This is a genomic window from Nocardia sp. NPDC059154 (assembly GCF_042755705.1).
GTDB lineage: Bacteria > Actinomycetota > Actinomycetes > Mycobacteriales > Mycobacteriaceae > Nocardia.
Genome location: NZ_JBHZCS010000024.1, coordinates 1 through 41,510 on the forward strand (window position 1 = coordinate 1; position 41,510 = coordinate 41,510).

Sequence of the window (41,510 nt, forward strand, 5' to 3'; positions counted from 1 at the left end):
CGTCGCGAGGGTGGATTCAACCGGGGCGGCGACCGTGACGGTGGCTCCAATCGCGGCGAGCGCCGCGAAGGTGGCTTCGATCGCGGGGACCGTCGTGAAGGCGGGTTCAACCGTGGTGGGGGACGGGGATTCGACCGGGACCGCGGGGAGCGGGAGGAGCGGAAGGGCTTCGCGCGCAACGGGTTCGCGGATGAGCGTCCGGAGCACTCGGGAGCGGGACAGGATGTCGAGCGGGCCGGGAACGGCGCGAGCGAGAGGTCGTTCGAGGGCGAGCGTCGCCGCGGTGGCGAGGGCGCGCGGGTCAGCGGCGGCCGGCCGGGGGAGCGGCGTACGGGTCGTCCCGATGAGCCGAACCTGCCGGACGACGTGCAGGCCTCCGATCTCGAACCGGCGGTGCGGCGCGATCTGCTGAGCCTGGACAAGGGCAATGCCGAGTCGGTGGCCCGGCACCTGGTCATGGTGGCACAGCTGCTGGACGAGGATCCGGAGCTGGCACTGGAGCACGCGCGCGCTGCCCGGCAGCGGGCCGGCCGCATCGCGGTGGTGCGCGAGACCGCCGGTGTCGCGGCCTATCACGCGGGTGAATGGGCCGAGGCGCTGTCGGAGCTGCGGACCGCGCGCCGCATGTCCGGCGGGTCGGGTCTGCTGGCCGTCATGGCCGACTGCGAGCGTGGTCTGGGCCGTCCCGAGCGCGCCATCGAGCTGGGCCGCAGCGATGAGGCCCGGGCCCTGCAGGGCGACGAGGCCACCGAGCTGCGCATCGTGGTCGCCGGCGCCCGGATGGATCTGGGGCAGTTCGACCAGGCCGTCGTCACCCTGCAGACCGCCGAGCTGGATCCGGCGCGCACCGGTTCCGCGGCCGCGCGCCTGTTCTACGCCTACGCCGAGGCCCTGCTGGCTGCCGGTCGCGAAGACGAAGCGCTGACCTGGTTCATGAACGCCGCCTCCGCCGACCTGGACGGCGAGACCGACGCCGAGGACCGCGCCGCCGAACTCTCCGGCGACGGTGACGGCGGCGCGGACTGGACCGCAGCGTTCGACGAGGACGACGACGAGGACGACGCGGATTCCGCTGCGGCGGAGGAGGATTCCGCCACCGAGGACACCGCCGCCGATTCGGAGCCGTCCGGGAAAGCCGCGGATGGTTCCGGCAAGCCCGCGGACGACTCCGAGAACTGAGGACCGGCAAGTGATTTCGACCGTGCGGCCGCGCAACAGCGCAGCCGCACGGTCGTTTTTGTTTCTGTGAAGAGTGACGAGAGGGACGGCGTAATGCGACTGCGGGATCGGTTCGAGGCATTGCTGTTGGATCTGGACGGAACCCTGTTCCGCGGCCACGAGCCGATTCCAGGTGCGTCGGAAGCACTTTCGGCGGGCGATCCCGGACAGCGCCTGATGTACGTCACCAACAATGCGAGCCGCTCGGCCGACGCGGTGGCATTTCACCTGCGGGAGCTCGGTTTCGACGCGCACGAGGACGAGGTGGTGACCAGCGCGCAGGCGGCCGCGCGTGTGCTGGCGCAGCGGATCCCGCCGGGGTCGACGGTGCTGGTGGTCGGCACCGATGATCTGATGGCCGAGGTGGAGAACGTCGGCCTGCAGGCGGTCCGCCGCTTCGACGGCCTCGCGCCGAGCGCTGTGGTGCAAGGCCATTCGATGCAGACCGCGTGGGCGGATCTGGCCGAGGCCGCCTACGCGCTGCGTGCAGGGGCGCTGTGGGTGGCCGCCAATACCGACGCCACGCTCCCCACCGAGCGCGGCCTGGCTCCCGGCAACGGCTCGATGGTCGCGGCGCTGCGGCAGGCGTCGGGCCTGGTGCCGATCGTGGCGGGCAAGCCGTACGCGCCGCTGATGGAGGATGCGCTCGATCGGGCCGGTACCCGCGACGCCCTGGTGGTCGGCGACCGCCTCGACACCGATATCGACGGCGCGCACGCCACCGGCCTGGAGTCGCTGATGGTGCTGACCGGCGTGAGCACGCTCGAGGATCTGGGCACCCAGCCCTCGGATTGCATGCCGACCTACATCGCCGAATCCCTCGACGCGCTGAATCACCCTGTCGCCGACTTCGATCCGGTCGTGCCGGGCACCGGAGACATCGCGAAGGAGATCACGGCCCGCCTGGACGCGGCCCCGGGCCGCGCCATCCGGGTCTCCTCGACGCCTCGCGCATAGTCGGGGACTTGCCGCGGGCCTGTGGCTCAGGTCGCGTCGTCGGAGAAGTTGGCGGTGTGCGGCTCCGCGCCTTTCTCTTGTGCTGTCATCGATCGGACTGTAATCCGGCGTTCGAAGACCTCGACATCTCATTATTGTGAAGTCTCACACCGGTTTTCACGCGTCGAACGGTCGAGGGATGGCGGCTGTCACCAGGTCGAAGGCAATGTCGGCGAAGGGGAGTGGCGGTTCGTCCGGGTCGGCGACGACCACCGCGCGGCGCGGGTGCGGCAGCCGGAGCGGGCGGCCGGGATCAGGTGCGGACCATGGTCGGCGGGAAGGCCGGGTCTCGGCGATCAGCTTCTCGACGTCGCTGTCCATTTGCCTCATGCTGTCGGCCGCCCACGAGCGGTTTTCCGGGACACCCGAGAGAGTGGGCCGGGGCGACGCCGCGAGGGCCGGTCGGCGGGCGGATCGGTAGGCGGTGGGGTACGTGTGTTCGAATGCGAGTTCGGGTAGCGTTGTCGCCACGATGACTATGCCCACGCCTCGCCCGCAGTTTCCCGCGCCGGGGTCCCCTATCGGGACGCCGGGGCCCCGTCCGGGGGCGCCGTTGCCCGGGCAGCATCTGCCGGGTGCGAATCAGGAGTTCGCCGACCCGGAGCGGGTCCAGGCGGAGGTGGCCGCGCTGTTGGCCGAATTGTCGGCGGGCGCACCGAATCCGGGCTTCCCGGGCGCGCCGAGTGTGCACTCGGAGGGCACCGATATCGTGCGGCGGGCCAAGATTCTGGAGCAGGCGCACGAGGTGCTGGTGCAGGCCCTGGCCACGGTGGACAAGATCTGAGGTGGCCAGGCGCGCGCGGGTGGACGCGGAACTGGTTCGCCGCGGATTGGCGCGGTCGCGGGAACACGCGGTCGAGCTGATCAACGCGGGCCGCGTCCTGATCAATGGGTCGGTCGCCACCAAGGCGGCGACGGGAGTCGAGGCGGGCACGCCGCTGCTGGTGCGGGAGGAACCCGACGAGGTGCAGTGGGCCTCGCGCGGCGCGCACAAACTGCTGGGCGCGCTCGAGGGGTTCGAGCCGCAGGGCGTGTCGGTCGAGGGCAAGCGGTGCCTGGACGCGGGCGCGTCCACGGGTGGATTCACCGATGTGTTGCTGTCCCGCGGAGCCAAGGAGGTGGTGGCCGCCGATGTGGGGTACGGCCAGCTGATCTGGCGGCTGCAGAACGATGACCGCGTCCGCGTGCACGACCGCACCAATGTGCGGCAGCTGACGCCCGAACTCATCGGCGGCACCGTCGAATTGGTGGTCGCCGACCTGTCGTTCATCTCCCTGGGCCTGGTGCTGCCCGCGCTGGCCGCCTGCTGTGCGCCGGGCGCGGATCTGCTGCCCATGGTGAAGCCGCAGTTCGAGGTGGGTAAGGATCGCGTGGGATCCGGTGGCGTGGTGCGTGATCCGGCCCTGCGCGCCGAGGCGGTGCGCGAAGTCGCCGCCGCGGCAGCGAAACTCGGGCTGCGTACGCGTGGGGTGACGGCCAGTCCACTGCCCGGTCCGTCCGGGAATGTCGAGTATTTCCTCTGGTTGCGCAAGGAGACCGGCGCGCCGGAGCGTCCGCAGACCGAGCCCGCTGCGACCGGTGACGGCGCGGACGTCGGTGGGGGCGCATACGATGCAGACGAGGCGGCGCGTGTGGCGGCGCTGATCGAGCGTGCGGTGCAGGAGGGTCCACAGTGAACGCGGCTAGCCCGGCCAGGCAGGTTCTGCTGGTCGCGCATCCGGGACGGCCGGAGATCACCGATACCGCGCACCGGGTCGCGAAGATCCTGTGCGGGGCCGGGATGGGGCTGCGCGTGCTCGAGGACGAGGCGTACAGCACCCGGTTCGACATCGACGACGACGGCGCGGCCGACGGATACCCGGCGCGGGTGATGGCACACGATCTCGACGCGGCGGTCGGCACCGAGATGGTGCTGGCGCTCGGCGGTGACGGGACGTTCCTGCGGGCGGCCGAACTCGCCCGCAGTGCCTCGGTGCCAGTGCTCGGAATCAATCTGGGGCGCATCGGTTTTCTCACCGAGGCCGAGGCCGAGCACCTGGACGAGGCGCTGTCCCAGGTGGTGCGGCGCGACTACACCGTCGAGGAGCGGATGACCATCGACGTCACCGTGCGCGTCGACGATGTGGTGGTGGAGCGCGGCTGGGCGTTGAACGAGGCCAGCATCGAGAACGCGGCGCGCATGGGCGTGCTGGAGGTGGTGCTGGAGGTGGACGGCCGGCCGGTGTCGGCCTTCGGCTGCGACGGTGTGCTGATCGCCACGCCGACCGGGTCCACCGCCTACGCCTTCTCGGCGGGCGGGCCGGTGGTGTGGCCGGAACTCGAAGCGCTGCTGGTGATCCCGTCCAATGCGCATGCCCTGTTCGCGCGACCCCTGGTGACCAGCCCGAATTCGCTGATCGCGGTGGAAACCGTTGCGACGGGCCATGATGCGATCGTTTTCCTCGACGGCCGACGCACCCTCGCACTGCCGCGGGGCGGCCGGGTCGAGACGGTCCGCGGGACCGACCCGGTGCGGTGGGTTCGGCTCGACTCCGCGCCGTTCGCCGATCGGATGGTGCGCAAATTCCAGTTGCCCGTGACAGGCTGGCGTGGCCGACGGCGAACGGAGAGCACGAGTGCTGACAGAGATCAGGATTGACGGGCTGGGCGTAATTTCCACCGCCACCGCACAATTCCACGAGGGTTTGACTGTTTTGACCGGTGAGACCGGTGCGGGCAAGACCATGGTGGTGACGAGCCTGCACTTGCTCAGCGGCGCCCGCGCCGACGCGGGACGGGTGCGCCTCGGGGCGTCGCGGGCCGTGGTGGAGGGCCGTTTCACCGTGGACGAGGTGCACGACGGCGCCCTCGGCGAGGTCGAGCAGGTGCTGGAATCCACCGGCGCCGAACGCGATGACGACGGCAGCATCATCGCCGTCCGCACGGTCGGATCCGACGGCCGCTCCCGCGCCCACCTGGGTGGCCGCAGCGTGCCGGCCGCGGTGCTCGCGGACTTCACCACCCCGCTGCTCACCGTGCACGGGCAGAACGATCAGCTGCGGCTGCAGCGGCCCGACCAGCAGCTGCACGCGCTGGACCAGTTCGCCTCCGATGCGGTGGCGCCGCTGCTGGCCAAGTACCAGAAGGCTCGAAAGGCCTGGCTGGACAAGCGCAATCAGCTGCTCGAGCGGACCGCGCGCAGCCGGGAACTGGCCCTGGAAGCCGATCATCTGACGCAGTCGCTGGCCGAGATCGATGCTGTCGCACCGGAACCCGGCGAGGACGACCACCTGGTGGCCGAGGTGCGCCGGCTGTCGGATCTGGATTCGCTGCGCGAGGCCGCCTCCACCGCGCACGACGCGCTGGCCGGTCCGGCCGATTCGCCGGGTGAGGACGCGGGCGCCCTGGATCTGCTGGGTACCGCGCGCGCCCGCATCGAAGCCTCCCACGATCCGATCCTGATCGCGCTGGCTCCCCGTCTGGGCGAGGCGATTTCGGTGGTGGTGGATCTGACCACCGAGCTCAGCTCCTACCTGTCGGACCTGCCGTCCGATCCGGGCGCGCTGGAGTCCAAGCTGACCCGCCAGGCCGAGCTGAAGACGCTGACCCGCAAGTACGCGCCGGATATCGACGGGGTCATCAAGTGGGCCGAGGAGGCGCGCACGCGCCTGGCCTCGCTGGACGTGTCGGAGGAGGCGCTGGCGGCGCTGGCCGCGGATGTCGAGACCGCGGCCGAGAAGGTGCGCGAAACGGCCAAGAAGCTGACCGCGGCCCGTAGCAAGGCCGCGGGGAAGCTGGCGTCGGCGGTGAGCACCGAACTGGGCGGTCTGGCCATGGGTCGTGCCCGGCTCGAGGTCGGGGTCGGTCCCGTCCTTGCGGGCGTGCAGGATTCGGCCCCGCTGGTTATCGACGGCACCGAACTGCACGCCGGCTCGACCGGCGTGGACGAGGTGGAATTCCGCCTGGCCGCTCACTCCGGCGCGCACCCGCTGCCGCTGAGCAAGAGCGCCTCCGGCGGTGAGCTCTCCCGCATCATGCTCGCCCTGGAAGTGGTTCTCGCCAGCTCCGAACATGGCACCACCATGGTCTTCGACGAGGTCGATGCCGGTGTCGGCGGCCGCGCCGCCGTCGAGATCGGCCGCCGCCTGGCCCGTCTGGCCCGCACCCACCAGGTCATCGTTGTCACCCACCTGCCACAGGTGGCAGCTTTCGCCGACACCCACCTGGTGGTCGACAAGCTCGACGACGGCAAGGCCGTCAAATCCGGCGTCAAAGCCCTCACCCAGGACGAACGCGTCGTCGAACTCGCCCGCATGCTGGCGGGCATGGGCGACACCGAAACCGGCCGCGCCCACGCCTGGGAACTCCTCACCACCGCCGACGCCGAGAAGGTCGGCGCCGCCGTCTCGGGCGAGTAACGGGGCACAGAGACAGAAAACCGGCCGGGTCCGCGCAGGGTCCGGCCGGTTCTGTCCGTGCCGCCGCGCCGACTCCGAAAGCGCGGTGGCCGAGCGCTACTTGATCGCCTTGCGCACTCCGCCGATGAGGGCGTTGGTGAGGGCGCGGAGGCCGGGCTCGAGGATCTGGGCGGGGACGGGGAGGCTGGGCTCGGACTCCATGGTGTAGACGACCCTGGTGCCGCCCGGCGCGTCGGAGAAGCTGATGGTGCCGACGTGCCGCTTGACCGGGGCGCCCGCGATGACGCGGTAGACCATGCGCTCATTGGGGACGAGCTCGGTGGTCTCCTCGGTCGGGCCGATGCCGGCCAGGCCCAGGTGGTACTGCGCACCGACGCCGGACGGGCTCCCGATGCCCGGCTTCTTCAGTGAAATCTGAATGGGCAGAAAGGCATTGAGGCTGTCGCGCTCGGTGAAGAGCTTGTAGACGACCTCACGCGGGGCGGGTAGGACGGTATCAACGGTGGTGCTGGCCATGATCGGAGCATATCCTTACCGCCCGGTAAGAAGGAAGGTGCGAGGGGCGCGTACTCCCCCGCCTCCCCGCGACCTTTGCCGCCGGCCAAGAGCCGTCGTCGGCCGTGCATCCGTGCCTGCGGTTGGTGCCGAACCGATTTCGGGCGTACCCGACGAGTTACCCCAACCGGTAGGAAATCAGTGGTCGCCATACATACGCCCGACTCGGGTGCCCCGTCCGGCGCGCCTCCATCAAAGGTTGAGACTTTGCCGTAATCATCGATCGTTATGAAGATGCTGGCCCTGTTGTCGCGTAATACCGAAACGCTGCCGGGTCTGACCGGGATGGCCCGGGTGGACCGCAACACCAGGCGTTTGCTCCAGCGCGTGGGGCCCGGCGACGTGGTGGTGCTCGATGAGATGGACCTGGATCGGCTCACCGCCGACCGGCTCGTCGAAGCCCAGGTGGCGGTGGTGGTGAACGCCTCGCCGTCGATCTCCGGGCGATATCCGAACCTCGGTCCGGAAGTGCTGGTGGCCAGTGGCATCCAGTTGCTGGACGCGGTCAGCTCGGATGTCTTCAAGAAGATCAAGGACGGCGCCAAGGTTCGCGTCGAGGGTGGCGTCGTCTACGCGGACAAACTGGCGAAGAAGGAACCCGAGGTACTCGTCGAGGGCATCGAGCTCACCGAGTTCACCATCGCCGAGCGCATGATCGAGGCGCGCAACGGGCTGGCCGACCATCTGGAAGCCTTCTCCGGCAACACCATCGAGTTCATTCGCACCGAATCCTCCTTGCTCATCGATGGAATCGGCGTGCCGGATGTCGAAGTCGACATGAAGAAGCGGCATGTCGTGGTGGTGGCCGACGGTCCCGAGCACATCGACGACCTCAAGCGCATCAAGCCGTTCATCAAGGAGTACGCGCCGATCCTGATCGGCGTCGGCCGGGGCGCGGACACCCTGACCCGCCACGGCTACCGGCCCGACCTCATCGTCGGTGACCCGGAGGAGATCACCGCGAACACGCTGAAGTCCGGCGCGGAGGTGATCCTGCCCGCCGATACCGACGGCCACGCCAAGGGTTTGGAGCGCATCCAGGATCTGGGCATCGGCGCGACCACCTTCCCGTCCTCGGGCGCGCCCGCGGATCTGGCGCTGCTGCTGGCGGATCATCACGGCGCGTCGCTGATCGTCACCGTCGGCGCGGCGGCCTCGCTGGACGACTTCTTCGACCGCGGCCGGCGCGATTCGAATCCGGCCACCTTCCTTACCCGGCTCAAAATGGGCACCAAGCTCATGGACGCGAAAGCCGTTGCCTCGCTGTACCGCCACCGGGGCTCCGGCTGGGCGGTCGCGCTGGTGGTGCTCGCGGCGCTGGTGGCCCTGGTGGTCGCGCTGCTGGCCACCCACATGGGCGTTGAGGCGCTGACCTGGACCGCCGACACCTGGCATCGCGGATCGCACTGGGTACAGGGCCTATTCGACCGGCACAGGTAGGGGACCGATGATTTCCTTTCGCCACCACGCGATTTCGATCGCCGCGGTATTTCTGGCCCTGGCGGTCGGCGTGGTGCTGGGCACCCGCACACAAGGCAATGGGTTGTTTTCCGGCACGGGCGACCGGCAGCAGATCGACGATCTGCGTGCCGAGAACGGACGTTTGAACGAACAGGTGAAGGCGGCCGACGCCTTCCTGTCGGGTTCGGCGGGCAAGCTGCTGGGGGGTGCGCTGGCCAACCGATCGGTCCTCGTCTTCACCACTCCCGACGCCGACAGCGGCGACGCCGATGCCGTCACCGCGGCCCTCACCACCGCGGGCGCCGCGGTCACCGGCCGGATCGGCCTGACCGGCGCGTTCGCCGACTCCTCCGAGGGCGATCGACTACGCACCGCGCTGCTGAACGTGGTCCCCGCGGGCGCGCAGCTGAAGGTCGACGCCGTGGATCAGGGCAGCCTCGCGGGCGATCTGCTCGGCCAGGTGCTGCTCGACGATCCGGTCAGCGGGCAGGCGCGCGGCACCCCGCAGGAGCGCGGCCTGGCCCTCGAGACGCTGCGCGGCGGCGGCTTCCTGACCTTCGCCGACGTGCAGCCCGCCCAGCTGGCCGTGGTGGTCACCGGCGACGGGGCGCGGGCCGACGAGAACAATCGCGGCACCATCATCGCCAGGTTCTCCGGGGGTCTGCGGTCCCACTGTGCCGGGGTGGTGCTGGCGGGTCGCTACGGGGCCGCCGAGGGGCCCGGAGCGATCGCTGTGACACGGTCCGAGGGTGGGCTGTCGACCGTCACGACCGTCGACAATGTCGATCGAGAGATCGGGCGGATCACCACCGTGCTCGGGCTCACCGAGCAGTTGAACGGCGGTACCGGCCGTTACGGCACAGGTGAGAAGGCGACCTCGCTCACAGTCGCGGCCATGCCGCACTGAGACGATCCCCGGGCTGCACGTCGGAAAGCCCCGGCCACGCCGATGCCGACATGGGAAAGACTTCCCGCGATACGCAGAATCGAGCCAATCGCGGGCAACCAACATGCGTGGCATGCGATCGACGTCGCCGATCCGTGTTACCGTGAAGTCCCGTGGGTCAATCACGGATTCCGGCGCGCGCGGCCACGAAACACATCTTCGTCAGCGGTGGCGTCGCCTCTTCACTCGGCAAGGGTCTGACCGCCTCCAGCCTCGGTCAGCTGCTCACTTCACGCGGACTCCGCGTCACGATGCAGAAGCTGGATCCGTACCTGAATGTCGATCCCGGCACCATGAACCCCTTCCAGCACGGTGAGGTGTTCGTGACCGAGGACGGCGCGGAGACGGACCTAGATGTCGGCCACTACGAACGGTTCCTGGATCGCGATCTGTCCGGGGACGCCAATGTCACCACCGGCCAGGTGTACTCGAAGGTGATCGCCAAGGAGCGCCGGGGTGAGTACCTCGGTGACACCGTGCAGGTGATCCCGCACATCACCGATGAGATCAAGAGTCGCATTCTCGCCATGACGGGACCGGACCTGCACGGGCAGGCGCCGGATGTGGTGATCACCGAAATCGGTGGCACCGTGGGCGATATCGAGTCGCAGCCGTTCCTCGAGGCGGCGCGGCAGATTCGCCACGAGGTGGGTCGCGACAACTGCTTCTTCCTGCACGTCACGCTGGTGCCCTACCTGGGTCCCTCGGGCGAGCTCAAGACTAAGCCGACCCAGCACTCGGTGGCGGCGCTGCGCAATATCGGTATCCAGCCCGACGCGCTCATCCTGCGCTGCGACCGCGAGGTGCCGCAGCCGCTGAAGAACAAGATCGCGCTCATGTGCGACGTGGATGTGGACGCCTGCATCTCCACGCCGGACGCGCCGTCGATCTACGACATTCCGAAGGTGCTGCACCGGGAAGGCTTGGACGCCTACGTCGTTCGCAAGCTGGGGCTGCCCTTCCGCGACGTCGACTGGACGGTCTGGGGCGATCTGCTGGATCGCGTGCACAACCCGCGCGAAGAGGTCGCCGTCGCGCTGGTCGGCAAGTACGTGGACCTGCCCGACGCCTACCTGTCGGTCACCGAGGCGCTGCGCGCGGGCGGTTTCGCCTCGCGGGCCAAGGTGAACATCCGCTGGGTGCAGTCCGACGAGTGCGAGACCGAGGCGGGTGCGCGGTCGCACCTGGCCGACGTGGACGCCATCCTGATCCCGGGCGGCTTCGGCATTCGCGGCATCGAGGGCAAGGTGGGCGCCATCCACTACGCCCGCGAGCACAAGATTCCGCTGCTGGGCCTGTGCCTGGGTCTGCAGTGCGTGGTCATCGAGGCGGCGCGCTCGGTGGGCATGAAGGACGCCAACTCGGCGGAATTCGAGCCCGACACCAAGTATCCGGTCATCTCGACCATGGCCGACCAGGAGCAGATCGTGGCCGGCGAGGCCGATCTGGGCGGCACCATGCGGCTCGGCGCGTACCCGGCTGTGCTGCAGCAGGATTCGCTGGTGGCGCGGGCGTACGGCGAGACCGAGGTCTCCGAGCGGCACCGGCACCGGTACGAGGTCAACAACACCTTCCGCGACAAGATCGCCAAGAGCGGCCTGAAGTTCAGCGGCACCTCCCCGAACGGCCACCTGGTCGAGTTCGTGGAGTACCCGCAGGACAAGCACCCGTTCCTGGTCGCCACCCAGGCGCACCCGGAGCTCAAGTCCCGTCCGACGCGCCCGCACCCGCTGTTCGCGGCGCTGATCTCGGCGGCGCTGGAATACAAGGCCGCCGAACGGCTTCCGGTGGAGATTCCCGACGAGGTGCCCGCCGCGGAGGCCGAGAAGGTCTCCAAGTGATTCCCGCCTGACCGGGATTCCACGGCCCGCCCGAGCATTCGACGAGTGCTCGGGCGGTTTCGTATCCGCCCGGGTATCCGCGCTACGGTTCTGGAATGACCTCCTCGGAACCGGTCCCCGGCACACACGATTTCGATGTCCTGTCCAGTCGCACGGTGTACTCGGGCGCGATCCTGGCGCTGCGGTTGGACCAGGTGGTCATGCCCGGCGGCAAGGTCGCCGAGCGGGAGGTGATCGAGCACCACGCGGCGGTCGCCGTGGCGGCCCTGGACGAGAACGACAATCTGGTGCTGGTCGATCAGTACCGGCATCCGATCGGGCGGCGACTGCTGGAGCTGCCGGCCGGACTGCTGGACAAGACGGGCGAGGATCCCCTCGAAGCCGCCCAGCGAGAGCTGGCCGAGGAGACCGGGCTGGCCGCGCGGGAGTGGTCGGTGCTGGTCGATGTGGCGCTCTCACCCGGGTTCACCGATGAAGCGCTGCGGGTATATCTGGCGACCGGGCTCTACGAAATCGACCGGCCGGACCCGGAAATGGAGGAGGCCGACCTCCAGATCCTGCGGATGCCGTTGACGGAGGCCGTACAGGCCGCGCTGGCGGGAGATATCACCAATGCCACCGCGGTGGCCGGGGTGACCGCGCTGATGACGGCCCGGTCCAGCGGGGCCCGGCTGCGGCCCGCCGACGCGCCCTGGCCGGGGATGCCCACCGCGTTCCTGGATCGCAAGGCGCGGGAGGCATCGCAGTAGATCCCGATTGGGCAGGCAATAGGTCCCGATTGGGAAACTTGTTCGCTTCGCCGGGTTCGGGTCGGGGAGTTCGTCGGTGGCGGCTGCAAAGATGTGAGCCGTGCTGAAGCGGCAGATCGACGCGTACCTCGACCATTTGGCGGTCGAGCGCGGCGCCGCGCGCAATACGCTCAGCGCCTATCGGCGGGATCTGGGCCGCTACCAGTACTTTCTGACCGAGCGCGGAGTGGAAACGCTTGCCCGCGTGGCCGAATCGGATATTGCCGACTACATGGTGTCGCTGCGGTCGGGGGACTCCGAGCATCCCGCCCTGGCGGCCTCGTCGGCGTCGCGGGCCCTGGTCGCCGTCCGCGGGCTGCACCGTTTCGCGACGGCGGAGGGCATCACCGACGCGGATGTGGCGCATCCGGTGAAACCGCCGACACCCGCCCGCAGACTGCCGAAAGCCCTCCCGTACGACCAGGTTTCCCGCCTGCTCGACGCCGCCGGGGGAGACATCGCCGACGGCCCGCGCGGGCTGCGCGACCGGGCACTACTGGAGTTGCTGTACTCCACGGGCGCTCGCATCTCCGAGATGGTCGGGCTCGACGTGGACGACATCGACACCGCCGAACGCGCGGTGGTCCTGCGCGGCAAGGGCGGCAAACAGCGCATGGTCCCGATCGGCCGCCCCGCCCTGGCCGCCCTCGACAACTACCTGGTCCGCGGCCGCCCCGCCCTCGCCACCCGGGGCAAGGGCAACAGTGCCCTCTTCCTCAACCACCGCGGCGGCCGCCTCTCCCGCCAAACCGCCTGGCAGGTCCTGCAATCCGCGGCGGAGCGGGCCGGCATCGCGGCCCAGGTGTCGCCCCACACCCTCCGGCATTCCTTCGCCACGCATCTCCTCGACGGCGGTGCCGACGTCCGAGTTGTCCAGGAACTCCTGGGCCACGCCTCGGTCACAACAACCCAGATCTACACCCTGGTCACCGTCGGCACCCTCCACGAGGTCTGGGCCACCGCACATCCGCGCGCCCGCTGAGGCCGCGGAGTCCGGTGAGCATGCGGAGTCCCGCGCTCAGAGATGCGCGCTCAGAGATGAAGGAGGGTGCGGACGATCAGGCGGACGCGGTCGGGATCGAGTGCCGTGCCGTGCGAGGTGAAGAACAGATGGTGGATCGAGCCGACGAGCGTGAAGGCGAGGGTGCGTGTGTCCTGATCGGCCGGCAGGCGTCCGCTGGTCTGCTCGGCCGCCAGATAGTCGGCGAAGATCTGTTCGCTCGCGCTGAGCGCCGAGTCGGCGGCGATCGCGGTGCCGATGCGCGTGGCCAGTGACGGTCGTGCGGAGATCAGCGCGGCGGTCGGCAGCGCGCCGGAGTCGAAGAGGGTGACGGCGGCGCCGGTGAGGTTGTCGACGATATCGCCCTGTCCGGCGTTCTCCGGCAGATCGGACAGCTGCTCGACGGCGCGCTGTAGACGGTCGGCGGCATAGTCGGCGAGAAAGCCTTCGAGCCCGTCGAAATGGTTGTGCAGGATGCCTTTCGCGCACCCGGCTTCGTCGGTGACGGCTCGGCTGGTCAGCCCGGTGGCACCGTCTCGCGCCAGGATCCGGTCCGCGGCGGCGAACAGTTCGGTACGTAGATCCGGCCGCGGAACGCCACGCATGCTTCGATTTCCCCTTCCGGCGTCGGATCGGCGGCGGGCGTGCCGGCCGCTCTGGACATCCGGTCAAGTCTATTGGTCCGTCACTCGGCCTCGAATCTCACGGCCCACGCCGGGTGTGAATCTCGCGGCTCGCACGAAGACACGAGGCTCGCGGCTCACGCCCAGGACTGAACTCTTGCCTACTATGGGCGTTTGCCCATAGTATATGGGCAAACGCCCATAGGGGCTTGTTCCTGTTGAGAGAGACGCGAATCATGAACTCCACCAAGAGTCTTCACGCCACGCCCGGGTCCGGGCGCCGCGGCATCACGGCCGTCGGCGGCCTGGGCGCCGTGCTCGTCGCCGTTCATCTGGCGATCGCCGCGTTCGGCGCAGCCGCGCTGTGGGATTGGCTCGGCGGACTGCTCGCCGGACTGTTCCTGGTCGCGTTCGCCGCTGTGCACGTGCGCGGTGGTGCGCGGCTCGGCCACAATCTGGTGGGTCGAGCCGTCGCGATGCTGCTGCGGTCCGGCGTGCGGCTCGGCCCGGTCGCGCTGCTGACAGTGACGGGCAGGCGATCCGGGCTGCCCAGGACCAATCCGGTGGATGTGTTCGTTTCGGGCGAGCGTCGCTGGATCGTCGCCACCCATTCCGGCAACGCGCAGTGGGTCCGGAATCTCCGTGTCGCAGGCCGCGCCTCGGTCGGCGCCGGCGCCGACCGCACCGACTTCGCGGCCGTCGAACTGCCCGCCGATCGTGCCGCACAGATCCTGAAAGACGTTGTCGCCCCACGCCTCACCCGCCCCCTCGGTGGCCTGGTCCTACGCCGCACGCTCGCTCTGGGCGGACAGGCGACTCCGGCGGACTTCGCGCGTACCGCCGCCACCCACCCGGTCTTCGAACTGACCCCGCTGCCCTGATCGACGGGCGGGCGGCGAAGAGGTGCTTGCGGCGGGCGCTTGCACCGGCCGATCCACTTCGACGATGAAGAGATCCCAACGATCGCATAGAGACGAGAACGCCCGGGGGACGGTGGGATCCGTCGCCCGGGCGTTGGGTTTCGTTCGGCGCGTGGGCCTTACTTCTTGCGTTCGCGCTTTTCCCGGACGCGGACGTTCACGCGGACCGGGGAGCCGTCGAAGTTGAACTCCTCGCGGAGCTTTCGTTCGAGGAAGCCCGTGGTGAAGAGGACGAACGTCGGGGGGCGGGTGGAGGCCTGGGTGGCGAACAGGACTCGGGGGAGGCGGCCGCCGCGCATCGGGGGCGGGGTGGCGGCGATGACCTCCTTGAGCCAGTTGTTCAGGCGGCCGGTGGAGATGCGCTTGTCCCAGGAATCCAGGGCGGTTTCCATGGCGGGGACGAGCTTCTGGACGGCGCGACCCGTCTGGGCGGAGATATTGACGCGCTGGGCCCAGCGGACCTGGACCATTTCGCGGTCGATCTCGCGCTCGAGCATCTCGCGGCGGTCCTCGTCGACCAGATCCCACTTGTTGTAGGCGATCACCAGGGCGCGCCCGGCGTCGGCCACCATGGAGATGACGCGCAGGTCCTGCTCGGTGATCGGCTCCGAGGCGTCGATCAGCATGACGGCCACCTCGGCGGCCTCGATGGCCGACTTGGTGCGCAGCGACGCGTAGAACTCGTGGCCGCTGGCATTGCTCACCTTGCGGCGCAGACCCGCGGTATCCACGAAACGCCAGGGCTTGCCGCCCAATTCGACGAGCGAGTCGACCGGGTCGACGGTGGTGCCCGCGACATTGTGGACGACCGAGCGCTCCTCGCCCGCCAGCCGGTTCAGCAGTGAGGACTTGCCCACATTCGGTTTGCCGACCAGCGCCACGCGGCGCGGGCCGCCGGTGAGACCCGTTCCCTCGCGCGGGGTTTCGGGCATCACCTCCAGGATGAGGTCCAGCAGGTCACCGGTGCCGCGACCGTGCGCGGCCGAGACCAGCTGCGGCTCACCGAGGCCCATCGACCACAGCTCGGCCGCATCGGCCTCCAGCTTCTGGTTGTCGACCTTGTTGGCCACCAGGATGACCGGGGTCTTGCTGCGGCGCAGCGTCTTCGCCACCGCCTCGTCGGCGGAGGTCGCGCCGACGGTGACATCCACCACCACGACGATCGCGTCGGCGGTCTGCATGGCGACCTCGGCCTGCCGGGCCACCGACTGCTGCAGGCCCTTGGCGTCGGGCTCCCAGCCGCCGGTGTCCTGTACCAGGAACCGGCGTCCGGCCCAGTTGGCCTCGTAGGAGATCCGGTCCCGGGTCACGCCCGGAATATCCTCCACGACGGCCTCGCGGCGACCCAGAATGCGGTTCACCAGGGTCGATTTGCCGACATTCGGGCGGCCGACAATGGCGACCGTTGGCAGCGGAATGTGTTCGGCGTCCTGCTCGCCCTCGAATTCGGCGATGTCCCAGTCTGATTCGTCCGACCAGATGCCATCACCGGCGAAGGTGTCCTGCGTCACTGCGAGCCTCCCACCGAAATCTGTTCGGCCACGACGCGATACAGCTCGTCGATGACCTCGTCCTTGTTCAGATCGCTGGTGTCGACCAGCACGGCGTCCTCGGCGGGACGCAGCGGCGATACCTTGCGTGTCGAGTCCAGGGTGTCGCGGCGCTGCACGTCGGCCAGCACGGCCTCGAAATCGTCACCCCGGCCCTCCGCGATGTTCTGCGCGTTGCGTCGCGCGGCGCGGGCCTCGGCCGAGGCGGTCAGGTAGATCTTCACATCGGCCTCGGGCAGCACGACGGTGCCGATATCGCGGCCCTCGACCACGATTCGCCCCGCTGCCGCGGTGAGGTCCCGCTGCAGGGCCACCAGCTGTTCGCGTACCTCGGGCACGGCGGATACCGCCGACACCGCCTTGGTCACCGCGTTGCCGCGGATCTCGCTCGACACATCCTCATCGTCGAGCAGGATGACCTCCCGGCTCGGATCGGTGCCGATGGTCAGCGGCAGCTCCTTGACCGCGACCGCGATGGCCGCGGCGTCGTCCAGGTCCACGCCGGTGCGCAGCACGCGCAGTGTCGCCACCCGGTACATGGCACCGGTGTCGAGGTAGCTGGCCTCGAGCCGGGTCGCCAGCAAGCGCGACACGCTCGACTTGCCGGTGCCCGACGGGCCGTCCATGGCGACGACCAGCCGCGCCCACCCGGTCAGCGCGCCGGTCGTGTCGATCAGACTTCCCACACCGTTCACAACGACACCGCCTCGTAGAGCTTCCCGATTTCGTCCCGGCCCAGCACGCGCAGCGTGCCCGGCCGCTGATCGCCCAGTGCGACCGGTCCAATGTGGGTGCGCACCAGCGCGGTCACCGGGTGGCCGACCTCGGCCAGCAGGCGGCGCACGATGTGCTTGCGGCCCTCGTGCAGCACCACCTTCACCAGCGACTTGCCCTGGCCGACCTCGAGCACCTGGAACCGGTCCACCTTGGCGGGACCGTCCTCCAGCTCGACGCCGTCCTTGAGCAGCTTGCCGACCTCGCGGTTCTTGACCTCGCCGTTGACCGTGGCCAGGTAGGTCTTGGACACCTCGAAGGACGGGTGCATGAGCCGGTGCGCGAGATCACCGTCATTGGTGAGCAGCAGCAGGCCCTCGGTGTCGGCGTCCAGGCGGCCGACGTGGAACAGGCGCTGACCGGCCGCGATCCGCTCGGCGACGATGTCGCCCACGCACGGGCGGCCCATCTCGTCGGACATGGTCGACTGCCAGCCCTTGGGCTTGTTCAGCGCCAGGTACACCTGCTCGTCGCGGATCACCACGCGCACGCCGTCGACCCGGACCACCGCGGTCTGCGGGTCGATGCGCAGGCCCTGCTCGCGCACGATCTTGCCGTCCACCTCGATGCGGCCGGCCTCGATCATCTCCTCGGCCGCGCGGCGCGAGGCCACCCCGGCCTTCGCGAGGACCTTCTGCAGGCGCTCGCCCTCGCCCCAGGGCAGCTTCTTCGGGCCCTGCGCGTCGGCGTCCACATGCTGGCGGCGCGCCGGCTTGGCATTGCTGATCAGGACCGGAGTCACGACCTGCTTGACCGGCTTGGCCTTCTTTTTGGCGGGGGTGTTCGGCGAGGTGTGCGGGGCCAGCGGGCTGCCACCGCCGATCCGGCCGCGCGACGCATTGCGATCCTGGCCGAAACCGGCACGGTCGGAGCCGAATCCGGTGCGCGACTGGCCGCCACGGTTGTCGCCGCCACGCCCGGCGCCACGCGAATCGGAACCCCAGTCACCGCGAGACTGGTTGCCGCGCGCGGAGTTTCCGAAGGAGGAGCCGCCACGCGAGGACGCGCCCCCGCGCGAACCGCCTCCGCCCCACTGGCTTTCGCCGCGCGAGCCGTAACCCTCGCCGCGCGAGCCATAACCTTCGCCGCGCGAACCATTGCCTTCGCCGCGCGAGCCATAGCCTTCGCCGCGCGAGCTGGAAGCGCCGCGCGAGCCGTACGAACCGCCGCGGGATCCGCCGGAGCGTGAGTCATAGGACCCGCTGCCGCCGCGTCCGCCGCCGTACGAGCCGCCGCCACCGCGCGAGTCGCCTCGGGAATTGCCGCCCCACGAGGGCGAGTCGCCGCGCGATCCGCCGCGATTCGCGGAGCCGCCACGGGTGTTCGCGGCGCCGCCGCGTGAGTTCGCGGGGCCGTCGTAGCCTCCGCCTCCGCCATACGAGCTGCCGCCGCGCGCGGACCGGTCGTCTCCGGTCCGGCTGCGGGCGGCCCGGGAACCGCCGCGGGGCGGTTCACTGCCACGTTTCCTACGATCCGGTGTGCCATCTCGGCGAGCGGGTGTATTCACGTTGTCCTATTTCAGTCATCGGTGCCGAGGTCGATATCCGCCTCGGCCGGTTTCCTCAGCCTGGTGTACCGGGGGTCGGTGTCCAGGCTCTCGTTGATCTCGTCGATCAGATCGACGCCCGGGAGCAGTGGGGCCAGCGGCGGCAGATCCGCCAGTGACGCAAGTCCGATCCGTTCCAGGAACAGCTCGGTGGTGATGTACAGAGTGCCGTTGGTCTCCGGGTCCGCTCCGGCCTCCGCGATCAGGCCCCGCGCCAGCAGGGTCCGGATCACGCCATCCACGTTCACACCGCGCACCGCACTCACGCGTGCTCGGGTAACCGGTTGACGGTACGCGATCACCGCCAGGGTTTCCAAAGCGGCGCGTGTGAGCTTCGACCGTGCGCCGTCCAACAGCATACGTTCCACATAGGGTGCGAATTCCGTCCGCGTGTAGTAGCGCCACCCGTCGCCGACGTACCTGAGATCCATGCCACTGCGCCGCGCGGTCAGCTCCGCCGACATCTCCCGCAGCGCGGTCTCCACCCGGATCGGGTGATCCCGCAGCGCCGAGGCCAGCAGTTCCACCGGCGCGGGCGCGTCGACCACGAGCAGCATCGCCTCCAGCGCCGACCGGAACTCCTCCTCGCTCAGCGCCTCTTCGTCCTCGAACTCCTCCGGATCGACAGCCGTCTCCGGTGTCACGGCCGTCACAGGCGTGACGCCGGCCGTCCCGGATTCCGTGACCTCGGTCGCGGAAACTGTGATCTCGGTCGCCGTCTGTGTGACTTCGGTCGTCGGCTCGTCACCCAAGTCGTGCACCTCGGTCATCCATAGTCCTCGTCGATAGTCACCGGTTGGGCGGGTTGGTCTTCGAGCTCGCCGATCCAGCTGATGGAGAGCGGGCCCAGAGGGTCGGGCTGATCGAACTCGATGGTCTTGCCCCGGTAGAGCTCGAGCAGCGCGAGGAAGCGGGCCACGATCTGGATCGGCAGTTCGCAGTCGGCGCAGAGTTCGTGGAAGGTCGTCCAGCCGCCCGCGCCACGGCTTTTCAGCATCTCCAGTACCAGCGCGGCCTGTTCGGCGATCGAAATCGCATGGGCGTGGATGTGATCCAGCCCCACCCTCGGTTTCGGACGCGGCCGGAACACGGTGGCTGCGACCTCGGCGAACCCCGCGGCGTCCACCCCCAGCGTAACCTCCGGCAACAGCGCCAGATACCGCTCCTCCAGCGACACCGCGCGCGGATAGCGTTGCAGCGCCGCGGCCTCCAGCTCGCCCAGCAGCGCCGCGACCTGTTTGAAGGCGCGATACTGCAACAGCCGCGCGAACAGCAGGTCGCGGGCTTCGAGGAGCTCGAGGTCCTCCTCGTCGGAGACCTCGCCGGAGGGGAGCAGCCGGGCCGCCTTCAGATCCAGCAGGGTGGCTGCAATGAGCAGGAATTCGGTGGTCTGGTCGAGGACCTTGTCCGCGCGCAGCCCCTTTTCTTCCGAGAGCCGGGCGGTGAGCGCCCTGGTGTGGGCGATGAATTCGTCGGTCACCTTGTGCAGCGCGATCTCGGTGACGTCGAGCCGCCGCGAGCTGATGAGCTGCAGCAACAGGTCGAACGGGCCCTCGAAGTTGGCGAGCTTCAGGTGAAATTTGCCCGTTGCGTTCTGATCGTCCGATGGTCCAGCAGTACCGCCGCCTGCGACGATGTCGGCCAGGACCGGCGAGTCCGGATCTCCGGCGGGCAGGGCTGTATCCGCGTCCGCCGGGTCGTGCTCGGACGAATCGAGAGGATCGCTCAACGGCCCGACCGCTGGATGACTTCCCGGGCCATGGCCCGATAGGCTTCCGCGCCACCGGATTTCGGCGCCCAGGTGGTGATGGGCTCGCCGGCGACACTGGCGTCGGGGAAGCGGACGGTCCGCGAGATCACGGTGTCGTACACGAGGTCGCCGAACACCTCGACCACGCGCGTCATCACCTGACGTGAATGCAATAGGCGAGCATCGAACATGGTGACCACGATGCCGTACAGGGTCAGTTCCGGATTCAGCCGGTCCCGCACCTTCTCCACGGTGTCGTTGAGCAGGGCCAGGCCGCGCAGCGAGAAGTATTCGCACTCCATGGGAATGATGACGCCGTCGGCGCAGGCCAGGGCGTTCACGGTGAGCAGGCCCAGCGAGGGCTGGCAGTCGATCAGGATGTAGTCGTAGCGGTCGCGCAGCGGCGCGATGGCGCGGCCCAGCGTCTGCTCCCGGCCGACCTCGTTGACGAGCTGAATCTCCGCCGCCGACAGGTCGATATTGCTGGGCAGCAGATCCATGCCCTCGACCTTGGTGTTCATCAGCACGTCGTCGACATTGACCTTGCCGGGGCCGACGAGCAGGTTGTGCACGGTGACGTCCAGATCGTGGTGCGCCACACCGAGTCCCGCCGACAGCGCGCCCTGCGGATCCAGGTCGACCAGCAGCACCTTGCGCCCGTATTCGGCCAGCGCCGCACCGAGATTGATGGTCGAGGTGGTCTTGCCGACGCCGCCCTTCTGATTGCACATGGCGACGATCAGGGCGGGTCCGCTGTGATCGGCTTCGTGGGGTTCCGGAATCTCGCGAACCGGGCGTCCGGTGGGGCCGAACTCCTTGCCGTCGGACACCACATCGGGTGCCTCCCACAGTGTTTGCGCGGCGGTTTCGATCCGCTGGCCCGCACCACCGGTAGTCGTCACGTCCGCTGCTCCTTCGACGTTCCTGCCCTTGCTCCGTCCACCGACCTGCCGTGAACGAAGCGCCCGGCCGCGTGTGCGACCGGGTCCCTCCTAGACGCTACCGCCTGTTCACGCAAGACCAACGCTCGGACACGCACCCTAAACCTGCACTTCAGGGCGGGTAAGGGTGTCCTCGGTCGGACTGGTGTCCGGTCAGGAGCATTCTTCGCCTGTGGGACAGCAGGTTACGGCCTATGCACCAGGACTGCGGGAGATCAGCGGGGGTTTCCCCGAATCCTGTCCGATCCGGCCCACCCGATTCCCCTCCGGCTCAGTCGATCCCTCCCGGCGGAACCGCCTCGCGGTCGCCGCCCCCACGCCGACCCGCCATCAACTCTGACGGCAACTGCCCACAATAGCCCCCGAGCCCCCGAGCGCGACCCACTCCGCATCACACAACCCCGCCCGCATCACACAACCCCGCCGGCCGCGTCACGAACTCCGGACCCGGATGCTCCGGTGCCGGTGCCGCCACCGCGTCGACATCGAAATCCCGCACCAGATCACCCGGCCTCAGCGCCGAGAACTCCGGCGCCGGCCCGGTCACGAAGGTCTGGGTGGACGGGGCTGTCGATCGGATCTCTTGCGGGGTGTAGCGGGTATGGTTCGGGGGAGGTTGCGGGGTGCGAAGGGCCGAATGTTGTTTGCGGGTACGGAATTCGCCGGTTATTTGATCGAGCGGCGGCTCGGTGGGGGCGGGATGGGGGACGTTTTTCTGGCCCGGCATCCGCGATTGCCCCGGCTGGTGGCGATCAAGCTGCTGGCGCGGGAGTTGGTGTCGCAGCGGGAGACCCGGTTCCGGTTCGAGCGGGAGGCCGAGCTGGTGGCCCGGCTGGATCATCCGAATATCGTTGCGGTGCACGATCGGGGGGTCGAGGACGGGCGGCTGTGGATCGCCATGCAGTACGTGGACGGTGGGGACGCGGCGGCGCTGGACCCGTACACCCTGCCCGCGCACAACGCGGTCCACATCATCAGCGAGACCGCCAAGGCGCTGGACTACGCCCATTCGATGGGGGTGATCCACCGGGATGTGAAGCCGGCCAATATTCTGCTGACCCGCTCGGTGCCGGGGCAGGATCGGCGGATTCTGCTGACGGACTTCGGGATCGGGCGGCTGCGCGACGACTCGGCGCAGATCACCCGGACCGGGATGCTGGCGGCGACGATCACCTACGCGTCGCCGGAGCAGCTGTCGGGGGCCGCGCTCGACCAGCGCTCGGATCAGTATTCGCTGGCGTGCACACTGTTCCGGCTGCTCACCGGATCGACGCCGTACCAGGCGGAAACCGCGGCGGCGGTCATCGCGGGGCACCTGCAGCATCCGGCGCCGCGGGTCACCGACCGGCGACCGGAGCTGCCCGCCGCCCTCGACACGGTGCTGGCGCGCGGCCTGGCCAAACGCCCGGAGGACCGCTTCGACTCCTGCCGCGCGTTCGCCGACGCTGCGCTGCGGGCACTGTCGGATGAGTCCGAGTCCACCATGGTGCCGCTGCAGGTGGCCGCCGCGTCACCCGTGACCACTCTCTTCGCCGGCGCCCGGACCACGTCGACCGGACCGAGCGACAGCGTGTCGGCCACCATCACCCTGCCCCCGGCGGGCGAGGCCACCGTGCTGGACGGGCCGTCGTCCCCACCGCCTCCGCCGCCGAACCGGAACGGCGGGCGTGCACGCTGGATCAACGCCGGTGCGGCGGCGCTGGTCGTCGTGGTCGCGACCGCGGCCGGAATCGTCTGGGCGACACACGATTCCGGGTCGTCGAGGAGCACGCCCCCGGCGAACACCGGCGGCCCGTACGCTGCCGTGTTTCCGGGTTTCGTGCCGCTCACCCAGATCGACTCCCTCGGTGACAAGGTCGCCTACCCCGTCTCGGTGGAGGACCCCGCGAACGACGGCCGGCTGCCGTGCAAGCCGGTCGCCATCGCCGCCGCGGTGCCCCTGACGGGCGCTGATACCGATGTCGCTCTGGGGCGCACGGTGATCGACGCCGTGAATCTGGCCGTCGACCAGTTCGTCCAGGGCGGGAGCCAGGGTGGCAGCAAGGCCTGTCCGGTCGCCGTCCGCGGGTTCGACACCGCGGGCAGCCAGACGACGGCGGCGCGGATCGCCGAGCAGATCGCCGCGGACACCTCGATCGTCGCGGTGATCGGTCCCACCCTGTCCCGCGAGGTGGTGGCGGCGGGCAAGACGTTCGACGCCGCCGGGCTGTCGTTTCTCACCCCGGCGGCGACGAATCCGCTACTGGCGCAGTCGGGTTGGTCCGGCTTCTTCCGCGGCCTGGCCAACGACAATGCGGAGGGTCCGGCGCTGGGCCGGTATCTGGCGAACACCGCGCGCTTCTCCCGGGTCTGCGTGGTGCGCGACAGAGACGGCGGATTCGGCGGCTCGCTCGCGGACTCGGTGACCACGGGGCTGGGCCCGGCCGCGCTCGCGGGGTGCCAGGTCAGCATCGACCCGGACGGCGATCCGGGTGACGCCGTGACCACCATCGCCGGGGCGCACCCGGACGCGGTGTTCTACGCCGGGTACAAATTGGCCGCCGCCCAGCTGCTCACCAAGCTCCGAAGTGCCGGTGTCACGGCGACTTTCGTGCTGGGCGACGGCAGCTACGACCCGGACTTCCGGACCCTCGCGGGTCCGGCGGCCACCGGCACCCTCGTGGCCTGTCAGTGCGGGGCGGCCACCGAACGCTTCGTCGGCGAGTACCGGTCCGCCACCGGGTCCGCCCCGACCGCGTATGCCGCCGAGGCCTACGACCTGACCGCGATCGTGTTGCGGGGCATCGTGTCCGGGCACGCGGGTCGCGCGGAACTGCGGGCCTACCTGCACGGCTACAACGGTGACGGCATCGCCCACGCGTACAGCTGGGGCGCGACCGGTGAACTCGGCGATCCCCGGATCTGGCTGTACCGGATCTCCTAATCCTGCTCGACCCGCTCGGGCCGCAGGCGTCGCAGCGCGATGACGGCGGCCAGGCATCCGGCCCCGAGAGCGATGGCCATCCAGGCGGCGCGACCGCCCGATTCGACGGCCCGGTGGGGATGCAGCGGTAACGCCTCGCAGCCACGGAATTCCAGCGTGAGCACGGCGGTCGGAATGAACAGCAGGCCGATCGCCAGCACGGTCCCGGCCGTGCCGCGGGTGGTGACCGCGCCGAAGCTGTACCCGGCCAGCGCGGCGAGGGCGCAGCTGCCGATCAGCGCGCTCCACGAATCATCGTGTCGCGTGCCGGGAACCAGCAGCGCGAACACCCCGAGGGCGACGATCGCGACCGCGGCGACGACCGGCGCCGCGCGCCGCAGGCCCGTCGCCAGGCCGAGCGCCAAGACCGAGAGAATCGGCGCGAGCTTCCAATGCGCCTGGGCCGCGATGGCGATCGCGCTGCCCGTCGCGGCGAGCGCCACCGCGAGCAGGGTGAGGGTGCCGTCGCGGTCTGGCAGCAGCAGCGCGGCGATCACCGCCGCCGCGAGCACCGCGAGCGTTCCGGCCACGATGACCGCGGCGTCGCTCGTCGCCGTGGTGAGCCGCTCCGACACTATGTCGATGGTGGTGACCACCACGGCCGCGGCGAGCACCGGCGCGAACGGCAGGTTCAACGCGGTGGAATAGGACGCCACCCCCGCGCGCGGGCACAGGACACAGCACACGGCCAGCAATCCCATTGTCGGTACGGTGACCCAGTCCGGCGGCAGATTCACGAAGGCGCGTTCGAGCAGCGATTGGGTTCCCTGCTCGGCCGCGATGGTCTCGATGTGGTCGCCTACCGTGACGCCGATGAGCCCGCCGAGCAGGTATCCGATTGCGGGCGGCCGGTATTCGAGCGCCGCCGCCCCCGCCGCGCCGAGCAGTACGCCCGCCGCGATCGAATCGACGAAGTTGGCGGTGGCCATGGTCACCGAGGGGGCAGGCACCAGGTGGTCGGTGACCAGAATCAGTGTCGCGACCGTGGCGGTGCCCCAGGCGGTGCGGGTGCCGAACATGCGCACGCACACCGCGGCCAGCACCGCGATGATCACGCCCGCGGCCGTGGCCCGGGGCACGGTTACGCTCAGCAGCGTCATCTGCAGCGCGGACGAGTCGGTGGCGCACCCGGTGTCGACGGGCACGATGAGGGCCAGGCCCGCGATCGCGGCGGCGGCGCACGCGCCCGCCGTGTCGAGGGCCGCGCGATACCGCTGCACGGGCGGCTCCCAAGGTCTGAAGCAACAGGTCAGTTACCGTCCAGCCACCGTAACAGCGCGCGCATTCACCGGGGGTGGCGGCGGGCCGCCCAGTCGGCGGCGAAATCGCGGAACCGCCGCACCGCCTCCGACGGCGTGGCGGTCGCCGACCAGATCAATCCGACATCGCGGGACGCGCCCGCGTCGGCGAGCGGGACGACGGCCAGCCCCGGCGGCATCGGTTCCTCGGCGGGCACCAGCGCGACGCCGAGCCCGGCCGCCACCAGCCCGGAGACCGTCACCAGATCACTGGACTCGAAGACGATGCGCGGCCGGATCCCGGCCGCCGCGCACAGTTCGTCGAAGATCCGCCGCATGCCGAATCCCGGATGCATGGTGATGAATTCGGCGTCGGCCAGCTCGGCCAGCCGGATCGGCCGCTGCCCGCTCTTGCCGGAAGGGGCGGCCAGCCGGTGGTCGGCCGGAACCGCCAGGACCAGTGGCTGATTCAGCAGGGTGCGCCACCCGATGCCGGGCTCGCCGGGGCGCGGCGACACCAGCGCCAGATCGGCCTCGCCGTCGAGCACCTGCCGGGTGATGACCTCGGCCGCGCCCTGATACAGCGTGAAGCCGACCCGCCCCGCGCCACGCCGGAATTCGCCGATCAGCTGCGGGGCCAGCCGGCCGCCGAAGGAATGCAGGAACGACAGCCGGACCACTCCCTTGGCCGGATTGATGCGGTCGGCGACGGCCTGCTCCCCGGCGTGCAGTTCGGCGCGGGCGCGGCGGGCGTGCTCGTAGTAGAGGCGGCCGTACTCGTTGAGCCGGATGCGCTTGCCGTGCCGGTCGAACAGCGGCGTGCCGAGTCGCTGCTCGAGCCGGGCGAGCATGCGCGACAGCGTGGGCTGCGCCAGGTGCAGCCGGTCGGCGGCCGCGCTGACATTCTCCGTTTCGGCGAGTGTCGTGAACCACTCCAGATCCGAGCCGAGCACGCCGCCTCCTCGCTATATGTCGGCAGAGTATGAGCACTCCAATAATCATGCATTTCCGTTCTAAGTGCCAGCGTCGCACCCTGGATCCCGCACCCCCGTACCGAGAGGATCCGATGACTACCGTGCAAGGGACCACCAGCACCGCCGCGTCAGGGCCGACCGGTACGGCGACACCGCAATCGATCGGTACAGCAGCGCAGGAGCTGGACAGCGTGGCCACGCCGGAGCTGACCAGCGTGGCGACGCCGGGGCCGACCAGTACCGCCGGGCCCGGCCGGCCGAGGCACGCACACGAGAAGCGGGTCACCGCAGCCCTTTTCGCAGCCGGGCTGACCACGTTCGCGGCCATGTACTCCACCCAGTCGCTGCTGCCGAGCCTGTCGGCCGCCTTCTCGGTCCCGCCCGCACACGCGGCCCTCGCCGTCTCACTGACCACGGGTTTTCTTGCGCTGGCCATCATTCCGGCGGGTGCGCTGTCGGCGCGGATCGGTCGCACCAAGGTGATGATCGGTTCCGCGGTGGTGGCCTCGGCGCTGGGTCTGCTGCTGCCGCTGTGCCCGACCCTCGACACCCTGCTGGCGGTGCGGGCCGTGCAGGGCGTTTCGCTGGCGGGCGTGCCCGCGGTGGCCATGGCGTATCTGGCCGAGGAGATCGGGGCGGCCGGACTCGGCGCGGCCATGGGCGTCTATATCGCCGGGACCACCATCGGCGGGCTGGCGGGCCGGTTGATTCCCTCGCTCGCCCTCGGGCTGACCTCGTGGCGCTGGGCGGAGCTGGCGGTCTCGCTGGCCGCCGCGGCGTGCACGGTCTGGTTCACGTATACCCTGCCGCCCTCGCGCGGATTCGCCGCGCGCCCGGCCGGTTTCGGCACCATGGTCGGCGATCTCACGGCGCAGCTGCGGCATCGCGGCCTGATCGCGCTCTTCGGTCTGGCCTTCCTGCTGATGGGCAGCTTCGTGTCGGTCTACAACTTCCTGGGCTACCGCCTGACCCATCGTCCCTTCGAATTGCCCGCGGCCCTGGCCGGATCGGTGTTCGTGCTGTACCTCGCCGGGACGGTCGCCTCGGCGTACACCGGCAGGCTCGCCGATCGTCGCGGGCATGCGCGGGTCCTCACCGCCGCGGTGGCATTGATGGCCCTCGGTGCGCTGATCACCATCCCCGATCACCTGACCACGGTGCTGATCGGCATCCTGCTGTTCACCACCGGGTTCTTCGCCGCGCACACCACGGCCAGCGCGTGGGTGGGCACGCTGGCCGAAAATCGCGGCGCGGCATCGTCTCTCTACATGTTCGCGTACTACCTGGGCAGCGCGGTGGTCGGCAGCGCGGCCGGGATCGCTTACGCGGCCGGCGGCTGGGCCGGCCTGGTGGCCTGTGTGGCAGCGCTTTTCGTGCTCGCGGCGCTGCTGCTGGCCTCGCTGGTCACGGCTGGTCGGGCGGCGCGGGATCGGCACTGATGTCGGTATCGGCGTCCGCGCACGCCGGATTCGGGCTGTCCTCGGTGACCTCGGTGCACACCGGCAGTACCGCCGGGGGATCGGTGTGGACCTCGACCGGCGCGGGCGCGCGCTCGGCCGGACCGGCCACGGCGGGCACCGCGAGGTAGACGAAAGCAGTGGTCAGCCCGACCAGGACGAGAACCATGGCCCCGGCCGCCAGCGTGGGGAGGGCAGTGGTGGAACGTGTCCACGCGACAACGGTCATGTCCCTCACCTCCTCGCAGCAGGACGACGATGCGTCTATCTCTCATCGCGTCGTAACGCGAACCGCCCGCACCCGCCGTGCAGGCCTTATGAGGCCATGGTCGGGTTCGGCTCGGGGCCGGTCAAGCGGTAGCGGGGTCCATTTGCACGATGTTTACGCACGGTCGACACGTGTCTGTGCTGTTCCCGCCCAGCGCAATCCGGCGGTGACCGGAATCAGGTTCCGGTGTGGCTGTCGATGAAGACCTGGTAACCGTCCAGCAGCCGATCCAGGGCGAAGCTGAAATCGGCTTCCTCCCAGTGCATGTCGTCGGTGTCGAAGGCGCGGTTGGCGAGGGCGGCACTGACGATCGGGAAACGCCCGGGGTCGAGCACCGCGGTCAGGATGGCGGTGAAGTCCTGGTCCTGCTTGTCCTGCTCGATGGTGTCGCGCAGGAAGCGGGTGCGGCCGATGACATAGATCGAAAGGTTCACCAGCAGTTGCAGTTTGAGCGGTTCGGCGAGATCGAGACCGGATAGCACGCGCATGCCCGCCTCGAGCCAGGCCATATTGTTGGGGCCCAGCGGGGGCGAGGTCATGGGGATGTCCAGCCACCAGTCGTGGGCGCGGATGGCGTGGAATTCGGCCCAGGCCCAGGCTTCCAGCCCGGCGCGCCAGCCGTCGGCCGGCAGGTCCGGCGTCACGTCGAAGATGCGGTCGTGCAAAAGCTCGACGAGGGTGTCCTTGCTGTCGACGTACCGATAGAGCGACATCGTGGTGAACCCGAGTTCCTTGGCGACCCGGGCCATGGACAGCGCGGCATAGCCCTCGGCGTCGGCGACCCGCACGGCGGTGTCCAGGATCTGATCGAGGCTCAGCCCGCGCTTGGGTCCACGGCTGCCCGCGTCGTCCAGATCCCACAGCAGCTTCACCGCCTTGGGCAGGACTCGTTCGTCGGGCCCCTTCATCTGACCTCCTGTCGTCGTTCCGCCTCCATCTTGCGCCATCCCGGAAACTGTGTAGCCTATAAACAAAGTGTACGGCATATACAGTTTTCGATCGGAGCCCCTCCATGACCACATCCAGACCCGAACCCGCCATCGCGGTCACCGGGCTCACCAAATCCTTCGGTGATCAGCCCGTGCTGCGCGGTATCGACGTGACCGTGCCCGTCGGCACGGTGTTCGCCCTGCTCGGCCCGAACGGCGCGGGCAAGACCACCGTGGTGCGCATCCTCACCACGCTGAACCGGCCCGATGGGGGACAGGTGCGGGTGGGCGGCCACGATCCGGTGCGCGAGCCGGACGCGGTGCGCGCGGCCATCGGCGTCACCGGGCAGTTCGCGGCGGTCGACGAGATCCTCACCGGCGCCGAGAATCTGCGCCTCATGGGGCGGTTTCTGCATCTGGGATCCAGCGAAACCCGCAGGCGCACAGCACGATTGCTGGAGCAGTTCGATCTCACCGATGCCGCGGGCAAGCGCGCGGGGTCCTATTCCGGCGGTATGCGCCGCCGCCTCGACATCGCCATGAGCCTGATGGGGCGGCCGCGCATCGTCTTCCTCGACGAGCCCACCACCGGCCTGGATCCGCGCAGCCGCCGCGAGCTGTGGCGGGTGATCCGGGGTCTGGTCGCCGACGGCGTGACCATCTTCCTCACCACCCAGTACCTGGAGGAGGCCGACCAATTGGCAGACCGCATAGCGGTTCTCGACGCCGGACGTATTGTCGCCGAGGGTACCGCCGCGGAGCTGAAACGGCTGGCGCCGGGCGGCCACCTGCGACTCGGCTTCGCCGACGAGCACGGCCTGGCGGCGGCGGCGCGGGCCCTGCCCTGGGCCGAACCGGATACCGAGCAGCTGGCGCTGCGGGTGCCCTCGGACGGCAGCGTCGGCGATATCCGCAAGCTGCTCGACCATCTCGACGACCATGCCGTGGCCATCGGCGAATTGGCCATCCACACACCGGATCTCGACGATGTCTTCTTCGCGCTGACCGGTGCCACCGTGAAAGGTGCTGCGTGATGGACACTCTCGTGCACTCGGTCCAGGACTCCGCCACCATGGTCGGCCGCAATCTGCGCCACACCCTGCGCAGTCCGGACACCATGATCATGACCATCGCGGTGCCGGTGACCATCCTGCTGATGTTCGTCTACGTCTTCGGCGGCGCGATGAATGTCGGCGGCTCCTACATCGACTATGTGGTGCCCGGAATCCTGCTGCTGTGCGCGGGTTTCGGCTCGGGCGCCACAGCTGTGGCGGTGGCCACCGACCTGCACAGCGGCATCGTGGACCGGTTCCGGGCCATGGCGGTCTCCCGCAGCGCGGTCCTGACCGGGCACGTGCTGGAGAGCGTGCTGCGCAATCTGCTCACCACCGGGTTGGTGGTGCTGGTGGCGGTGGCGCTCGGCTTCCGCCCGACCGCGGATCCGCTGCGCTGGCTCGCGGTGGCCGGCATGCTGGCGGGCTTCGTGCTGGCGCTGTCCTGGGCGGCCGCCGCCCTGGGCCTGCTGGCCTCCAATCCCGAAGCGGCCAACGGCTTCATGTTCATCTTCATGTTCCTGCCGTACGTCAGCAGCGCGTTCGTGCCGACCCACACGCTGCCGAGCTGGCTGCGCGGCTTCGCCCAGCACCAGCCGGTCACCTCGATCGCCGAGACGGTGCGCGGGCTGCTCATGGATACCCCGGTGGGGGACTCCGCACCGACCGCACTGGCCTGGTGTGCGGGCATCGCCCTGATCGGCTATCTGGGCGCGGGCGCGTTGTTCCGTCGCCGGAAGGCGCGCTGAGATATGTATACGCTGATATGCGTATCTTGGCATGAACGTCCCGTACGTCCGCTTCCGGCCTGACGGAACGAAAAAGCAGGGCACCGAGTATCTCGGTGCCCTGCGCGGTCTGCCGGGCACCAGGGATCGCGCGCCGCCTAGCGCCGGCGCAGCACCGCGACCAGCACTGCCACCAAAGTGAGCAGCATGATGGCCGAGCCGATCCAGATCTCGGTGCGGCTGTAGTCCGGAACCTGGTCCGGTACCGAGCCCGTGGCCAGCAGGATCGCCCCCAGGTGGCCGGCCGGGCCAGCTATCGTCACCATGATCGGCACATCCTTCCGAATCGCCGTGACCCGAATCGCCCTCGCTGTGAACGTCGCTTCCGGGGCACTCCCGCCATGGTCGATCCGATCGCGCCGCCGGGCAAGCACCGCCGCGTAAGGATTTCGTCCTGAATCGGATGAATGTTGGGATTCGCACACTCTCTACCAAGCAAACGCTTGGGTTTGATAACGTCGGTGGGGCAGGAGGACGGTGACGGGCATCTGTCGCAACGCAGCGACGTCCGTACGCTGAACCGGACCGCGCATGCGCGGCCGTCGGAGCTATCAATGGGGATGTGACCCGGGGGCAATTCAATTCGGCTCGACGTTGTTCGACGACGTGGGGCGTCGTTGCGTGCCGCCCGTCCCCGGCATGGCAACCGACAGGAATGGCTCATGACCGAAACCAAGGTAATTCCCGACCCGAACCACCCGCTGCTGTCCCTGGCGCGGGCCTACACCGACTACTTCACCCCGACGGTCACAGGGCTGGAGAATCTGCCCGCGTCCGGCCCGGCCCTGGTCATCGGCAACCACTCGTCCATCTACTGGGCCCCCGAGGTGTGGATCACCTTCATGGCCATGCTGGAACGCCGCCCGGACGAGCCCAGCTACGGCGTCGCGCACGACATCCTTTTGCGCGCACCGATTCTCGGCGACAGCCTGCGCCAGTTCGGCGTCATCGCGGCCTCGCGCGAGTCGGCGGCCAAGGGGCTCAAGGACGGTGGCGCGGTGATGGTGTACCCCGGCGGCGACTGGGAGGCGTGCCGCCCGTGGACCGATCGCGGCAAGATCGACTTCGCCGAGCGCAAGGGCTTCGTGCGGCTCGCCCTCGAAATGGGTGTCCCGGTGATCCCCGCGGTCGCCAACGGCGGCCACGACTCCATCTTCGTGCTCAGCCGCGGCGAGCGCACCGCACGGCTGCTGCAGCTCGACAAGCTGGTGCGCGCCAAGGTGTTTCCGTACACCCTCGGCCTGCCGTTCGGTGTCGCGCCGATTCTGCCGCAGTTGCCGCTGCCCGCGTCGGTGACCGTCAGCTTCCTGCCCGCATTGGACTGGTCGGTCGAGCCGGGCGATCCCGAGGACGCCGACCTGGTCGACGAGTACTACACCCGGTCCGTCGGGACCATGCAGACCGAGCTGGACCGGCTGCGTGCCGAGACGCCGAACCCGGTGGCCGCCGGGATCAAGAAGCATGTGGCCGGACTGCCCGGGCCGCTGAAGGGCCTGGCCGATCTGTTGTAGCCGGACCGCTCTGCTATAGGGGGACAGCGGATTTCGTCGTATGAGCCAGAGGCGGATGCCGGGTGCGAATCTCCACGTCGCACCCGGCATTCGCGTCCCGCGCCCGGGTGTGTCAGCGACGATGCTGAGCGGTAACGCTTTACCGTCGGCGATCGTGCGTATTACACTTTTCTCGGTTCAGGTCACGTTTCGCTCATTGGCTGAAGACTAACGGGATTGGGTCTGCGCACTTCTGGCGCAGCGCTGAAACGCATTGGCGTACATCATTTTCGACCACATGGATTGATCACAGAGCTCACAGCGACATCGCGTGGATTCGATTGCGCGCAGAGAGTAGTCGGAACATGGTCGGGGTAACAGGTATCGGGGGATATCCGGGGGCACAAGGCGGCCTGTTGCCGAAGGCCGTTCGCGGCGAAGCAGGGGGCTGCTCCTACTGAGACCGCCCGGCCCCGCGTCCCGCGATCGAGATCCGATGCCAGGAGAGGTGTGTCGACATGGCCGAGCCCGTGTGCGCCGAATGGACCGTTCCCCACGACATGACCGGGGTGCGCGACCGGGTGGACGCCGTCCTCGAGGGCTTCCTGTCCGAGAAGGCGCGGGTAGCGGACCGCGAGCGGCTACCGACCGACCTGGTGGATGCCCTGCACTCGTTCGTCTGCCGTGGCGGCAAGCGGATTCGCCCGCTGCTGTGTGTGCTCGGCTGGTTCGCCGCCGGTGGCAGCGATCGGCTGCCCATGGCCGTCGTGCGGGTGGCCGCGGCGCTGGAGCTGCAGCACGCCGCGGTGCTCATCCACCGCGATGTCATCGAACGCCGGCTCACCCGGCGCGGCTTCCCCACCATGTCCTGCGCCATGGCGGCCCGCTTCGCGCACAAGCCGGATCGGGAGCGCTTCGGCCGGCAGGCCGCGGTCCTGCTCGGCGATCTGGCCCTGGCCTGGTCGGACGAGCTGCTGTTCGCCGCGCATCTGAGCGCCCGTCAGCGCGCGGCCGCCAGCGCGGTCATGTCGGCCATGCGCATGGAGGTCGTCTACGGGCAGTACCTGGATGTGCGCGCGGCCGGGGATCCGGTCGCCGATCTGGAACGCGCCCTGGAGATCGTGCGCTACAAGACAGTTGGCTACACCTGCGAACGGCCGCTGCAGCTGGGCGCCCGCCTTGCCGGGGCCGACGAGAATACCCAGGCGGCACTGTCGGACTACGCTCGCGCGCTGGGGGAGGCCGTGCATCTGACCGAGGACCTGCACCGGGTCTTCGGCGACCGGGCCGGTACCGATTCCCGGCTCGAGGATCTGCGTGACGGCCGGCACACCGCGCTGGTCGCCTCCGCGCTGGGCCGGGCGGTGGGCGCCACCGCCGTGGAATTGCGTGCGCTACTGGGCAATCCGGGCCTGGACGTGCGCGGGGCCACGCTGTGCCGGGACATCATGACCGAGGTGGGCGCACGCGAGGAGATCGAGCAGATGATCGCCCTGCGTCGCGAGCACGCGCTACACGCCGTCGACGCTATGCACGTACCCGCGCCGGCCCGGCAGGTATTGCGCGCACTCGCCGAACACCTCACCAATACCGACGGCTGAGAGTAGAATTCGATGACGTCAGCGTACCTGCAGCGCCCCGAATTTCGGGAGCCCGATCGGTCGCAGAATATCGCAGCTTCGTAATCGTCTGTCGCGCACGGATTCCCATTTCAGTACCTTGGGCCGAATCTACAGCCGTTTCAGCTACGCAATTTCTACTGCCATTTCCGCACGCCTGAATCCCCATCCGGACGACGCCGGTGGGCGCAGGACATGTGATTGATGGAACAGCAACAGGGACAACAGATCTGGGGCGGAGAGGAGCTGAACGGACACAGCCACCGGCTGCTGTGCGCCCAATACCATCCCGGCACCGATTCGGCGCGGACGCGGTCTCGTATGCAAGGAGGTCGAATTCGACGACGAGCTACACAATCTGGTGGTTGTTCTCGAGCGCGCGGCCGAACTTCAGGATCGGCAGGCGTCCTCGGTGAGTTGTCACGCCCACGCCGACCGTGTGAGCCGAATTCCCTTCGCGCACCGAAAGAAGCGTCTCCATGACCGTGACCGCTTTCGTTCCCCCCGTGCACCGCCCCGCCGAGATTCTGGCTCGCGCCCGCACCGTGCTCGAACCGGTGCTGCGCGAGGCGGTGCTGTCCCTGCCGGAACCCATCCAGCGTATGGCCGGATACCACTTCGGCTGGTGCGACGAGCACGGCGCCGCCACCCACGGCGCGTCCGGCAAGATGCTCCGGCCCGCACTGGTCACCTCCGCCGCCCTCGCCTGCGACGGCGTCCCCGCCGAGGCCGCCGGCGCGGCCGCCGCGGTCGAGCTGATCCACAATTTCACCCTGCTCCACGACGACGTCATGGATCTCGACGCGGTGCGCCACGGCCGTCCCACCGTCTGGAAGGTCTGGGGCGTCCCGGACGCCGTGCTGCTCGGCGACGCCTTGCACGCGCTGGCGGTGAATGTCCTTGCGGCGGTGCTGCCCCCGGCCGCTGCCGTCGCCGCCATCGATCGGCTCGAGACCACGGTCACCGAGATGTGCCGCGGCCAGCACGAGGACTGCCATGCCGGGGCCGCCCAGGCCACCGCCGCCGGGTGGGAGCGGATGGCCATGGGCAAGACCGGCGCGCTGCTCGGCTGCGCGTGCGCGCTCGGCGCGCTGAGCGCGGGCGCGAATGCCGAAACCGTCACCGTTTTCGAGTATTTCGGGCGGAACCTCGGGGTGGCGTTCCAGGCGAGCGACGACATCCTCGGCATCTGGGGCGATCCCGCGCGCAGCGGCAAGCCCGCCGGGGATCTGGCCCGGCGCAAACGATCACTGCCGATCGTGCTGGCGCTGGAGTCCGGCACCGACGCCGGGCGGGCGCTGAACCGGTTCTTCGATACGACCACCCCGCCCTCGGCCGACGAGATCGGCAGCGCCGCAGCGCTCGTCGAGCAGGCGGGCGGTCGGCACGGCGCCGAACGACTGGCGCAGCAGCGCATGCGCGCGGCGGTGGCCGCACTGCCGGACCGGCCCGGGTGCGGCGATCTCCGCACCCTCGCCCAGCTCGTCGACCATCGGAACAAGTGACGAAGGAGAGGTCGTGAACGAGAACACCTGTGCCAGTTCGGTACTGGAGCGGCTTCCGAAGCAGCGCCGGCGCACCGTGCTGCTGGCCGCCCCGCGCTCGTTCTGCGCGGGGGTGGAGCGCGCCATCGTGACGGTCGAGCGGCTGCTCGCCGCGCCGGGCCGCACCGCGCCCGTCTACGTGCGCAAGCAGATCGTGCACAACACCCACGTGGTCCGGGATCTGGCCGCGCGCGGAGCGATCTTCGTCGAGGAGCTCGACGAGGTGCCGGTGGGGTCCACCGTGGTGTTCTCCGCGCACGGCGTCTCGCCCGCCGTGCGCGAGCATGCCCGCGAACGCCTGCTGACCGTCGTCGACGCCACCTGCCCCCTGGTGAGCAAGGTGCATTCGGAGGCACAGCGTTTCGCGGCACGCGGCGACACCGTGGTGCTCATCGGTCACGCCGGGCACGAGGAGGTCGAGGGCACCGCGGGGGAGGCCCCGGGGTCCACGGTCATCGTGGACGGCCCGGCCGCGGTGGCCTCGCTGGTCGTGCCCGATCCCGACCGGGTGTCCTTCCTGACCCAGACCACGCTCTCGGTGGAGGAGACCCGCGACACCATTGCCGCACTGCGGCAACGCTTCCCACGATTACACGGCCCCGCGAGCGCGGACATCTGCTACGCCAGCACCAACCGGCAGGCTGCCGTCGAGGCGGTCGCCGCGCGCAGCGACCTGTTCCTGGTGGTCGGCTCCGCCAACTCGTCCAACTCACAACGCATGGTGGAAGTCGCACGGCGGCAGGGGATCGCGGCGCATCTCATCGACGACGGCGGCGACATCGACGGCGCGTGGATCGAGCCCACCCGGGTGATCGGGCTCTCGGCCGGAGCCTCCGCGCCGCCCGCCCTGGTGGACGCGGTGATCGATGCGCTGCGCTGGTGGGGCCCGGTCAGCGTGCGCGAATACGAGATCGCTCGCGAGCACGTCGTCTTCGCCGCCCCCGCCGCGATGCGGAGGCGGCCATGACCACCACCCGGCTCGACCTCGCCGCGGCGCCGGCGGTGCGCCGCCGCACCCGCCGCATCCGGATCGGCCGCGTCCCCGTGGGCGGGGTCGCGCCGATCCCGGTGCAGACCATGACCACCACGCCCACCCGGGATGTCGACGCCACTCTGCGACAGATCGCGGAGGTGACCGCCGCGGGCTGCGACATCGTGCGAGTCGCGGTGCCCACCCCCGATGATGCGGCCGCCCTGCCCACCCTGGTCGGCAGGTCGCCGCTGCCGATCATCGCCGACATCCACTTCCAGCCGCGGTACGTGTTCGCGGCCATCGACGCCGGCTGCGCGGCCGTCCGGGTCAACCCCGGCAATATCAAGCAGTTCGACGACCGGGTCGGCGAGATCGCGAAAGCCGCTGCGGCGGCCGGTATTCCGATCCGGGTCGGGGTGAACGCGGGATCGCTGGACCCGCGCATGCTCAGCAAGCACGGGTCCGCCACCGCCGCCGCGCTGGTCGAACAGGTCAAGGCGGGCAACCACATTCTGCAATCGCTGGGGATGCGCCCCCGGCAGCTCGAGATCGTGTCCTGTCCGGGCTGCGGACGGGTCCAGGTCGACATCCACCGCCTCGCCCAGCGCGTGGAGGCCGCCTTCGACGGGTTCCCGTATCCGCTGCGCGTCGCCGTCATGGGCTGCGTGGTGAACGGGCCCGGCGAGTCACGCGAGGCCGATCTGGGGGTCTCGTCGGGAAATGGCAAGGGGCAGATCTTCATTCGCGGCCGCGTGGTGCGGACCGTGGCCGAACACCAGATCGTCGAGGCGCTGCTCGCCGAAGCAGTCGCCCTCACCGAGAACGCCGGATCGGAGGACACCCTGTGAGTACGCCCGCGATCGCCCTGTCCCCGCTGGACCGCACCGCCATCCAGGTGCGGGTGGAGGCCGCGCTCTACGAATTCCTCGGCGACAAGGCCGAATCCGCGGCCACCGCCGGACTGCCCCCCGACGTGGTCGCCGCGGTGCGCGCCTTCCTGTTCGCGGGCGGCAAACGGATCCGGCCGCTGTTCTGCGTGCTCGGCTGGTACGCCGGCGGCGGCGGTGAGCTGCCCGACTCCGTGGTCCGGGTGGCCGCCGCGGTCGAGCTGTTCCACGCCGCCGTACTGATCCACGACGACATCATCGACGACAGCGCCACCCGCCGCGACCGGCCCACCGTGCACCGGGCCGTGGCCGAGGGCGCCCGCGGCGACCGCCCGGCCGCCGCCCGCTTCGGCACTCACGCCGCCCTGCTCATCGGCGACTTCGGGCTGGTGTGGTCGCAGGAACTGCTGCACACCGCGGGCCTCTCGGCGGCCCAGAATGCCGCTGCCGCACCGATTCTCGACGCCATGCGCACCGAGGTGAACTACGGCCAGTATCTCGACCTGCTCACCACCGGCCGCCCCACCCGTGACCTGGACCGGGCGCTCGAGATCATCCGTTACAAGACGGCGGCTTACACCGTGGAACGGCCACTGCAACTGGGCGCGGCGCTGGCCGGAGCCGGACCCGACGTGGCGCGGGCGCTCTCGTCCTACGGGCGGCCGCTAGGCGAGGCGTTCCAGCTCCAGGACGACCTGCTCGGGGTCTACGGTGACCCGGCGCAGACCGGCAAATCCAACATCGACGACCTCCGCGAAGGCAAGCACACCGCCCTGCTCGCGCTCGCCCTGCGACACGCGTGCCCCGAGCAGCGCGCCCAGCTCGACGCCCTGGTCGGCAATGCCGGACTGGACCTGCGCGGGGCCGAACTCTGTCGCGAGATCCTCAGCGCCACAGCGCGTCCCACAGTGGAACGGATGATCCGTGAGCGCTGGCTGCTCGTGCAGCGGACCCTCGCCCACGCCCCGTTCCCGCCCGCCGCGGTGTCCGGGCTGCGCAGCATCGCCGACGCCGTCATCGCGCGCACCTCCTAGCCGCGCTCCCGATCACACCCGGGTTCCGCCCGGCGCTGCGACCCCGATCGCGCCCGCCGGTGTGGTTAACTCGCGGCAAGCGCCGGGCGGGCGACTGCCCGGACCCCGACCCGGGCGTCCGGAACGCATCCGCCCTCCCCGGCGTTGCCTCAGGGAGCCGAGAGGGTGGAAAGCATGGTGCGCCTTGTGCATTCGGTAGTCCCCGCGATCGGGGCGGTGGGGGCGCTGGCGGTCGCCCTCGTGGTGCCGCCCCTGCTGTCGTCGGCGGTACCGGTCCGCGAGACCGAGGTGGCGGCGGGGACCAGTATCAAGATCATCGCGACCGGGATCGGCGCCGTGCACGGCGCCGCGAATCCCGCCAACGCCATGGTCTTCCTGACGCCCGAGCAGATGCGGCGGCGGGCCACTGGCGACGAATCCATCGCCGTCCTGACCTCCGACAGCGGCGACCAGCGGGTGTCGGTGTCGGTGGTCGACGGCATCACCGACTTCGCCACCGCCGCCCCGCGCATGCTGCTGCCGCTGCGCGCGTCCGGGGTCACCGTGCGCTTCGACGGGGGAGCGGTGGACGCCGGCGACTTCCATGGGCTCACCTGCGTGCTGCCCGACACCACCGGTGGAGTGTGCGCGGTGGCCAGCAGCGGGGACGTGGGCGTGACCGTCACGGCCACCGGAACCACCCGCGAAGCCGGACTCCGGCTGATCGCGGACGTGCTGAATTCGAGCAAGGCGATCGAGGCATGAGCGGTCAAGCCCGGAGGCGGAAGCACAGCGTAACCATGGAGGGCTCCGCTCAGGCCGGAAGGGATGCAGCATGAGCTGGTTCCAGCCGCGCTCGCTGCTGTTCTGGGTGTACTGCCTGGCGGTGATGGCCGGGCCGCTGCTGTTCGTGCTGCAGGCCGCCGGGCAGGTGTGGTTCGCGGGCGCGGCCGCCCTCGCCGCCCTGCCGATCACCGCCCTCACCCTGGTGGTCATAGGGCGAATCCTGTTCGCGCTGGACCCCTTCCGGGCCCGCCGCCACCTGGTCGCCCCCATGGTGATGGGCGCGATCTGGGGCGCCACGGTGTGGACCGGGCTGGCCATGTGGGCCAACGACCACGTGAGTCGCGCCATCACCAACCTGTTCGGCGACCGCTTCGCCGTCAATTGGAGCGCCGCCATCACCGCGCCCATCGACGAGGAGTACATCAAGGCCATCGGCATCGCCGTGGTCGCGCTGCTGTTCCGGGGCCGGCTGACCCGGCCCATGCACGGCCTGCTGCTCGGCGCGGCGGTCGGGCTGGGCGCGCAGATCGCCGAGGACTGCCTCTACAGCACCCAGACCGCACTGTCCTCCCCGCAGGATCCGGTGGTGGACGTGATCCTGGTGGCGGTGCTGCGACTTTTCACCGCACTGACCTCGCACTGGGCCATGTCGGCGCTGGCCGGTGTCGGCATCGTGCTGCTGATCAGCCGCACCGACCGGTCATGGGTCTGGCGGCTGGGCGTGTTCGCGCTGTTCTACGGGCTGGCCGTCACCATGCACATCCTCTTCGACGCCCCGCGCCCGCCCGGTCCGGCGCTGCTGTCGACCTACCTGCCCATCCTCATCGACCTGGTCATCTTCGCCGTCGCCTACGCCTGGGTGCTGACCACCGAGCGGCGCTGGTTCCGGGCTCTCATCGCCGGGCCGGCCGCCCGCACCGTCGGCACCGAGGGCGGGCTGGCGCCCCTGCTCACCTATCACCGCCGCCGCAAAGCCCGTGCCGCGCTGCGTCATTCGACCGGATGGTCGCGCAAGCAGGCCCTGGTCTACGAGCGCGGGCTGCTGGATCGGGTCACGGATCTGGATTCGGTTGCGCCACAGCAAACTCCACTGTTCCGGGGGTACGGGCCCGGGCCGGGCGGCATCCCCGGTGGCGCGGGGGCGCGGTCCGGCTGGTAGCGCAGTTTCTGCGTGCCGGTGACCAGTGCATAGTCGACTGGACGCTAGCGTGAGTCAGTATGAGTGAGGGTCGGACGCCGCCCGTCGAGCCCGGGCGCGAGCGGGCGAGGGAGCTGTTGGAGCGCAGACAGCAAGCGCTGTGCAACTATCTCGACGCGAGCGCTGATATCGCCACCACCCGCATTCGCGCCAATCTGACCGGCTGGCAACGCTGGCTGCAGCAGCTGCCCGGCTCCCCGGTCTCCCGCGCCACCGCCCGCCGCGACGCCCTGGTCCGCGAGCTGGCCGTGCACGGCGTCGGCGCCGACGACCACCGCTGGGGCGTGCTGTCGGGCGCCTTCGTGCGCAGCCTCGGCGCGCCCTTCTGCCTCGAGGACAGCCTCGCCGACCTGACCCTGCGCTACGGCGACGACGCCCCGCACTGGGCCCGCCGCCTGCCCGCCCTGGCCCACGCCACCGAGGAGGCCCGGCCCATGGCCGGGGTCGGCGACCGCGCGGTGGTCGCCGACCTCACCGAGGAGGTGCTGGCCCTGGCGCGCACCGCTCCCGACGAGGCCGCGCGGCAGCGGCTGTCCGACCACCTGCCCGGCGTGCTGAGACCGGTGCCCTTCGACATCGAATCCCTGCGCCGCGCCGACCCGCTGGTCGAGGTGGTGTTCGACATCTACGCCGACACCATCAAGCTCGACAACATCACGGTGAATCCGGAACTGCGCGGCACCGGCCTGGGCACCGCGGTCCTGCAGCACCTGTGCCGCGCCGCCGACGCCCACCACCTCTATATCGTCGGCCAGCTGGTGCCGACCTTCCGCGACGACGATTCCGCGGTCCCCATCCTCGCCGCCTGGTGCCGCCGCCACGGCTTCACGGTCAACGAACGGCTGGGCGGCCGCGTCGCGCGCTCACCGATGAGCGTCCCCGACCCCGCCACCCCGATGGCGAACCCGGACAAGCGGTAGCAACCCCGGAAAACAGCAGCGGGGGGTGGGGCATACGAGCCGGGGATCGGGGAGGAAGGCGCGGGTCGAGGTGCAGGGTGTGTCCAGCGCAGGACGAAGCGACGAG

40 protein-coding genes and 1 pseudogene are annotated in these 41,510 nt (G+C 69.8%); 25 read left to right on the forward strand and 16 right to left on the reverse strand.

Annotated features, from left to right (window positions below; all coding sequences use genetic code 11):
* On the forward strand, positions 1-1,179 hold a 1,179-nt coding region (locus ACFXN1_RS21260), incomplete at its 5' end, for a hypothetical protein (protein WP_379463654.1).
* 93 nt (positions 1,180-1,272) lie between these two features.
* Positions 1,273-2,175, forward strand: a complete 903-nt coding sequence (locus ACFXN1_RS21265; protein ID WP_379442510.1) for an HAD-IIA family hydrolase — start codon at positions 1,273-1,275, stop codon at positions 2,173-2,175.
* A gap of 166 nt (positions 2,176-2,341) precedes the next feature.
* On the opposite strand, the pseudogene ACFXN1_RS21270 reads toward ACFXN1_RS21265, so the two are convergent.
* Positions 2,342-2,448: pseudogene (locus tag ACFXN1_RS21270) on the reverse strand (SAM-dependent methyltransferase); the annotation flags it as partial.
* Between the two features lie 319 nt (positions 2,449-2,767).
* Between ACFXN1_RS21270 and ACFXN1_RS21275 the strand changes: the two are divergent.
* The 4 genes from ACFXN1_RS21275 to recN are packed head-to-tail and all read left to right on the forward strand — an operon-like array spanning position 2,768 to position 6,611.
* Positions 2,768-2,998: a hypothetical protein gene (locus ACFXN1_RS21275; RefSeq protein WP_379389051.1), complete on the forward strand. Its 231-nt coding sequence runs from the start codon at positions 2,768-2,770 to the stop codon at positions 2,996-2,998.
* Between the two features lies 1 nt (position 2,999).
* Positions 3,000-3,890, forward strand: coding sequence for a TlyA family RNA methyltransferase (locus tag ACFXN1_RS21280; protein WP_379442511.1), 891 nt, complete (start codon positions 3,000-3,002; stop codon positions 3,888-3,890).
* Positions 3,887-4,852 (forward strand): NAD kinase, encoded by a 966-nt coding sequence (locus ACFXN1_RS21285; protein WP_379399243.1) that lies wholly within the window; start codon positions 3,887-3,889, stop codon positions 4,850-4,852. Before ACFXN1_RS21280 ends, ACFXN1_RS21285 begins: the two co-directional genes overlap by 4 nt.
* Positions 4,830-6,611, forward strand: coding sequence for a DNA repair protein RecN (gene recN / locus ACFXN1_RS21290; RefSeq protein WP_379442513.1), 1,782 nt, complete (start codon positions 4,830-4,832; stop codon positions 6,609-6,611). The genes ACFXN1_RS21285 and recN overlap by 23 nt, the downstream gene beginning before the upstream one ends.
* Before the next feature lie 96 nt (positions 6,612-6,707).
* Here recN and ACFXN1_RS21295 read toward each other — a convergent pair whose 3' ends face one another.
* Complete coding sequence (locus ACFXN1_RS21295; protein ID WP_354844850.1) at positions 6,708-7,127, reverse strand: SRPBCC family protein; 420 nt, start codon at positions 7,125-7,127, stop codon at positions 6,708-6,710.
* 267 nt (positions 7,128-7,394) lie between these two features.
* On the opposite strand from ACFXN1_RS21295, the gene steA reads away from it, so the two are divergent.
* The 5 genes from steA to xerD all read left to right on the forward strand — a co-directional run bounded on the left by steA (position 7,395) and on the right by xerD (position 13,184).
* A complete protein-coding gene (gene steA / locus ACFXN1_RS21300) occupies positions 7,395-8,606 on the forward strand; it encodes a putative cytokinetic ring protein SteA (RefSeq protein WP_379442514.1) in 1,212 nt (403 codons plus the stop codon).
* Between the two features lie 7 nt (positions 8,607-8,613).
* Complete coding sequence (locus ACFXN1_RS21305) at positions 8,614-9,534, forward strand: copper transporter (RefSeq protein ID WP_379442515.1); 921 nt, start codon at positions 8,614-8,616, stop codon at positions 9,532-9,534.
* A 152-nt stretch (positions 9,535-9,686) separates the two neighbouring features.
* A complete protein-coding gene (locus tag ACFXN1_RS21310) occupies positions 9,687-11,414 on the forward strand; it encodes a CTP synthase (protein WP_379399239.1) in 1,728 nt (575 codons plus the stop codon).
* A 95-nt stretch (positions 11,415-11,509) separates the two neighbouring features.
* Complete coding sequence (locus ACFXN1_RS21315) at positions 11,510-12,163, forward strand: NUDIX domain-containing protein (RefSeq protein ID WP_379442516.1); 654 nt, start codon at positions 11,510-11,512, stop codon at positions 12,161-12,163.
* Positions 12,164-12,263: 100 nt separating this feature from the next.
* Positions 12,264-13,184, forward strand: a complete 921-nt coding sequence (gene xerD / locus ACFXN1_RS21320) for a site-specific tyrosine recombinase XerD (protein WP_379399237.1) — start codon at positions 12,264-12,266, stop codon at positions 13,182-13,184.
* A 50-nt stretch (positions 13,185-13,234) separates the two neighbouring features.
* Here xerD and ACFXN1_RS21325 read toward each other — a convergent pair whose 3' ends face one another.
* Positions 13,235-13,807 carry a TetR/AcrR family transcriptional regulator gene (locus tag ACFXN1_RS21325; RefSeq protein WP_379442517.1) on the reverse strand — a complete coding sequence of 191 codons (573 nt, stop codon included), beginning with the start codon at positions 13,805-13,807 and terminating at the stop codon, positions 13,235-13,237.
* A gap of 254 nt (positions 13,808-14,061) precedes the next feature.
* Between ACFXN1_RS21325 and ACFXN1_RS21330 the strand changes: the two genes are divergently transcribed.
* Complete coding sequence (locus ACFXN1_RS21330) at positions 14,062-14,706, forward strand: nitroreductase family deazaflavin-dependent oxidoreductase (protein WP_379442519.1); 645 nt, start codon at positions 14,062-14,064, stop codon at positions 14,704-14,706.
* A 158-nt stretch (positions 14,707-14,864) separates the two neighbouring features.
* On the opposite strand, the gene der is transcribed toward ACFXN1_RS21330, so the two are convergent.
* From der to ACFXN1_RS21365, 7 genes are all read right to left on the reverse strand, one after another.
* A complete protein-coding gene (gene der / locus ACFXN1_RS21335) occupies positions 14,865-16,256 on the reverse strand; it encodes a ribosome biogenesis GTPase Der (RefSeq protein WP_379463655.1) in 1,392 nt (463 codons plus the stop codon).
* Positions 16,253-16,921, reverse strand: a complete 669-nt coding sequence (cmk, locus tag ACFXN1_RS21340; protein WP_379389064.1) for a (d)CMP kinase — start codon at positions 16,919-16,921, stop codon at positions 16,253-16,255. Before cmk ends, der begins: the two co-directional genes overlap by 4 nt.
* Before the next feature lie 65 nt (positions 16,922-16,986).
* Positions 16,987-18,576, reverse strand: a complete 1,590-nt coding sequence (locus tag ACFXN1_RS21345; RefSeq protein ID WP_379442520.1) for a pseudouridine synthase — start codon at positions 18,574-18,576, stop codon at positions 16,987-16,989.
* 11 nt (positions 18,577-18,587) lie between these two features.
* Positions 18,588-19,385 carry an SMC-Scp complex subunit ScpB gene (gene scpB / locus ACFXN1_RS21350; RefSeq protein WP_379442521.1) on the reverse strand — a complete coding sequence of 266 codons (798 nt, stop codon included), beginning with the start codon at positions 19,383-19,385 and terminating at the stop codon, positions 18,588-18,590.
* Entirely contained in the window at positions 19,382-20,251 is an 870-nt protein-coding gene (locus tag ACFXN1_RS21355) for a segregation and condensation protein A (RefSeq protein ID WP_379399257.1), read from the reverse strand. The genes scpB and ACFXN1_RS21355 overlap by 4 nt, the downstream gene beginning before the upstream one ends.
* An 89-nt stretch (positions 20,252-20,340) precedes the next feature.
* On the reverse strand, positions 20,341-21,237 hold the full coding sequence (locus ACFXN1_RS21360) for a ParA family protein (RefSeq protein ID WP_379389062.1): 897 nt from the start codon (positions 21,235-21,237) through the stop codon (positions 20,341-20,343).
* Between the two features lie 460 nt (positions 21,238-21,697).
* A complete protein-coding gene (locus tag ACFXN1_RS21365) occupies positions 21,698-21,853 on the reverse strand; it encodes a hypothetical protein (RefSeq protein WP_379442523.1) in 156 nt (51 codons plus the stop codon).
* Positions 21,854-22,006: 153 nt separating this feature from the next.
* Here ACFXN1_RS21365 and ACFXN1_RS21370 point away from each other — a divergent pair, with 153 nt between their 5' ends.
* Complete coding sequence (locus tag ACFXN1_RS21370) at positions 22,007-24,229, forward strand: bifunctional serine/threonine-protein kinase/ABC transporter substrate-binding protein (protein WP_379442524.1); 2,223 nt, start codon at positions 22,007-22,009, stop codon at positions 24,227-24,229.
* On the opposite strand, the gene ACFXN1_RS21375 is transcribed toward ACFXN1_RS21370, so the two are convergent.
* Positions 24,226-25,488 carry a hypothetical protein gene (locus ACFXN1_RS21375; protein WP_379442525.1) on the reverse strand — a complete coding sequence of 421 codons (1,263 nt, stop codon included), beginning with the start codon at positions 25,486-25,488 and terminating at the stop codon, positions 24,226-24,228. The genes ACFXN1_RS21370 and ACFXN1_RS21375 overlap by 4 nt on opposite strands.
* A gap of 65 nt (positions 25,489-25,553) precedes the next feature.
* Positions 25,554-26,459 (reverse strand): LysR family transcriptional regulator, encoded by a 906-nt coding sequence (locus ACFXN1_RS21380; protein ID WP_379399231.1) that lies wholly within the window; start codon positions 26,457-26,459, stop codon positions 25,554-25,556.
* Between the two features lie 113 nt (positions 26,460-26,572).
* Between ACFXN1_RS21380 and ACFXN1_RS21385 the strand changes: the two genes are divergently transcribed.
* Positions 26,573-27,919, forward strand: a complete 1,347-nt coding sequence (locus ACFXN1_RS21385; RefSeq protein ID WP_379442527.1) for an MFS transporter — start codon at positions 26,573-26,575, stop codon at positions 27,917-27,919.
* Here the strand turns inward: ACFXN1_RS21385 and ACFXN1_RS21390 are convergent.
* The gene (locus ACFXN1_RS21390; RefSeq protein WP_379442528.1) at positions 27,885-28,166 is read right to left on the reverse strand and encodes a hypothetical protein; all 282 of its coding nucleotides are present in this window, start codon (positions 28,164-28,166) and stop codon (positions 27,885-27,887) included. The two genes, ACFXN1_RS21385 and ACFXN1_RS21390, sit on opposite strands and share 35 nt — an antisense overlap.
* Before the next feature lie 215 nt (positions 28,167-28,381).
* A complete protein-coding gene (locus ACFXN1_RS21395; protein WP_379442530.1) occupies positions 28,382-29,113 on the reverse strand; it encodes a TetR/AcrR family transcriptional regulator in 732 nt (243 codons plus the stop codon).
* A 104-nt stretch (positions 29,114-29,217) separates the two neighbouring features.
* Between ACFXN1_RS21395 and ACFXN1_RS21400 the strand changes: the two genes are divergently transcribed.
* Positions 29,218-30,168 carry an ATP-binding cassette domain-containing protein gene (locus ACFXN1_RS21400; RefSeq protein WP_379442531.1) on the forward strand — a complete coding sequence of 317 codons (951 nt, stop codon included), beginning with the start codon at positions 29,218-29,220 and terminating at the stop codon, positions 30,166-30,168.
* Positions 30,168-30,935: an ABC transporter permease gene (locus tag ACFXN1_RS21405; protein WP_379442532.1), complete on the forward strand. Its 768-nt coding sequence runs from the start codon at positions 30,168-30,170 to the stop codon at positions 30,933-30,935. Before ACFXN1_RS21400 ends, ACFXN1_RS21405 begins: the two co-directional genes overlap by 1 nt.
* Positions 30,936-31,072: 137 nt before the next feature.
* On the opposite strand, the gene ACFXN1_RS21410 is transcribed toward ACFXN1_RS21405, so the two are convergent.
* Positions 31,073-31,240 (reverse strand): hypothetical protein, encoded by a 168-nt coding sequence (locus ACFXN1_RS21410; protein WP_379399225.1) that lies wholly within the window; start codon positions 31,238-31,240, stop codon positions 31,073-31,075.
* Between the two features lie 396 nt (positions 31,241-31,636).
* Here ACFXN1_RS21410 and ACFXN1_RS21415 point away from each other — a divergent pair, with 396 nt between their 5' ends.
* Both ACFXN1_RS21415 and ACFXN1_RS21420 read left to right on the forward strand, forming a co-directional pair.
* Entirely contained in the window at positions 31,637-32,485 is an 849-nt protein-coding gene (locus ACFXN1_RS21415; RefSeq protein ID WP_379442534.1) for a lysophospholipid acyltransferase family protein, read from the forward strand.
* A 497-nt stretch (positions 32,486-32,982) separates the two neighbouring features.
* On the forward strand, positions 32,983-34,065 hold the full coding sequence (locus ACFXN1_RS21420) for a polyprenyl synthetase family protein (RefSeq protein ID WP_379442535.1): 1,083 nt from the start codon (positions 32,983-32,985) through the stop codon (positions 34,063-34,065).
* Between the two features lie 367 nt (positions 34,066-34,432).
* On the opposite strand, the gene ACFXN1_RS21425 is transcribed toward ACFXN1_RS21420, so the two are convergent.
* Positions 34,433-34,564: a hypothetical protein gene (locus ACFXN1_RS21425; protein ID WP_379399223.1), complete on the reverse strand. Its 132-nt coding sequence runs from the start codon at positions 34,562-34,564 to the stop codon at positions 34,433-34,435.
* Between ACFXN1_RS21425 and ACFXN1_RS21430 the strand changes: the two genes are divergently transcribed.
* The 7 genes from ACFXN1_RS21430 to ACFXN1_RS21460 all read left to right on the forward strand — a co-directional run bounded on the left by ACFXN1_RS21430 (position 34,563) and on the right by ACFXN1_RS21460 (position 41,404).
* On the forward strand, positions 34,563-35,588 hold the full coding sequence (locus ACFXN1_RS21430; protein WP_379442536.1) for a polyprenyl synthetase family protein: 1,026 nt from the start codon (positions 34,563-34,565) through the stop codon (positions 35,586-35,588). The two genes, ACFXN1_RS21425 and ACFXN1_RS21430, sit on opposite strands and share 2 nt — an antisense overlap.
* A 13-nt stretch (positions 35,589-35,601) precedes the next feature.
* Entirely contained in the window at positions 35,602-36,594 is a 993-nt protein-coding gene (ispH, locus tag ACFXN1_RS21435; RefSeq protein WP_379442538.1) for a 4-hydroxy-3-methylbut-2-enyl diphosphate reductase, read from the forward strand.
* Complete coding sequence (locus tag ACFXN1_RS21440) at positions 36,591-37,448, forward strand: flavodoxin-dependent (E)-4-hydroxy-3-methylbut-2-enyl-diphosphate synthase (protein WP_379442539.1); 858 nt, start codon at positions 36,591-36,593, stop codon at positions 37,446-37,448. The genes ispH and ACFXN1_RS21440 overlap by 4 nt, the downstream gene beginning before the upstream one ends.
* Positions 37,445-38,521, forward strand: coding sequence for a polyprenyl synthetase family protein (locus tag ACFXN1_RS21445; protein WP_379442540.1), 1,077 nt, complete (start codon positions 37,445-37,447; stop codon positions 38,519-38,521). The genes ACFXN1_RS21440 and ACFXN1_RS21445 overlap by 4 nt, the downstream gene beginning before the upstream one ends.
* A 174-nt stretch (positions 38,522-38,695) precedes the next feature.
* Positions 38,696-39,265 carry a hypothetical protein gene (locus tag ACFXN1_RS21450; RefSeq protein WP_379442542.1) on the forward strand — a complete coding sequence of 190 codons (570 nt, stop codon included), beginning with the start codon at positions 38,696-38,698 and terminating at the stop codon, positions 39,263-39,265.
* A 70-nt stretch (positions 39,266-39,335) separates the two neighbouring features.
* Positions 39,336-40,445 carry a PrsW family intramembrane metalloprotease gene (locus ACFXN1_RS21455; protein ID WP_379442543.1) on the forward strand — a complete coding sequence of 370 codons (1,110 nt, stop codon included), beginning with the start codon at positions 39,336-39,338 and terminating at the stop codon, positions 40,443-40,445.
* A 59-nt stretch (positions 40,446-40,504) separates the two neighbouring features.
* Positions 40,505-41,404: a GNAT family N-acetyltransferase gene (locus ACFXN1_RS21460; protein ID WP_379442544.1), complete on the forward strand. Its 900-nt coding sequence runs from the start codon at positions 40,505-40,507 to the stop codon at positions 41,402-41,404.
* Positions 41,405-41,510: the final 106 nt, after the last annotated feature.

Coding starts and splice junctions, on each gene's coding strand:
- ACFXN1_RS21430 (WP_379442536.1), top strand. CDS start 34,563: ATGACCGTGACCGCTTTCGTTCCCCCCGTGCACCGCCCCGCCGAGATT.
- cmk (WP_379389064.1), bottom strand. CDS start 16,921: ATGGACGGCCCGTCGGGCACCGGCAAGTCGAGCGTGTCGCGCTTGCTG.
- ACFXN1_RS21265 (WP_379442510.1), top strand. CDS start 1,273: ATGCGACTGCGGGATCGGTTCGAGGCATTGCTGTTGGATCTGGACGGA.
- ACFXN1_RS21405 (WP_379442532.1), top strand. CDS start 30,168: ATGGACACTCTCGTGCACTCGGTCCAGGACTCCGCCACCATGGTCGGC.
- ACFXN1_RS21455 (WP_379442543.1), top strand. CDS start 39,336: ATGAGCTGGTTCCAGCCGCGCTCGCTGCTGTTCTGGGTGTACTGCCTG.
- ACFXN1_RS21440 (WP_379442539.1), top strand. CDS start 36,591: ATGACCACCACCCGGCTCGACCTCGCCGCGGCGCCGGCGGTGCGCCGC.
- ACFXN1_RS21330 (WP_379442519.1), top strand. CDS start 14,062: ATGAACTCCACCAAGAGTCTTCACGCCACGCCCGGGTCCGGGCGCCGC.
- ACFXN1_RS21450 (WP_379442542.1), top strand. CDS start 38,696: ATGGTGCGCCTTGTGCATTCGGTAGTCCCCGCGATCGGGGCGGTGGGG.
- ACFXN1_RS21370 (WP_379442524.1), top strand. CDS start 22,007: ATGGGGGACGTTTTTCTGGCCCGGCATCCGCGATTGCCCCGGCTGGTG.
- ACFXN1_RS21385 (WP_379442527.1), top strand. CDS start 26,573: ATGACTACCGTGCAAGGGACCACCAGCACCGCCGCGTCAGGGCCGACC.
- ACFXN1_RS21420 (WP_379442535.1), top strand. CDS start 32,983: ATGGCCGAGCCCGTGTGCGCCGAATGGACCGTTCCCCACGACATGACC.
- ACFXN1_RS21395 (WP_379442530.1), bottom strand. CDS start 29,113: ATGAAGGGGCCCGACGAACGAGTCCTGCCCAAGGCGGTGAAGCTGCTG.
- ACFXN1_RS21415 (WP_379442534.1), top strand. CDS start 31,637: ATGACCGAAACCAAGGTAATTCCCGACCCGAACCACCCGCTGCTGTCC.
- ACFXN1_RS21400 (WP_379442531.1), top strand. CDS start 29,218: ATGACCACATCCAGACCCGAACCCGCCATCGCGGTCACCGGGCTCACC.
- ACFXN1_RS21295 (WP_354844850.1), bottom strand. CDS start 7,127: ATGGCCAGCACCACCGTTGATACCGTCCTACCCGCCCCGCGTGAGGTC.
- ACFXN1_RS21390 (WP_379442528.1), bottom strand. CDS start 28,166: ATGACCGTTGTCGCGTGGACACGTTCCACCACTGCCCTCCCCACGCTG.
- steA (WP_379442514.1), top strand. CDS start 7,395: ATGAAGATGCTGGCCCTGTTGTCGCGTAATACCGAAACGCTGCCGGGT.
- ACFXN1_RS21410 (WP_379399225.1), bottom strand. CDS start 31,240: ATGGTGACGATAGCTGGCCCGGCCGGCCACCTGGGGGCGATCCTGCTG.
- ACFXN1_RS21305 (WP_379442515.1), top strand. CDS start 8,614: ATGATTTCCTTTCGCCACCACGCGATTTCGATCGCCGCGGTATTTCTG.
- ACFXN1_RS21325 (WP_379442517.1), bottom strand. CDS start 13,807: ATGCGTGGCGTTCCGCGGCCGGATCTACGTACCGAACTGTTCGCCGCC.
- ACFXN1_RS21425 (WP_379399223.1), bottom strand. CDS start 34,564: ATGGAGACGCTTCTTTCGGTGCGCGAAGGGAATTCGGCTCACACGGTC.
- scpB (WP_379442521.1), bottom strand. CDS start 19,385: ATGACCGAGGTGCACGACTTGGGTGACGAGCCGACGACCGAAGTCACA.
- ACFXN1_RS21315 (WP_379442516.1), top strand. CDS start 11,510: ATGACCTCCTCGGAACCGGTCCCCGGCACACACGATTTCGATGTCCTG.
- ACFXN1_RS21460 (WP_379442544.1), top strand. CDS start 40,505: ATGAGTGAGGGTCGGACGCCGCCCGTCGAGCCCGGGCGCGAGCGGGCG.